This is a genomic window from Vibrio rhodolitus (assembly GCF_003350325.1).
Taxonomy (GTDB): Bacteria; Pseudomonadota; Gammaproteobacteria; order Enterobacterales; family Vibrionaceae; genus Vibrio; species Vibrio rhodolitus.
This window is the reverse complement of record NZ_QLYZ01000004.1, coordinates 228,274-285,944: the sequence shown is the minus strand read 5'-3', so window position 1 is coordinate 285,944 and position 57,671 is coordinate 228,274. Positions and strand designations below refer to the sequence as shown.

The 57,671-nt window shown below is 43.3% G+C and carries 44 protein-coding genes (1 of these 44 running past the window's edge); 13 read left to right on the top strand and 31 right to left on the bottom strand.

Annotated elements, in window-relative coordinates; genetic code table 11:
* Positions 1-39: 39 nt before the first annotated feature.
* From torA to torE, 3 genes are read right to left on the bottom strand one after another with little or no spacing between them, the layout of a single operon-like run.
* Entirely contained in the window at positions 40-2,502 is a 2,463-nt protein-coding gene (gene torA / locus DPF93_RS06540; protein WP_114765401.1) for a trimethylamine-N-oxide reductase TorA, read from the bottom strand.
* A 25-nt stretch (positions 2,503-2,527) separates the two neighbouring features.
* Positions 2,528-3,712, bottom strand: coding sequence for a pentaheme c-type cytochrome TorC (gene torC / locus DPF93_RS06535; RefSeq protein WP_114765400.1), 1,185 nt, complete (start codon positions 3,710-3,712; stop codon positions 2,528-2,530).
* A gap of 50 nt (positions 3,713-3,762) precedes the next feature.
* Positions 3,763-3,942, bottom strand: a complete 180-nt coding sequence (gene torE, locus DPF93_RS06530) for a trimethylamine N-oxide reductase system protein TorE (RefSeq protein ID WP_005450728.1) — start codon at positions 3,940-3,942, stop codon at positions 3,763-3,765.
* Positions 3,943-4,380: 438 nt separating this feature from the next.
* On the opposite strand from torE, the gene DPF93_RS06525 reads away from it, so the two are divergent.
* Entirely contained in the window at positions 4,381-5,172 is a 792-nt protein-coding gene (locus DPF93_RS06525) for an ABC transporter permease (protein ID WP_114765399.1), read from the top strand.
* 190 nt (positions 5,173-5,362) lie between these two features.
* On the opposite strand, the gene DPF93_RS21285 is transcribed toward DPF93_RS06525, so the two are convergent.
* The gene (locus tag DPF93_RS21285; protein WP_164675327.1) at positions 5,363-5,500 is read right to left on the bottom strand and encodes a hypothetical protein; all 138 of its coding nucleotides are present in this window, start codon (positions 5,498-5,500) and stop codon (positions 5,363-5,365) included.
* A gap of 62 nt (positions 5,501-5,562) precedes the next feature.
* Positions 5,563-6,414, bottom strand: coding sequence for a formate transporter FocA (gene focA, locus DPF93_RS06520; protein ID WP_114765428.1), 852 nt, complete (start codon positions 6,412-6,414; stop codon positions 5,563-5,565).
* A gap of 438 nt (positions 6,415-6,852) precedes the next feature.
* Between focA and DPF93_RS06515 the strand changes: the two genes are divergently transcribed.
* Positions 6,853-7,089 (top strand): TIGR02647 family protein, encoded by a 237-nt coding sequence (locus DPF93_RS06515; RefSeq protein WP_114765398.1) that lies wholly within the window; start codon positions 6,853-6,855, stop codon positions 7,087-7,089.
* 62 nt (positions 7,090-7,151) lie between these two features.
* On the opposite strand, the gene DPF93_RS06510 is transcribed toward DPF93_RS06515, so the two are convergent.
* The 7 genes from DPF93_RS06510 to DPF93_RS06480 form a co-directional block, all read right to left on the bottom strand.
* Positions 7,152-8,102 carry a glutathione S-transferase family protein gene (locus tag DPF93_RS06510; protein WP_114765397.1) on the bottom strand — a complete coding sequence of 317 codons (951 nt, stop codon included), beginning with the start codon at positions 8,100-8,102 and terminating at the stop codon, positions 7,152-7,154.
* A gap of 183 nt (positions 8,103-8,285) precedes the next feature.
* Positions 8,286-9,278: a murein tripeptide/oligopeptide ABC transporter ATP binding protein OppF gene (gene oppF / locus DPF93_RS06505; RefSeq protein WP_164675326.1), complete on the bottom strand. Its 993-nt coding sequence runs from the start codon at positions 9,276-9,278 to the stop codon at positions 8,286-8,288.
* Positions 9,275-10,246 (bottom strand): ABC transporter ATP-binding protein, encoded by a 972-nt coding sequence (oppD, locus tag DPF93_RS06500; protein WP_075648684.1) that lies wholly within the window; start codon positions 10,244-10,246, stop codon positions 9,275-9,277. The genes oppF and oppD overlap by 4 nt, the downstream gene beginning before the upstream one ends.
* Positions 10,247-10,270: 24 nt before the next feature.
* A complete protein-coding gene (gene oppC, locus DPF93_RS06495; protein WP_075648685.1) occupies positions 10,271-11,173 on the bottom strand; it encodes an oligopeptide ABC transporter permease OppC in 903 nt (300 codons plus the stop codon).
* A gap of 15 nt (positions 11,174-11,188) precedes the next feature.
* Positions 11,189-12,109 carry an oligopeptide ABC transporter permease OppB gene (gene oppB, locus DPF93_RS06490; RefSeq protein ID WP_114765395.1) on the bottom strand — a complete coding sequence of 307 codons (921 nt, stop codon included), beginning with the start codon at positions 12,107-12,109 and terminating at the stop codon, positions 11,189-11,191.
* Between the two features lie 102 nt (positions 12,110-12,211).
* Positions 12,212-13,834 (bottom strand): ABC transporter substrate-binding protein, encoded by a 1,623-nt coding sequence (locus DPF93_RS06485; RefSeq protein ID WP_114765427.1) that lies wholly within the window; start codon positions 13,832-13,834, stop codon positions 12,212-12,214.
* A gap of 535 nt (positions 13,835-14,369) precedes the next feature.
* Complete coding sequence (locus tag DPF93_RS06480; RefSeq protein ID WP_114765394.1) at positions 14,370-15,089, bottom strand: SDR family oxidoreductase; 720 nt, start codon at positions 15,087-15,089, stop codon at positions 14,370-14,372.
* Between the two features lie 159 nt (positions 15,090-15,248).
* On the opposite strand from DPF93_RS06480, the gene DPF93_RS06475 reads away from it, so the two are divergent.
* The 4 genes from DPF93_RS06475 (at position 15,249) to DPF93_RS06460 (ending at position 23,256) form a co-directional block, all read left to right on the top strand.
* Positions 15,249-16,148: a LysR family transcriptional regulator gene (locus tag DPF93_RS06475; RefSeq protein ID WP_114765393.1), complete on the top strand. Its 900-nt coding sequence runs from the start codon at positions 15,249-15,251 to the stop codon at positions 16,146-16,148.
* A gap of 296 nt (positions 16,149-16,444) precedes the next feature.
* Positions 16,445-19,888: a hybrid sensor histidine kinase/response regulator gene (locus DPF93_RS06470; protein ID WP_114765392.1), complete on the top strand. Its 3,444-nt coding sequence runs from the start codon at positions 16,445-16,447 to the stop codon at positions 19,886-19,888.
* Between the two features lie 2 nt (positions 19,889-19,890).
* Positions 19,891-21,630, top strand: coding sequence for an EAL domain-containing protein (locus tag DPF93_RS06465; RefSeq protein WP_114765391.1), 1,740 nt, complete (start codon positions 19,891-19,893; stop codon positions 21,628-21,630).
* Positions 21,631-23,256, top strand: coding sequence for a response regulator (locus DPF93_RS06460; protein WP_114765390.1), 1,626 nt, complete (start codon positions 21,631-21,633; stop codon positions 23,254-23,256). It begins immediately after the preceding gene.
* Positions 23,257-23,396: 140 nt separating this feature from the next.
* On the opposite strand, the gene DPF93_RS06455 is transcribed toward DPF93_RS06460, so the two are convergent.
* The 5 genes from DPF93_RS06455 to DPF93_RS06435 all read right to left on the bottom strand — a co-directional run bounded on the left by DPF93_RS06455 (position 23,397) and on the right by DPF93_RS06435 (position 33,147).
* Complete coding sequence (locus DPF93_RS06455; RefSeq protein WP_114765389.1) at positions 23,397-28,211, bottom strand: SslE/AcfD family lipoprotein zinc metalloprotease; 4,815 nt, start codon at positions 28,209-28,211, stop codon at positions 23,397-23,399.
* A 372-nt stretch (positions 28,212-28,583) separates the two neighbouring features.
* Positions 28,584-29,192, bottom strand: coding sequence for an HD domain-containing protein (locus DPF93_RS06450; RefSeq protein ID WP_114765426.1), 609 nt, complete (start codon positions 29,190-29,192; stop codon positions 28,584-28,586).
* Between the two features lie 26 nt (positions 29,193-29,218).
* Complete coding sequence (locus tag DPF93_RS06445; protein WP_244204688.1) at positions 29,219-29,686, bottom strand: GNAT family N-acetyltransferase; 468 nt, start codon at positions 29,684-29,686, stop codon at positions 29,219-29,221.
* A 144-nt stretch (positions 29,687-29,830) separates the two neighbouring features.
* Positions 29,831-31,090, bottom strand: coding sequence for an SLC5/6 family protein (locus DPF93_RS06440; RefSeq protein ID WP_114765424.1), 1,260 nt, complete (start codon positions 31,088-31,090; stop codon positions 29,831-29,833).
* A 755-nt stretch (positions 31,091-31,845) separates the two neighbouring features.
* Entirely contained in the window at positions 31,846-33,147 is a 1,302-nt protein-coding gene (locus DPF93_RS06435; RefSeq protein WP_114765388.1) for an L-cysteine desulfidase family protein, read from the bottom strand.
* A 299-nt stretch (positions 33,148-33,446) separates the two neighbouring features.
* Between DPF93_RS06435 and DPF93_RS06430 the strand changes: the two genes are divergently transcribed.
* The 4 genes from DPF93_RS06430 to DPF93_RS06410 all read left to right on the top strand — a co-directional run bounded on the left by DPF93_RS06430 (position 33,447) and on the right by DPF93_RS06410 (position 38,872).
* On the top strand, positions 33,447-33,920 hold the full coding sequence (locus tag DPF93_RS06430; RefSeq protein ID WP_114765387.1) for an Lrp/AsnC family transcriptional regulator: 474 nt from the start codon (positions 33,447-33,449) through the stop codon (positions 33,918-33,920).
* Between the two features lie 644 nt (positions 33,921-34,564).
* Positions 34,565-35,347 carry an SDR family NAD(P)-dependent oxidoreductase gene (locus DPF93_RS06425; protein WP_114765386.1) on the top strand — a complete coding sequence of 261 codons (783 nt, stop codon included), beginning with the start codon at positions 34,565-34,567 and terminating at the stop codon, positions 35,345-35,347.
* 59 nt (positions 35,348-35,406) lie between these two features.
* On the top strand, positions 35,407-36,399 hold the full coding sequence (locus DPF93_RS06420; protein ID WP_114765385.1) for an AraC family transcriptional regulator: 993 nt from the start codon (positions 35,407-35,409) through the stop codon (positions 36,397-36,399).
* A 1,072-nt stretch (positions 36,400-37,471) separates the two neighbouring features.
* Complete coding sequence (locus DPF93_RS06410) at positions 37,472-38,872, top strand: RNA-binding domain-containing protein (protein ID WP_114765383.1); 1,401 nt, start codon at positions 37,472-37,474, stop codon at positions 38,870-38,872.
* 382 nt (positions 38,873-39,254) lie between these two features.
* Here the strand turns inward: DPF93_RS06410 and cas6f are convergent, their stop codons facing one another.
* From cas6f to DPF93_RS06370, 8 genes are all read right to left on the bottom strand, one after another.
* Positions 39,255-39,869 (bottom strand): type I-F CRISPR-associated endoribonuclease Cas6/Csy4, encoded by a 615-nt coding sequence (gene cas6f, locus DPF93_RS06405; RefSeq protein ID WP_114765382.1) that lies wholly within the window; start codon positions 39,867-39,869, stop codon positions 39,255-39,257.
* A 10-nt stretch (positions 39,870-39,879) separates the two neighbouring features.
* Positions 39,880-40,917: a type I-F CRISPR-associated protein Csy3 gene (csy3, locus tag DPF93_RS06400; RefSeq protein ID WP_114765381.1), complete on the bottom strand. Its 1,038-nt coding sequence runs from the start codon at positions 40,915-40,917 to the stop codon at positions 39,880-39,882.
* A gap of 13 nt (positions 40,918-40,930) precedes the next feature.
* Complete coding sequence (locus tag DPF93_RS06395) at positions 40,931-43,027, bottom strand: type I-F CRISPR-associated protein Csy2 (protein WP_114765380.1); 2,097 nt, start codon at positions 43,025-43,027, stop codon at positions 40,931-40,933.
* A 15-nt stretch (positions 43,028-43,042) separates the two neighbouring features.
* Positions 43,043-44,254: a TniQ family protein gene (locus tag DPF93_RS06390; RefSeq protein WP_114765379.1), complete on the bottom strand. Its 1,212-nt coding sequence runs from the start codon at positions 44,252-44,254 to the stop codon at positions 43,043-43,045.
* Positions 44,255-44,415: 161 nt separating this feature from the next.
* The gene (locus DPF93_RS06385) at positions 44,416-45,408 is read right to left on the bottom strand and encodes a PDDEXK family nuclease (RefSeq protein WP_114765378.1); all 993 of its coding nucleotides are present in this window, start codon (positions 45,406-45,408) and stop codon (positions 44,416-44,418) included.
* 25 nt (positions 45,409-45,433) lie between these two features.
* Positions 45,434-46,045, bottom strand: coding sequence for a hypothetical protein (locus tag DPF93_RS06380; RefSeq protein ID WP_123777520.1), 612 nt, complete (start codon positions 46,043-46,045; stop codon positions 45,434-45,436).
* A gap of 60 nt (positions 46,046-46,105) precedes the next feature.
* On the bottom strand, positions 46,106-47,878 hold the full coding sequence (locus DPF93_RS06375; protein WP_114765376.1) for a restriction endonuclease subunit S: 1,773 nt from the start codon (positions 47,876-47,878) through the stop codon (positions 46,106-46,108).
* On the bottom strand, positions 47,878-49,365 hold the full coding sequence (locus tag DPF93_RS06370; RefSeq protein WP_114765375.1) for an N-6 DNA methylase: 1,488 nt from the start codon (positions 49,363-49,365) through the stop codon (positions 47,878-47,880). The genes DPF93_RS06375 and DPF93_RS06370 overlap by 1 nt, the downstream gene beginning before the upstream one ends.
* Before the next feature lie 164 nt (positions 49,366-49,529).
* Here DPF93_RS06370 and DPF93_RS06365 point away from each other — a divergent pair, with 164 nt between their 5' ends.
* Entirely contained in the window at positions 49,530-49,928 is a 399-nt protein-coding gene (locus DPF93_RS06365) for a hypothetical protein (protein ID WP_114765374.1), read from the top strand.
* Between the two features lie 127 nt (positions 49,929-50,055).
* Here the strand turns inward: DPF93_RS06365 and DPF93_RS06360 are convergent, their stop codons facing one another.
* Positions 50,056-50,205 carry a hypothetical protein gene (locus DPF93_RS06360; RefSeq protein WP_114765373.1) on the bottom strand — a complete coding sequence of 50 codons (150 nt, stop codon included), beginning with the start codon at positions 50,203-50,205 and terminating at the stop codon, positions 50,056-50,058.
* 78 nt (positions 50,206-50,283) lie between these two features.
* Between DPF93_RS06360 and DPF93_RS06355 the strand changes: the two genes are divergently transcribed.
* Positions 50,284-50,655, top strand: a complete 372-nt coding sequence (locus DPF93_RS06355) for an elongation factor Ts (protein WP_114765372.1) — start codon at positions 50,284-50,286, stop codon at positions 50,653-50,655.
* 44 nt (positions 50,656-50,699) lie between these two features.
* On the opposite strand, the gene hsdR is transcribed toward DPF93_RS06355, so the two are convergent.
* The 3 genes from hsdR to DPF93_RS06340 form a co-directional block, all read right to left on the bottom strand.
* Positions 50,700-53,156: an EcoAI/FtnUII family type I restriction enzme subunit R gene (gene hsdR / locus DPF93_RS06350; protein WP_114765371.1), complete on the bottom strand. Its 2,457-nt coding sequence runs from the start codon at positions 53,154-53,156 to the stop codon at positions 50,700-50,702.
* A 136-nt stretch (positions 53,157-53,292) separates the two neighbouring features.
* Positions 53,293-54,669 (bottom strand): DEAD/DEAH box helicase, encoded by a 1,377-nt coding sequence (locus DPF93_RS06345; RefSeq protein WP_114765370.1) that lies wholly within the window; start codon positions 54,667-54,669, stop codon positions 53,293-53,295.
* Positions 54,663-55,223: a hypothetical protein gene (locus DPF93_RS06340; protein WP_114765369.1), complete on the bottom strand. Its 561-nt coding sequence runs from the start codon at positions 55,221-55,223 to the stop codon at positions 54,663-54,665. The genes DPF93_RS06345 and DPF93_RS06340 overlap by 7 nt, the downstream gene beginning before the upstream one ends.
* 101 nt (positions 55,224-55,324) lie before the next feature.
* Between DPF93_RS06340 and DPF93_RS06335 the strand changes: the two genes are divergently transcribed.
* Positions 55,325-55,630 carry a helix-turn-helix domain-containing protein gene (locus DPF93_RS06335; protein ID WP_114765368.1) on the top strand — a complete coding sequence of 102 codons (306 nt, stop codon included), beginning with the start codon at positions 55,325-55,327 and terminating at the stop codon, positions 55,628-55,630.
* Here DPF93_RS06335 and DPF93_RS06330 read toward each other — a convergent pair.
* Both DPF93_RS06330 and DPF93_RS06325 read right to left on the bottom strand, forming a co-directional pair.
* Positions 55,627-56,697 (bottom strand): TniB family NTP-binding protein, encoded by a 1,071-nt coding sequence (locus DPF93_RS06330; protein ID WP_114765367.1) that lies wholly within the window; start codon positions 56,695-56,697, stop codon positions 55,627-55,629. The genes DPF93_RS06335 and DPF93_RS06330 overlap by 4 nt on opposite strands.
* On the bottom strand, positions 56,697-57,671 hold the 3' portion of the coding sequence (locus DPF93_RS06325) for a Mu transposase C-terminal domain-containing protein (RefSeq protein WP_114765366.1). The gene runs 891 nt beyond the window's last position; the window shows 975 of its 1,866 coding nt (coding positions 892-1,866); the start codon falls outside the window, past its right edge; its stop codon occupies positions 56,697-56,699. Before DPF93_RS06325 ends, DPF93_RS06330 begins: the two co-directional genes overlap by 1 nt.

Below are 57,671 nucleotides of genomic sequence, written 5' to 3'. Positions count from 1 at the left end.
CCGAGGGCTGGTTTTCAATTTTTTTAATCAAACTTGCGATTAAGCAACTTCGATTGGACCACCGAATGAAGTTACTGGCGGTACTTTGCCTTTGAACTTCTCAAAGTCAACGATACAAGTGTTTGCAGACGTTGCTTGAGCTAGCTCAGAAGAGCCGATATCTAGCGTTAGCGTGTTTGGATCGCCGTAAGTACAGATTGCGCCTTCTTTTTCGTTAAGAGGACCGTACCATGCACCTTCTTCGATACGAATAACGCCACGTGGGTAGCTGTCAGTTAGAACAGCACCAGCCATTAGCTGACCACGGTCGTTAAACACGCGTACTAGATCACCATCTTTGATGCCTTTTTCTTTCGCATCAAGTGGGTTGATGTATACAGGCTCGCGACCTTGAACAGCGTAAGTTGCACGGAACTCTTCTGACTCACACATTTGTGAGTGCAGACGCTTGTCTGGGTGGCAAGATTGTAGCCAGAACGGGTGTTTCTCAGAACCTGGACCACCGTGTGAACGTTCTGTCTTTTCAAACCACATTGGGTGTTCTTGACAGTGTTCGTAGCCGTAACGACCGATCTTACGAGAAGTGATCTCGATAAAGCCAGACGGAGTACCTAGTGGGTTGATCTCAGGGTCTTGGCGGAAGTCCGCGTGACGAACCCAAGGTTTACCTTCACCAAAGTCTAGCACGCTCTGCTCCCAGAATTCGTTGAATTCTGGCATTTCGAACTTACCTTTGTTCGCTGCTTTACAGTCGTTGTATAGGCTTTGGATCCACTCCATTTCGCTCATACCACGCGTGTACTCGTCACGACGACCAAAGCGTTGAGTTAGTTCACTCATGATTTGGAAGTCAGTCTTAGATTGGAACAATGGGTCTACTAGACGGTGCATTGCCACTAAGCCTTTGTTTGAGTACGAACCGTAAACGTCGATGTCGTTACGTTCCCACTGTGTACATGCAGGAAGTACGATATCAGAGAAACGACATGTCGCAGTCCAAGCAAACTCGATAGTCACCACAGTCTGAAGCTTCTTAAACGCTTTCTTCATGCGGTTACGATCTTGGTGGTGGTGCCATGGGTTACAACCCGAGATCACCATCATCTTGAAGTCTGGCAGGATAACTTTGCCGCCGTTGTAACGGATCTCTTTACCTGGTTCTAGTAGACAGTCGATCCAACGCGCAACAGGGATTGTGCGGCTGTAACCGTTAAAGTCATTGTTGTCCCATTTTGGCTTCATACCTTGGTCAAGGTTACGAGGGAAACCACCAGGGCCAGCAAAACCAGTTGAAGGTACACCGATACTTGAGTAGTGGTGACCGTAAGAGATACCACCGCCAGGTAGACCGATTTGACCAACCATTGCTGCAACTACTGCTGCTGCCCAGTATGGCTGTTCACCGTGCTCTTGACGTTGGATACACCAACCCATAAGGATCTGTGTACGACCGTTTACTAGCATGCGTGCGAATTCGCGGATCTTGTCAGCTTTAACGCCACAGATCTCTGCCGCCCACTCAGGAGTCTTAACTACTTTATCTTTCGTTTCGCCTTGAACGTACTTGATGAAATCTTCGAAACCTAGACAGTAAGTTTCAATGAACTTCTTGTCGTATAGGTTTTCGTTGTAAAGCGTATGAGCAACTGCCAGCATGAACGCTACGTCTGTCATCGGGTTGATGTACAGGTGATCGTTCTCTAGGTAACGTTGAGTCTTGTTCTTAACTGGGTCAACAGAAAGAACATTGATTTCGCCCTTCGCTACTTTTTCTTTTAGCTGTGCTAGGTACTTAAACGACTCGTGAGTTTCACAGTTCCAACCTACTTGTAGGTTTTTCACTGGGTCGTTTGCCCAAAGGATGATGTTGTCTGAGTTCTCTAGGATCTCTGACCAAGATGTACCTTGAGCGTAAACTTCTGTTGAGCCTAGTACGTAAGGCATGATGGTTTGACCCGCACCAGTAGAGTAGTCACCTACTTTAGTGATGAAGTTACCATGCATACCTACTGCACGTTGCATGTGCGCTGTACAGTTGTTGAATGCACCTGTTTGGTTCCAACCTGTTTGACCAGCGTGTAGTGCCCAAGGACCGTAGTCTTTTTGCACGCGCTCTAGTTCACGGTAGAACAAGTCTAGTGCTTCATCCCAAGTTACACGGATAAAACGGTTGTTACCGCGAGTATCAGCGCTGTACTTGTGTTTTTTCAGCCAATCTAGACGCACCATTGGGTAACGTACACGTGATGGGCTGTAGATAATGCCTTTGATACCGTTAAGCATCTCAGTTGGGTTTTTATCTAGTTCAATTGGTTTGATCTCTTGAACTTTACCCGCGTAGATGTGGGCGCGGAACGCGCCCCAGTGAGAACCGGTTACTTTCCAAGTACCCGTAGTCTCAGCTGCACTAGCCGAAGCAGACGCTAATAAGCTAGGACCAATTACAGTCGCTGCACTTGTCGTTGCTACGCCTTTAAGAAAACTTCTTCGTGTAATAGCCATTAAAAATTACTCCATCCGACGCTTATTAGTGGTGACCTTCAACGAAATCTGAAGAGTGCATTTGTAGATACTTCAGAATCAATGCTTCGCTGTCTGTGTCTAGGTTAACGAATGCAAGCATACCGTCAAACATACCTGGCCAAGTGTTCGCATCGAAGTGCGCTTCAGCAGGTTGAGTGTGACATACTGAACAGTTAGTTTTGTATGCTTCAGCAGATTTTTCCCAAACTGGCGTGATGTCGTTTAGCATAGATTCTTTCTTGATCCATACTTTCGCTGCCACTTTCTCCCAAGGAAGACCAGTTAGTTCGTCAACTTTCTTCTCACCAGCGGTTACAACATTGCTGTCTGTAGACGCTTCTTTAAGAAGAGATGCCACTGCGATATTTTTACCGAAATCAGCTTGGATTACGCGACCAAAGCCTTTCGCTTTGCGCCAGCCGTCGATCTCGATTTCAGCGTAGTCGCCTTTATCAGCGATTACTTTAACTGTTGACGCAGGGTTTAGAAGACCCGCTTCTTTCTCGCCTTTGTCATCGAAGTAGATTGGTAGGTGACGAACACTTACTAGAGTTTGACCAACATCGTAGTTAGTGTTTGAAGCTAGACCTTCTAGGTCACCAACGATACCACCGATACTGTCCATACCCGCAGGAAGTTTGTGCGCGATACCTTTGTGACAGTCTACACAGCTCTGATCTTTCTCAGCAGCTTGCTTCATCTGGATACGAGCAGTTGGAGACATTTGCTCGAAGTCCATTGAGTTGTAGTTGTGGCAGTTTTTACACTCTAGAGATTTGTTTGCCGAGAAACGATCCCATTCGTGTTTAGCAAGTTCGATACGGCGCTCTTCAAAAACACCAGGTTCGTCGTAGTTGCCAAATACTTGTGCGAATACTTCTTTAGAAGCCTGCATTTTACGTGCAATTTTGTCAGTCCAGTTGTGTGGAACGTGACAGTCTGGACAAGTCGCGCGAACACCAGAGTGGTTTTTCCAGTGCACGGTTTCTTGTAGCTCAACGTATACGTTGTCACGCATCGTGTGACAGCTGATACAGAATTTTTCTGTGTTCGTCACTTCTAGTGCAGTGTTAAAACCACCCCAGAAAATCACACCAGCGATAAAACCACCCATGGTTAGAACACCAAGGCTGATATGAACCGCTGGACGCGTCATAGTGCGCCACAGTTTAATGATTAATGATTTCATTGCTTGCTCTCTTAAAATCTTTTCAAAAGTGTGTACATGAGCTCAACGGCTTACATGCCGTGTGCGCCTGGAGGACCAAAGAAGAACACTTGTAGTGCCCAAACAATAAATCCGTAGCCGCCTACGAACGCCACACTTAGGATTGGGAAGAGAACAACTGCAATGAAGAGGAAAGACTTCCACTCCAGTGAGCGTTTTTCACCACTCTCAATTTTGTTAACATCACTCATACATTTGCCTATCGTGTACTTAGTGTTATTTATCAACCCCGCAATTAGAGCTGACTGTTCGACTGTTTCTGATAAAAATTTTAGACCATACTCTTTATAGGGTTCAATCAATTACTCCTCTCCAAGCCCTTTTAATCACTACTTTTTTGAGTTGAACCAGAGATGTGTTTGAATAAAAAGTCATGTGTAAAAATGCATGTTTTTGTGAATAATTGTTAACAGCATTTCTGTGATTTATCGCCATTCTAATGTGATCAATATCACATGTAAAACTGTCGAATTTTACAGCTATTTCAAATGACCAACTTATTCAAAGTTATTTACTTGTTAATAATAGGTAACATATTTACTCTTGCCGAGAAAGTGATGTAAACGAAAATCTCCATCTCCAAACCGACTCAATTAAGTTACAATCGCAAACTTGCAAGGAGAGGTTTTATGTCATCTGTTGTCGATATTGATTGGTTAATTCTCGCGCTGTTTTTCGGTACTTTGCTGGTGCCATTAGCCATCAGTCGGCATTTCAAGTTGCGTATCGAAACGGAGCTTGTCATCAGTGTATCCCGCATGTGCTTGCAACTCATATTAGTGGGAATATATTTAGAATATTTATTTTTAATCAATAACTTATATTTAAACCTACTTTGGTTGGCTATCATGCTGCTCGTTGGTTCTAGCTCAATTGTTAGTAAAGCTAGATTGCCGAAAAATAAGCTATTACTTCCGGTCATATCGGGCCTTGTGGTTGGGCTGCTGCCCCTACTCACTTTTCTCTGCTTATCTATCATCAAGCCCGTTCCCTACTACAATGCACAATACCTTATTCCACTTGCTGGTATGCTGCTTGGTAACTGTCTCAGTGGCAATATCATTGCATTGCAAAACCTGTTTGCCTGTTTAGAGCAAAGGCGAGATGAGTATGAAGCAGCCATCTCGCTCGGCGCTGCCCCTAAATACGCCATGCTGCCTTTTGTTCAAGAAGCGTTGCAGAAATCACTCGCCCCTTCACTTGCTTCCATGAGCACGATGGGACTCGTCACCCTGCCGGGAATGATGACTGGGCAAATTCTTGGCGGAACAAGTCCGGTTGTCGCGATTAAATATCAACTGATGATCATGGTGGCGATCTTTGTCATGCTATCTGTTTCAGTTGCGATAACACTGAGTTTGACTATCACTCGCTGTATTAATAAACAGGGACGAGTGTTGGCAAGTCCGCTCAAAAAATAACCTTAAATTTCAGATGCTCACGGACTATGTAGGATCTTATCCACAGAATCTGTGGATAAGGTTGTAGGCAGTTATGGGAAAGATCATTTTTTATCCAAGTTTAGTGTCATTTGTTTGCAATTATCCCTGCCTAAAATTCGACCACATTGCACAAAAATGGATTTTTAAGGATAAGTTATGCAACGCACCCTCAACGAAAAACAAACGACTCTTCGCCATCTTCACGCTTTAGAGCAAGACGATCAGAAGAACTGGTTGGTCGACAAGCCCCGCGAACTGGTACAACATAATGAGGCTTATAGTCTCCCACCAAAGCTAGTCGAGACACTTGACGTCCAATGGATGTAAAAAAGGCCCGCCTAAGCGAGCCCTTCTTTATACCAACGACAATCAATGAATGTCGTCACGCAGATAAATCAGCCAGTACCACATACCAACGAACAATCCGCCACCAATAATGTTGCCTAATGTAACTGGGATCAGGTTGTTAAGGATAAAATCAACCACGTTTAGGTCAGCGTAATCGGCAATGTTCGCACCTGTCATTTGCCAAAACTCGGCAGGAGCAAAGGTTTTGATACCAATCGCCATCGGTACTTGGAACATGTTCGCAATACAGTGCTCAAAACCAGCAGAAACAAACATAGCCACTGGCAAGATCATAACCATGATCTTATCAGTCAGAGTACGACCACTGAACGTCATCCATACTGCGATACAAACCAGTACATTACACATAATGCCCAGCGCAACCGCTTGGAAGAAACCATGGTGTAGCTTGTGCTGTGATATTGCCATTGCATTTAAGCCCACTTCACCATGACCGAACATATACTGTTTAGTGACCAGCATACAACCAACCAGCAGCAGCGCACCAATCAGGTTGCCGACATAAACCACACACCAGTTTTTGAACAGCATACCCCAAGTGATCTTGCCACTTGCTCGCGCAACTAAGGTAAGCACCGAACTGGTAAATAGCTCTCCCCCCGTGACAACCACTAGGATCAAACCCAAACTAAAGGCGATACCACCAATTAAGCGACTCATACCCCATGCCATTTCAGAGGCACCGGTGGTCACTGTGGTATAAAAGATGAAGGCGATACCAATATGAATACCAGCAGAGATTGCTAGTAACAGAGATTTCATTGGATCTTTAGTTGCTTTGCCAAGGCCAATTTCCGCTGCGCGTTCAGCCATTTGTGGCGGCAATAGAGAGTCAAATTGGTTCAAGTTTATCATGGGTTAACAATTTGAAGCGGGGAATAAGTGGTCGCGAATACTCCTCCTAAATGTGACTTTATTCAAGTACTAATTTTATAGTTAACTGAAAATGTTTGTAACGAGACAAACTACACATGAATTTCATTAAAAGTGATAAGCAAATTTAGCTAAAACAAAGTCAACAAAAAGTCATTTTAACCAAAAAAATCAATGCTTTGATATTTTAATAAAAGTGTAATATTTGCTTTTTCCGCTCTTTAGGCTAATTTTTCATAATAAAGCACTTTGTTATGCAATATTCTACTTTTATGGGTTAGCTAACAATTCTCATCCAATATCATTGTTTCATCCTACTATTAGCAGTACTTTGAAGTTTCTTAAGCAACAACGCAGGCAAAACACATCAGCTCTGTTTAAGCTTGCTTAAGCATGATTAACGATAAGGAACAAACTATGAAATACTTGCCAGAACATCTTTCTGAATTAAATTTGCTACTGCAATTCGATCTTAGTAGCGCAGCTACTGGCATTAAAGTTCACGGTGACGCGTCAGAAGAAATGCAGCAAGCAGTTAAACGCCTATACGAGAAAGGTCTTTGCACACTGCCAGATGGTGGCTACCTAACAGATGAAGGCATCGAAGTTGCAGAACATGCAGATAAGATCCTTCGAGTTATCTCTAGTAACTAATCTTTGAACAAAAAGAAAAGCCGATATTGCGAATACAATATCGGCTTTTTTCGTCTTTACGACTAGCGTCCAACGCCTTCCCTACCGTGGGGCGAGTCTAAGTCCAAATCAGGTCCTTTCGGCACAACTTGAGTAGGGTTGATACCTGTGTGGCTAAAATAGTAATGACGCTTGATATGATAAAAGTCCGTCGTCTGTTTAACGCCCTTAACCTGATACAGCTCTTTAAGATAGCCTTGTAAGTTCGGATAGTCAGCGATACGTTGTTTGTTGCATTTAAAATGCCCAACGTACACAGCATCAAAACGCACTAAGGTTGTAAACAGACGCCAATCTGCTTCGGTGATCTGCTCTCCAGCAAGAAAGCGGTGAGTCGACAAATGCTGCTCGACTTTGTCTAAGGCAATAAAAAGATTATCGTATGCTTCCTCATATGCCTCTTGACTGGTCGCAAAACCACAGCGGTAGACACCATTGTTAATGTTGGGGTAGATAAACGCATTCCATTCATCAATGAGCGCACGTAAATGCTTGGGATAGAAATCCAAGTTATTGTCTGTTAGATGGTTAAATTCGCTGTTGAACATACGAATAATTTCAGAAGACTCATTACTAACAATAGTGTTGTGCTTTTTGTCCCAAAGTACTGGTACGGTGACGCGACCTGTGTAGTCAGGTTTAGCTTGTGTGTAGATTTGGTGTAGACGCTTGTGACCAAACAGCGGCTCAGGCAGACCCATTTGCCAGCCTTCAGCAAGCATATCAGGGCAAACGACTGTCACGTCGATATGTTGTTCTAAGCCCTTGAGAGCGCGAAAAATCAGTGTTCGGTGAGCCCATGGACAAGCGAGTGAAACATAGAGATGATAGCGTCCACTTTCTGGCTGAAACTTGGCATCAGCTTTATTCTCAATCCAGTCACGAAACCCGGCATCTTCTCGAGTAAATTTTCCACCATTGGCTTTGGTTTCGTACCAAACATCATGCCAAACGCCTTCAACTAGTTTTCCCATTCGCTCTACTCCCCTTTCAGTTTCATTCAGTATATCTATTGATACCGATGGGTGAATCACAAGAAGTTGGGCAAGTTATTCAAATTTTTCTAACAATCCCTGTTATCAACATAAATTGCGGGCATAAAAAAAGCGCGGCTTATGGATCAACCGCGCTCTGGCCTGTCACAGGCTGAATAGGGATTAAACGCTCACGTTTAAACAAGAAACCGCGTGTACGTCAGAACCTTGAATTGTCGGTTTTGTTTGCGCACAAGCTTGAGTCGCTTCAGGACAACGCGTGCGGAAAACACAACCAGACGGTGGGTTAATTGGCGACGGTAAATCACCTTCCAACATCTGAATTTTTTTACTGCGCTCAATTGCCGGATCAGGAATCGGCACGGCAGACATCAAGGCGCGTGTATATGGGTGTTTAGGATCGGCAAATAACGCTTCCGACTCACCAAGCTCAACGGCGTTACCTAAGTACATCACTAACACACGGTCTGAGATATGTTTAACCACCGACAAATCGTGCGCAATGAAGACTAGAGAGAGACCCAGCTCTTTTTGCAGTTCTTTAAGTAGGTTCACTACCTGAGCCTGAATCGATACATCAAGCGCCGATACTGGTTCATCACAGATGATCATCTTAGGTTTTAAAATCAGCGCACGTGCAATACCAATACGCTGACACTGACCGCCCGAGAACTCATGTGGGTAACGGTTGATCACGTTTGGCAATAGACCTACCTTTGCCATCATCTCTTTAACGCGATCTTTGACTTCTTGTTTAGAAAGCTCTGGGTAGAAGGTTTCTAACGGCTCAGCGATGATGTCACCCACCGTCATACGTGGGTTTAGGGACGCCAGTGGATCTTGGAAGATCATCTGAATCTCTTTACGAGTTTCACGGCGCTGCACTTCTTTCATCTTGGTTAGATCTTGCCCAAGCCAAACCACTTCACCGTCAGTTGCTTCAACCAGACCGATGATCGCGCGAGCAAAAGTCGACTTACCACAACCAGACTCACCTACTACGCCAAGCGTTTCACCTTCATAAAGACGCACGTTAACGCCATCTACCGCTTTAAGGTTTGATGGTTTGCTCCACGGCCACGCAGACTTAGCAGCAATGCTAAAGTGAACTTTCAGCTCTTTTACATCTAACAGTAATTTTTTATCTACACTCATTTGCTCCAAGCCTCCCATTCAGAAAAACAAGCACGTTGGCGACCGTCGCCAAATGGCAACAGGATTGGCGCTTCACGCTTACAACGATCCAGAGCACGATGACAACGCTCTTGGTATGGACAGCCCGGTGGCAAACGCAATAGGTTTGGTGGGTTGCCAGGGATAGTTGGCAGAATTTCACCTTCAGTATCCAAACGTGGAATCGCTTTTAGCAGACCTTCCGCGTAAGGGTGGCTTGGGTTGTAGAATATTTCATCAACGGTGCCATACTCCATGGTACGCCCCGCATACATCACGAGTACTTTGTCACATGAACCGGCTACCACACCCAAATCGTGGGTGATCATGATGATCGCCGTGTTGAACTCACGCTTAAGCTCGTTGAGCAAATCCATGATCTGCGCCTGAACTGTCACGTCGAGTGCGGTGGTTGGTTCATCTGCAATCAGCAGTTTCGGACGACATAGCAGCGCCATTGCGATCATTACACGCTGACGCATACCGCCTGAAAACTCATGTGGGTACATAGTGATACGCTTACGCGCTTCTGGAATTTTTACCGCTTCCAGCATACGTACTGACTCTTCAAATGCTTCTGCTTTACCCATGCCTTTGTGCAGCATTAATACTTCCATTAGCTGATCACTAACTTTCATGTATGGGTTTAACGAAGTCATTGGGTCTTGGAAGATCATCGCAATCTGCTCAGCACGAACTTTGTTGAGTTCTTTTTCCGGCAGGTTGAGGATCTCTTTACCTTCAAACTTTGCGCTACCTGAGATCTTACCGTTTTTAGCCAGCAGCCCCATGATAGAGAATACGGTTTGTGATTTACCAGAACCTGACTCACCTACGATACCTAAGGTTTCACCTTGGTTTAGTGAGAAGTTCAAATCGTTTACTGCGGTTACGATACCATCTTGAGTGGTGAATTCGACGCGCAGATCTTTGACATCTAATAAGCTCATAGTCGCTTCCTTAATCTTTATAAATTATCTGTCTTTTGGATCCAGCGCATCGCGCAGACCGTCACCTACGTAGTTGAAACAGAATAGCGTCACAACCATAAACAGGGCTGGGAAAGCCAACTGCCAGATTGCTACTTCCATTGTCTGTGCACCTTCTTGTAGCAGTGCGCCCCAACTAGTCATAGGTTCTTGAACACCAAGACCAAGGAATGAAAGGAATGATTCAGTCAAAATCATGCTTGGGATCAGCAGCGTTGAGTAAACAGCAACGATACCCAGTACGTTTGGTACGATATGACGTGTAATGATCTTCCACTGGCTCACACCAGAAACGTGTGCCGCTTCGATAAACTCTTTGCTACGCAAGCTCAGCGTTTGACCACGCACAATACGCGCCATGTCTAGCCATGCAATCGCACCGATCGCGACGAAGATAAGAACAATATTACGACCGAAGAATGTTACTAGTACGATAACTAGGAACATAAATGGTACTGCGTAAAGGATCTCTAGAATACGCATCATAATACGGTCAACTTTACCGCCGATGAAGCCAGAAGCCGCGCCGTAAAGCGTACCAATTAATACCGCAACTAACGCACCCATTACGCCAACCATCAGCGAGATACGTCCACCAATCAGAGTACGTACGTACAGGTCACGCCCTAGTGAATCGGTACCGAACCAGTGTTCAGCATTTGGACCCACATGCATGGCATACCAATCGGTATCATCAAATGCGTATGGCGCCACCATTGGCAGGAAAATAACAGCCAATGTCATAAGAGTTAGAATAAACAAGCTCACCATCGCCGCTTTATTACGCATAAAACGAATACGGGCGTCTTGCCACAAACTACGACCTTCGATTTCTAGGTTCTCTGAGAATTTCTCGATCGCTTCAAGGTTTTCTTTTTTCGTTAACATAACCATACATCCCTGTTAGTAGCGAATCTTCGGATCGATCATAGCTAGCAAGATATCAACGATAGCGTTGAACAAAATGAATAGGAAACCAATCAAAATGGTTACCCCCATTACTAGCGAGTAGTCACGGTTAAAGGCAGCGTTAACAAACAGCTTACCAATACCTGGCAGACCAAAGATGGTCTCAACTACAACCGAACCTGTGATAATGCCAACAAATGCCGGTCCCATGTATGACACAACAGGAAGCAAAGCAGGTTTTAGGGCATGTTTAATTATGATGTAGCGGTAACTTAAACCTTTAGCGCGAGCAGTACGGATAAAGTTACTATTTAGAGTCTCAATCATCGAGCCACGCGTGATACGAGCAAAGGTTGCCACGTACAGCAATGACATGGCGATCACTGGCAGAATCAAATATTGCCAAGAGCCGTCGAGCCAACCACCAGCAGGCAGCCATTTTAGGTTCAAAGAGAAGATGTAGATAAGTGCTGGTGCTAACACGAAAGATGGCAAAACAACACCCAGCATCGCCGTCGACATAACAGCGTAGTCTACCCAGGTATTTTGCCTTAACGCAGCAATGGTTCCGACCGTTACCCCTAAGATAACTGTAAAGATAAAGGCAATTGCACCCACTTTAGCAGAAACAGGTAACGCCACTGAGATTAACTCGTTTACCGAATAATCTAGGTATTTAAATGACGGACCAAAGTCACCTTGGATGACATTGGTTAAGTATGTGAAATATTGCTCAGAAACAGGCTTATCTAGACCATATTTGGCTTCGATGTTCGCCATTACTTCTGGTGGCAAAGGACGCTCGCTTGAGAACGGGTTACCCGGAGCGAAACGCATGAGAAAGAAAGATACGGTGATCAGAACCAACATCGTTGGGATCGCCTCAAATATCCTTTTAGCGATGAATTTAAGCATAAACTCACTCTTTCAGTCTGTGACAATTAAATGTAAGAAGACCCTACGCGTGATTACTCACGCGCAGCGCCTATATAGTTATAGTTCTATTATGTGGAGCGATTACTCGATGATGTATAGATCTTTCGAGTAGATCTTCTCTTCTGGGTTGTTAGCTGGGAAGCCGCCAACCTTTGGAGAAAGTAAACGTGATTTAACATACTGGTAGATAGGCGCGATTGGCATATCTTTCGCCATCAATTTCTCAGCTTCCGCATAAAGCGCTTTGCGCTCTGCTTCTGACTTAGATGTGATCGCTTTTTCCATTAACTCATCGTACGCTTTGCTGTCGTAGTGGATACCACCAGTTGTGTTACCACTCTTCATTAGCGTTAGGAAAGATGACGCTTCATTGTAGTCGCCACACCAACCTGCACGAGCTACTTGGAAATCACCAGAGTCTTTCGTTGATAGGTAAGTTTTCCACTCTTGGTTCTCAAGCGTTACGTTTACGCCCAGAGTTTTCTTCCACATAGAGCCAAGTGCTACAGCAACTTTCTTGTGGTTCTCTGAAGTGTTGTAAAGCAGTGAGAAGTTTAGTGGGTTGTCTTTGCCGTAACCCGCTTCTTCTAGCAGACGCTGAGCTTCTGCATTACGCTCTTTTTGCGACATTTTGCCGTAAACAGGCATTTCTGGCTCAAAGCCCGCCGTGATTTCTGGCGTCAGGAAGTAAGCTGGTTTTTGACCTTGACCCATGATTGCATTTGCAACAATGTTACGGTCGATGGTGTAAGAAATCGCTTGGCGAACACGTACGTCATCAAACGGCGCTTTCTTAGTGTTAAATAGGTAGTAGTAAGTACATAGGTTGCCCACTACAGACACTGATTCTGGGTGCTCTTTCGTTAGACGCTTGTAGTGCTCTAACGGTAGCTCGTTCGTAAAGTCAATCTCGCCAGCTAGGAAGCGGTTCATTTCCGATACTTGGTTTTCGATCGGTAGGAAAGTGACTTTATTTAGAACCGTCTTGTCATCATTCCAGTATTGGCCGTTACGCTTAAGCACTAGACGCTCGTTCACAACCCACTTATCGACAACAAACGCACCGTTACCAACGAAGTTTTCTGGCTTGGTCCATTGATCGCCATATTTTTCAACCGTCGCTTTGTGAACTGGTTTGGTTGTTGTGTGACCCATCATCATGACAAAGTATGGAACCGCTGAATCAAGCTCAACCACTAGAGTTTGATCATCAAGCGCTTTAACACCCAGTGTCGACTTGTCTGCTTCACCCGCGATGATCGCTTTCGCGTTCTTCATCTTAGTGTATTCCATGTACCATGAGTACGGAGAAGCGGTATTTGGATCAACTGCACGTTGGAAGCTGTAGACAAAGTCATCGGCAGTTACAGGATCGCCGTTTGACCATTTAGCATCTTTGCGAAGGTGGAAAGTGAAAGTTTTGTTGTCTGCAGTTTCCCAGCTCTCAGCAACACCAGGAATTGTGTTGCCATCAGCGTCTTGGCTCACAAGACCTTCCAACAAATCACGAATTACGTGTGACTCAGGAACACCTTGAGATTTATGCGGGTCAATTGTTGCTACTTCAGTACCGTTGCCGCGCACTAGCTCTTGTTTGTCAGCTAGTTTAACGCCGGCAGGAACATCAGCAGCGAAAGTTGCAGTAGAGGCCATTGCTAGACCAGCACCTAGAAGGAGGGCTTGCGTGATTTTATTCTTATACATGCGTAAAACTCCAAGTTTTTCATTTGCATCCATGACTACTCTGTATGATTACTGAACGGCAGTGATTTAAAGTGACTCCGCTCACAATGGCAGCAGATTACTCTAAAAACATACAAAGGTTGCGCACACATTATCAATCATCGAAGTGATTTGCCATTAAAATGTATTAAAAAATAGAATAATTCTTCGGTTATGATTAACGAACAGTAAATAAATCTATAGATCGTTAATTAAATGACATTATTAGTGGATATCATCTAAACCAGCAGGCTTAACCACCAAACAATCTTCAAATGTACTTTTAACTAGCATCTTATACCACGTAAAATAATATTTGATTAACATTAGTTTTACGGTTTCGATTAAAAATAACACATTCAATAAAGTCAGATTAACTAACTGAGAACTAAGTCACATAACCTCTTAGGAACAACAGACTCAGCTGATTGAATAAATAGTTCGTAATGACGTCTATTTATTCAAAATGACAAAAAGCCCCTAAACTAGGGGCTTTGAATTGGAATTAAGATCGAAATTAAGGCTGTTGACGAGTCGGTGCGATAACGATTTCACGCACACACACACCTTGAGGTTGGTTGTAAGCATATTCTACTGCGCGAGCGATATCATCTGCCGCTAATACTCCACCCATGTCCTCTTTCCAGCTATCGTAGCCAGCTTTGATTTCATCAGACGATGTGTGTGAAAGTAGTTCCGTTTCAACCGCTCCCGGAGCAATGGTTGTTACGCGAACATCAAAGTTTGCCACTTCTTCACGCACGTTTTCAGAAATCGCATGTACCGCAAATTTAGTACCGCAATACGCCGCATGATTTGGGAAAGTTTTGCGACCTGCAACTGAGCTAACATTGATGATAGTACCGCTGCGACGCTGCTTCATCGGTGCTAACACCGCTTGCATACCATTCATCAAGCCAATCACGTTAACATCGAACATGCGCTTCCACTCATTTGGATCTTGCACGTCTAGCTCACTCAATAACATCACGCCTGCATTATTTACGATACAATCTGTTGGACCAAATTGCTGCTCCGCCTTTGCAATCGCCGCTTCAAACGATGCCTTATCTAGCACATCAACTTTCTCGCACATTGTATTCTCTAGTTGCAACGCTTGTAGGCGCTCAACTCGACGAGCAATCAGTAACAGAGGATGACCTGCCGCATTCAAACGACGCGCAATCGCTTCACCAATACCAGAACTTGCACCTGTGATTACAACTAACTTTTTCATGGTTCTCTCCAATCATTATTTGTTTAGCCGACGAGTGTTGTGCGGCGATAAGAGAATAGTAGTCATTGATTGATAGTTGATATATAGCATTTAAGTTCAAACACTGTTGCAGTGCTGCAACAATATGCCATACTTTCCAAAAATTTCTGGAGCTTAGCTGTGTTAAATAATGTCAACCTAGCCGACATTCGTTCATTTGTGCTGATCGCCAAACTCGGTAACTTTACTAAAGCAGCCGAAGCACTCGAAGTATCGCGCTCGCATGTATCAAGACAAATTAGCGCCTTGGAAAAACAAATGGGGGTAACTTTACTCACACGAACCACAAGGACGCTTCGTTTGACCCAAGCGGGAACGCGCTTTTTCAATCAGTGTGAGTCAGCATTACAACTTATCGATCAAGCAGTCATCGCCGCCGTCGATGACACCAAAAAGGTACAAGGTTTAATTCGTGTCAATTGTGTCGGTGGTTATTTAGGAGAAGAGCTCGTCGCACAAGCCATTAGTGAATTTATGCAGCTATACCCGCAAGTCACCGTCGATTTAGATTTCTCCAGTCCGCGCATCGATCTAATTGAAGATCAATTTGATGTCGCCTTTCGGATGGGTGAACTTGAAGACGCCGGTTTTATTGCCAAACGTCTTATGACGATCGATATGGTGACCTTAGCCAGCCCTGACTATATCAAACGCTTTGGCAATCCTGAGCATCCAAAAGAGCTCAGCAACCACCGTGCTTTAACTGGCTCTGTTACTAAATGGAGTTTTATCCATGCCAGCGAATCCAGCAAACATTACGATATTCACGTAAAAGGCAAATTCACTTGTAAAAATGGACGAGCACTTATTAAGGCTAGCTTACTTGGTAATGGTCTGATCCGTGTACCAAAAGTCTATTGTGAGACGGAAATTAATAGTGGAGTATTAATGACTGTTATGCCGCAATGGCGTATTCCTAGTGTGCCCTTTTCCCTGATTTTCCACAAAGACCGCTATCAACCTAAGCGTCTCAGAGTGTTTGTTGATTTTGTAACAGCTTGGTTTGAAGCAAAGCGTTAAGTCAGATTAATCCGATATCGAGGCAATGTAATTCTGATGATTTTATCAGCAAAGGCAACTCAGGTTTGTAGGATTACCCCTACATTTCAAGTCATTGTAATGTAACAAGTTTTAAATGCATTCCATTTTCTTTTGACAGTCCCCCGAATGCTGATAAAATCGCCGCCCCTATTATTGTCTAAGCATAACAAGCAGTGCCCAAGTTCCTATTCGCCTTTGTGTTATTTTTCTCCACATTTTCATTGCCTAACATCAGTTTTTCATCAGAATTTTCCGACGACAAATTGGTAATAGCGATGCCAAGCGAAAAGTGGGCGCCTTACTGGGGCGGCGTGGCAAATCCTTCCGGTCTTTACCACTCTCTGCTGACCAATATTGCCGAAAGCATGAATACTGAGCTGGTCTACCGTGGCTACCGCTCTTTTGACGACATCTACGATGCGATTGAGCGCCAAGAAGTAGACGCTGCTTTTGGCTTTGTGAAAAGTAAAGCACGCAAGAAGCGCTTCACCTTTTCTGCGCCTGTTCTATCACTTAAAAAAATCATTTGGTTACGTGATAACGCACTGAGCGATCTGCCCTTTTCTCAATGGGATTGGGTTTGTGTTGAAGGTGGTCTTGATTGTGATGTGATCCGTCATCTCGGCGCGGAGAAGATCACCTCTTCAGACAACATTACTTTTCTCTCGCAATTGATCAAACAAGGTGAAGCAGATGCAACGCTCACTACGATCATGGAAGTGGAACAATACGTCAGTGATCCGATCCACTCTCAAGGCAAGGTGATCCTCAATAAAAACATCGGCAAAGTTGAAATCGGCATGATGCTATCTAAAGATCGCGTCGAGCTAAAACGACAACTTAATCAGGCGATTGAGAATAACCAAATCGGGCTAAAAGCATCCAAACTATCAAATATTCATTTGCTCAATGAGCAGGTGCAATGGCAGTTACTGCAAAACCAAACCAAGAGCAAAACTATTCGCTATACCATAGCGTCAAACGCCTATCCGCTCTCTTACCTCGATCCGAAGACCAACCATGTGCAGGGCTACGTACATGATCTGCTCGATTTGCTGGAGAAGAAAACGCTGTTTAACTTTGAGTACATTCCCGCAAATGGTCGTAACGTCGAGCAAATGTTAGCAAGAGGTCTGGTCGATTTGCTGCCGGGTCACTACGCTCATCACGTTGACAACAATACTGTACTCGCGACCCTGCCATACACCTCAACCGAGTATGGACTGATCGAAACCCGTGAAAGCTATACCGAGCGAAGTCTTGGGGTGCTCGATCCAACCAATATACTGGGTAACTACATCGACAGTATTCGCGTCTACGAGCCAGTAAGTGTATTTACCAACACCGGTGAGCTGCTGCACGCACTAAATTCGGGAGATATTACTCATGCACTGGTCGATAAAACCATCATTGATAATTACCTGAACCACACCAATTCACAGTTTTTCCGCCTAGTGGAAAAACCACGCTACCTGGATTTTGCGACCCCACTGACCATGGTGGTGCGCCACGACTCAGAACTGCTGCACAACATGCTGTCACGCGTGGTATCCATTGTTAGCCCCACAGAGATTGAAAAGCTAAAGAGCCTGCACAACAAAATCGTAATTCACTACGGCTATGATAAGGCAATCGTCAACTCCTATCTTGTTGGTATTGTTACAGTATCCGTGCTGTTTATCATTGGCGGTTTTATCTTGTTCTACATTCTGTCAGGGCACTTAAAACGCAGTAAAACGATCAACCAATTGTCCCAAAATGAGGTCAGTTGGCTCTCGACCTTGCTCGATAGCATGCCAAGCATGATTTTGATTACTGATAAACACGGCAAGGTGGTGTTCACAAACCAGGCATATAATCGCGAAATCGACGACTGTATGTGCGAGCAAAAAACCAACAATATCAGTGAGTGTCACTTTACTAAAGCGGCAATGAACCAGCAAAACGCCTCCATTTTCCAATTCTCAGATTGTGGATGTTCACTGGCAAATCGCTACTTCCAAATTCGTCATCAGAAGATTGTCCATCCGCAACATGGTTCAACCCATTACATGACAGTGATTGACGATGTCAGCGAAGACAAGCAAAAAGAAGAACTGCTGCAGAAATCAAATCTGCGAGCAATGAAAGCCGTTGAAGCAAGAAACGAGTTTTTGGCCGTCGTGAGCCATGAGCTGCGTACACCGATTGCCGCAATGCTTGGCTTAATGGAGCTATTGCAGTTCAACCTGCAAAACCCGCAAGACATTGAATTATTGAGAAATGCAATTCAATCCGCGCAGCGCCTAAAAACTCAGGTAAACGAAATTTTGGACTTCTCGAAGATAGAAGCCAGCCAACTGCAGATTGATGCAAGACGTCATAACATTTATGAAGAGCTCTGCCCTACTTTGCGTAGCTATGAAACAGCAACACAGTTAAAAGGACTCAAGTTCAACTTAGATTGGCAGCCATCAAATATCGTCGAAGCTGAGTTTGATACACTGAGAGTCAACCAAATCTTGGCGAACCTGCTGTCTAATGCGTTGAAATTTACTGAGTCAGGTCGTATTGACGTCGAGCTTGAGGTCACCGAGTCTGCGCTTCAGTTATCGATTAATGATACGGGTTGCGGCATGACAAAAACTCAGCTCGAAAGTGTCTTTAAACCATTTGTTCAAGCCAATAAAGGCATCTCGCGTCGCTATGGCGGTACGGGACTTGGTATGAGCATCACCAAGAATCTGGTTGAACTGATGAATGGTCACATTGAACTAGATAGCGAACTCAGCCAAGGTACAAAAGTGAGCGTTTCTATACCGTTGATTGCTCACCCACAAACTTTTGAGGTTATTAACCAAACTGCTATTGATAACGCAAAAGCGCAGCAATGGGCGGCGGCGTGGCAAGGTAAGCAAGTACTTCCACTGCCAGATGATCTTGAACACAAAGATAACCTCTACCCGGATAGACTGTTCGAATTGTGTTGCAACAATAATGAAGCAAGTGCGCTCGAAGCCTCAGCTATGATCATCAACCCAAAAGGCAAAGTGTTAGTCGCCGATGATGATCGCATTAACCAAATGTTGATGCACAAACAACTGGCTTTGCTGGGCGTGGATTACTCTATCGTCGATAACGGCAAAGCGGCATTTGATTATTTAGAGCAGCATGGTGATGACGTGGCGATTTTAATCACCGATTGTCACATGCCAGATATGGACGGATTCGAGTTAACTGAAACAATAAAAGGTCAATCCTCTAGGCATAAACTTTTGCCAGTTATTGGATGTACAGCCGAAGATTCTCGCGTTGTGGCAGAAAAAGCTCAAAAATGTGGTATGGATGATGTACTGTATAAGCCATATGCATTAGAAGACTTACGCCAAATACTCAACCAGTATTTAACCGAAGAACAATTGACTGTCGCGCCAAGTGAACATACCGAGTGGTTAAATGAGCACACCGAAAAAGAGCAACTGGAAATGGCAACGGTTGTCGTACAGTCTTTTGCTCAGGAAGTCAGTTACCTTGAGCAAAACAGTGAAAAAGATCACTCCATTGTACATCGCGTCAAAGGCTCTGCGGCACTATTGGGGATGAATAAGCTGACTTCATTGGCTAAGCAATATGAAAAGACTCAAGATGCAGATAAGCAAACCGTGCTCAAGCGCGCAATAATTTCTGAATTGATTCTTATCCAAAACACCATCACACAGTGGCTAAACGAAAGGCAATAAGCATGAAAATACTGATAATTGAAGATGATATTATTCAAGCAACTAAGCTTAAGTTGTCGCTGATTGCTTTAGGCTACCAACAGATCTCTATCGCGCGTGATGCGGCAAGCGCCCTTGAAATCTGCGAGTTGGATAAAATCGATTTCGTCATCTGTGACATTAATCTTCCAGATATGGACGGCGTACAAGTTCTATCTAAACTGTCTGCTATTTCGACTGATATGGGCATCGCGATTCACAGCGCAATGAAAGAAGATGTCATTGAGCTTACAATTAACATGTGTATTGCCGCTGGGTTTAAGTTTGTCGATACCATTCATAAGCCGCACACGATCAACTCGCTACAGCAGATATTTGAGCGTTTTGCTAGCGGTAGCGAAAAATCAACCGAAGATGCACGCCATATCCATCTAACAGAAGAAGAAGTGCTGACAGCCTTTGAGCAAAACTGGTTTGCTAACTTTTATCAACCGCAATTTGATGCGCAAACTCGCAAGATTGTCGGTGTAGAAGCTCTGATTCGTTGTATTCATCCTCGTTATGGCGTGCTGACACCAGCCAGCTTTTTAGAGACTATCCACCAGCTCAATCTCTCCGATAAACTGTTTTGGCATGTCGCCGAAAAAGCCATCTCTGCGGTCGCGCTGCTTGGGCATAACATCAGTCTTTCGATCAACCTCAGTCAATCGAATTTCGAACAAGATATGTGTGATGGTTTGTTGGAGCTGTGCCGCCACTATAAATTCGCGCCGTCACGCTTGGTACTTGAGCTCACCGAACATGAGGCCTATGCCTACTCACGTAACTCGCTTGCTAACCTAGCGCGTTTGCGTATGCACGGGATCTGTTTATCTATCGATGATTTTGGTACTGGGCATGCATCGTTAAGCCAACTGTCGTTGTTACCGTTTACCGAGCTCAAAATCGACCGCAGCTTTGTTAAGAATGTCACGACAAACTACCGTAATCAGCAATTGACCAGCATGTGTATTCAACTGGCAAATTCTCTCGGTTTAAACTGTGTGGTTGAAGGCATTGAAGACGAGGCGACGCTACAATACTTAATTGGTCTTGGGGTGGATTGCTACCAAGGCTTTTACGCCTGTAAGCCGCTGCCAATTTCCGCTCTATGGGAATTCTTCGGTCAAGCGATGGAGATTGAATCACTCGAGTCTGCTACTAGCCAACATGATGCGGTAATATATAGCCCGAATGTCTCTTCAGCACATGCGATCAGCAAGACCATGGCTAAAGATGGGTTATTTGGTTCGATTACTACCATCAAATCAGTCAATCAACTGCTTGATTACGATGAAATTCAAAAAGTCAGTCTATTGGTGATTGATATTGATTTTGTCGATGCCGACATCAACGAGGTATTAAACCAACTGAGCACCACCAACTTTATTGGTTCAGTTTGTTTACTGGAAGGAAACAACCCACTAGAAGCCGAAGTGACTAACCACAGTTACTACTGCTTTATCGCCAACAAAAATCCGCGCTACATCAAAACGATCGCGTCAACCTTGTTGGATCGAGATAAAACTAGCATTCAAAAGATCTATCAGTTGCTTTCAACCCAAGAAATCAACGTTGCTAACTTGCTCTTAAACGGACTTAACAATAAAAAAATTGCTGCAACCTTGGAGATCAGCGAGAAAACGGTTAGCACTTATAAGAACCGTATTTTTAAGAAGTTAGACATAAAGTCTGTTGTAGAATTGGCGCAATTTAATAAATAAATGAAATCATTTTCGCATTTACGTGTGTTAATCGTTGATGACGCTTCGATAGTCGTCGTTACTCTAAAAAGTATGCTCATCAAAATCGGTTTTAATGACCGATTGATCCACTATTGCTCAACTGCAAGAGCAAGTATTCAGCATGCTCGACAAGAGCCTTATGACTTAATTTTATGTGACTACAACCTCGGCAGAGGTATGAATGGTAAGCAGGTGTTTGAAGAAATGAAACACCTTGGCTTACTGCATGAGAAATCTGTGTTTATTCTTATCACAGGAGAAAGCTCTGCAACGGTTGTGCACTCAATTGTCGAACTGAAACCCGACGACTACCTACTCAAACCATTTAACGTTATGTCGTTAAAAGAGAGGGTCACCTCAGCAATTAACCGCAAACATGCGTTATACCAGTTATACAAGATGCAAACCCAGCACCAGTTTGAGGAAGGGCTCGAACTGTGTGATGAGCTATTACCATTTTATCCTGAGTATCAGTTCACCATTGCTCGTTTTAAAGGTGAGTTTCTAAACCGCCTGCAACTGCACGACGAATCAAAGCAGCTGTATGAGAGCATTCTTGAGCGCAAAAACTATGACTGGGCGACGATTGGTCTCGCAAACTCGCTCATGCATTTAGGTGAAAAAAAGACTGCGCAAGGGATGATCAACAAACTGCTGGCATCAAAACCAAACAGCACCGTCCTGCGCACTGCGGCCGCGAACCTAAGTTTGATTAATAACGAAATCCCAACTGCGATTCGTCACTTTGAACTCGCGAGTAAAATAGTGCGCGGAAACTCAGAACGAGAGCTGGTTATTTGTAACTTGTGTTTGTCAGTAGGTGATTATCAAAGTGCGTTAGAGCGTTATCGTATCTACATGGAGATCAACAAAGAGACCTATCGCAATACGATCTTTGCCAAGATTAACTTAATTCGCGTGATCCTCTTCTCCTGTTACAACTGCGTGCCAGAGCTAAAAGTTTCCCGTTTAAATGAAGCCAAAAGCCTCTATAGCCAAGTAATGAGTATGAAAGAGGCTGCAAAACTACAAGTAGAGCTAGATCTGATCTTGGCGCATATTGCGTTAGAAGAACAGCAATATCGCCTCGCAATCAGCAAGTTAAACCAAGTTCACCGCCAACTTGAACTAGCGCACTTTTACCCATTTAATCAGTTCGCTTGGCTACTCAATCATATGAACTTTGATACTGAGTTCAGCAAGCTTATTCCAAAATGCAGCGATATCATTCAACGCAAGCAAAGTGAAAACGTTTATGCCAGCCAAGTAACAATGTTTAACCAGTTGCAGCAAACCAACAATGAAAAGCTGCAATGGCTAGAGAGTAAACACAAATATATCCAAGCCAACAAAATGACGTTGACAGAGCTGCTTAAGATCTACATCGAGATCAACAATCGCTGCCCATTCTTACAATCTGTTTGCTTAAGTATTATCAAGCTCCTTGCTAAGCGTCTGCCTCGCGATGCGGATATTAATATGCTTAAACGGGTAGTCACGCAATGTGATACCGTGATCCGACAATTGATGGATGCTGACGAGCTTGAAAAAGCCAATTATCAGCTGCTTTACAATTCAATTGTCGATAACTGGGACAACATTTAGATTGTTCATTCTAAGCAAACATAGTATTCGAAATAGATAAATACCCATAGCGCTGCTGGCATACGACAGCAACAAGAAACTTTAACTTACTATGCGCCTAAAAAAGCCAGCTAATGATGATTTTAGCTGGCTTTTTGCTTTTATAATCCAACGGATTTTGGAACCCAATAAGGTATCTGCGGTTGCAACACATCACCTTTTTCAGGTGCAGAGTTTATATTCAATGGCGAGCCACTTGAATGCTGGATCAAACGCGCATCTCGCAACTCTTGCATCAGTGCTGAGGCTTTACCGTCAGCGGCTACACCACCAAAATACTTATCTTCAAAATTAATGGTCTGTTTAGTCTCACCGATGTTCCATTTGTGGAAAAAGGCTTGCAGATCCACTCCTGAGAGGTAGGATGAACATACCATTAGCATGCCTTCTTGAGTTAGCCCTTTCTCCGCTTTAATCGCGGAAGAACAATAGTTAGTTTGACCATTCACTATTCTGCCCTCGCGCGCCATACGATGAACCAACTTCATGAAGTTCCAACCTTGATCATATTCACCACTAGCCGTTTTATTGTAGATACTGCGTGGCTGCGCCAGTCGCTCTGCACTTTCCCAATCCTCAATTCTAAAGTTTTTCTCAGCCCAAATTTTTAGCTGAGCAAAAAAGTTTAGACGATCAGCGTTACTGCCGTTTGCCCAAGGATGCTCATTCCTTTGTGCATAAGTAGAAGCTTGTGTAATCGTGGTCTTAATGCGAGACATTTCACCTAAGTTACGATCTTGATTATAAAGCGCCAGTAAGTTGTTTGCTGTTTCTCCAGCCCCTTCAACATTAAACCAATTAGCGGCAAGGTTGTGACCAATTTCATGACCAACCAGCCAATTAGTTGAGGCATTAATCAGACCCGCTTGAGAGCGAGGAAATCGATCAACCATCACAGGATAGCCGGAATGCGCCGCGCCAATTGAAATTTGCGCGTCATCAACCATACGCATATTGACATACGGCATTTCACTGTCAGTAAACATACCATGAGTGGCACCTTCACCAACTTCATCTCGACCATAAAATTCATTAGCGCTAATGGTAAAGAGGTCTAACTGCTTAGCCATAGTCAAGATATCATCAGTCGAGTGCCCTTTTACGCCAGCGGTTGTGGTGGTGTAAACAAAACGATTCGCCACAATTTCGCTTAACGGGGCATCAGATTGATCCGGGCTCGTGACCCACTCACCTTTAGTCGCTGACGTCATTTTAAATAGTGGTGCGAGTTGTACAGCTCCAGAAAACGTCACATCAACGCTCTCTGCAGAACTTACCGTGATGTAAATTAGACCACCGTACGGTACTTCAAAACCTTTTGCTGCCTCTAAACCATTAAAGGTTACGCTCACGCGAGGTGGGCGCTTAAGCGCCATTTCATGCTTAACACGACCCGTTAGGTTGTCTACCATCGCCACCATAACCGTGTCGTTGGCACCCAATCCCATCACCGATGCTGTCTCTCGAGCTCCTACCCATACACCCGTTGATTGACGACTGCCTTTATGGATCGTCATCGCGGGAGCTGCCGGACCAAATGTGGCTACCCCTGGGTATTCACGGACATCAACGCCAATGCTGCGCTGTTTATGTTTGGCATCAAAGTAGGAACGTCCTAGCATCATACGAGTAAACGGCTTCTCTAAATAATTGAGCGGGTAGCTTGGGTTAAGAACGTATTCATGACTGCTATTTGGACTGACCAAAAAGCCGTATTGAATCATTTCTGCTTTGATATTTACCGGACAAAAAATCTCACCAACAATAGTCCCTTGATCCATATTACTGGTAACTGGATTCCCATAGTTATCATTCGAATAGCAATTCAAGTATTCCACTACGCGTTTGTGACCGAAGTCATCTTTCCCGCCGTCAAAACGATACTGGAAGTCATTCCACATCCAAGCCGACAAGTTACCGTAGATACGCTCTACATCAATACTGCTAAGTCGCACGCCCTTCGAACCGCCGCTGCGATAGTAAAGCTCATGCTTGTAAAGATCATCCAAGTTGGAGCCCATATCCGCTGCAGCAATCATACCATTTGACACCTCACTACTCATCTGCAAACGCTTAAACAGCGCCGCCATGTCATTGGCTCCGGGATAACGAGTGATTGACATTGGAATGCCATTACCCCTGCGTGTTTCTATACAATCGAGTTCGTAGTCGTACGCATCGTTAGTACATTCTGCTACGCCATACCATTGCTTGAGATCCGCTTTCCACGCAGCAAGCTCAGTCACAACTTTGTCCGCGAGATAAGCATCGATACAAGTGTTTAGGTTATCCGCTCGCTCACAATTTTTCGCTGCTTCGTCTCTAAATGTTTTGTTACTGCGCACTGAGTTCGGTCGGAAAAGACCGCGCAATACAGTTTTAGATTCGTGTGATTTCTTACCCCAATAATAAGTATTGTTCACCTCATCCCAGAAATAGCCTTTTTCAGGCGGATTATCCGCGCTTGGCTTTTCACCACCTTCTGAGCTAAAAATAATGCTCTCTAGGAGATACACATCTTCATCGTATACTGGACGTGAAGAGTTAGGCGCGTTTTGTTGATAACCATCAACTGGATTCGGATTAACCCTAAAAGTTTCAGGTAGTTTAATTAAATGACCAACCTCGTTGGTGCGCCCAATGGCACTGATCCCTGCCGTATCAAGCAGTCTACCTAAAACGGGAAGTGTTTTGTTCCCCAAGGTTTCCATAATCACCACATGACCGCCAGCCTTGACGTAATCAATCAAATGATCGACGTCCTCATCCGAAATCAGTGGCTCTTCGTAAAGCGGGCGATCAGGGTTATTGCCGCTAAGCGGATAAGCTTGCAGAATGTAAACATCCGGATTACCCAATGTAAGCGTCGATGGCTCTTGTTGGCCTAGGGTCCAGTTTTGGTATTCATTCGCCAGCGCAAATGGCACTTCGCGCGTACCAGCTTTTTGTGCAAAGTAAGCCTTGTCGCGGTTAGTCGCAATACTGATTGACTCTTTACCTGCTAACCAAGTAAAGCTATTGACCATAAAGTTATGCATATCCGGACCATCAGAGACACCAGACGCATTAACCAACTCATGGTTAACGTCACTGTAGTGATATGGGCTAACCAAAATTGAGTTATACAAGGTATTACCCAGCACCAATAGGCGACCTTGACCGATTTTTCCCGTCATCACAAACGGTAAACCGAACGTGGTCGTCTCTTTATTCACCGCGTAACTGTTCTCATACCACGTATCATCACGCTGATCAGGTTTCGGGTTCCAGTAAGTAGTATTTGCCTTATCGATGTATGTTGGTGCTAATTCGTTTGCCAAATCCCCGATAAATAATGGTGCTAATTGAGGGAAAGAGCGACCAAACTTATCTTTAATCGCCAAACCACCAAGTGGAATCGCCGAGTTTATATCATTACGTGGCATCACCACTGGCGTGCCAAAGTTACTGATATTGATGAATGTCGCCGCCATAGGTCCGGGCATTTGATAACCATCATGCTGATTAGCAAACACATGAAACTGTCGTACAGGTCGAGGATGATCCGCAGAGTTTTGCCCCATCATCACCTTTAGCTCTTGCGCAGGCGTTAGCTCTGACCGCATGACAAATGATGAAAAGTCAAAGCTAAACTTTTCAGGTAGAGGTGCTAAATTTAGGTCTGCAAGTATATCAGCAGCACTACCACCCTCTTGGAACTGAGCTCGAAATTCATTGGAAACCGTTGGGAATGCCCCCCAATCGAGACCCGAGTCATTTTTCGGTTTGTCACCATTGGCTAGGCTAAGGTTAATTTTCTCAACAATGTTATTCGATTCTTGGGCGAAGCGCTGATGCACTTTTTCTTCTATATGCCAAGGAGTTGTGTTACTGGTATCAAACTGCTCAACAAATGTTTCGATGTTGGCGGCAATCACTTTATCGCTCGACAACTGGTTTAGCTCAATGTCCACGCCTTTTGCGGTAACTGAGCCAAGTGTAAGCGCACCCACGCTAAAGGTAACCGTTTCACCCCAGTTGTAGTTAAATGTGCCGTTACCATCGGTTACACCACGAAAGCTTGGTCCGTAGTAGCTGATCCCTTGGACAGGCTCACCAGAAAAAACTAAATTTGAGCTTTCATTGATTTTCTTTTCTGGCACATATTGGTAAATACTTTCAGCATTAGCAGAAACCATACCGCTGCCGCCAATATTGGTGCTGCCTTCCGTAAACTCTGGCTCAATATCGGTGCCATGACCTGGCTGCTTATCAGCTTCGCCTTGATCTTTTAAAATATCAATGTTGTTGGTTTTGAACTCTTCTTCAGAGACGCTCAAGGCCGCACCGCGATGTAACTGATACAGATCTTGAACCATCATCGTTTCGGCGTAATCTTCACCGCGAGTTAAATCAACACCCGAAGCAGTTTCACCATCGTTATCAAGCGCTACAAGCAAGCTTTTCACATTGTTCAACGCATCGATGTTTGTTTCGGATATTAAACTTGAATTGTCAAGGTCAAGATAAATCGTCGTATCATAGCGAGTGCGTGCGTTGAGGTAATGTTCACCTTTGTCAAAAGACGCCAGTTCAGCTCCACCAAAATCACAATAAATTCGCTCGGGTATATCATCACTAGTATAAACCAAAGCTAGCTTACCTCGCTCTCCCGACACTTGCCCATCACAGCTTGCGCCAATAATTGCCGTTCCACGAGTCGCTTGGGTTAAGTAAAATTCATACTCAATTGGAGCTGGTTCTGGTGGCTCTGGTGGTAGTGGCGGTTCAGGAATATCTGGATTGGTTGGCCCACCCGTATCAGGCAGTTCGGTTCCCGGACCATCCGTGTCCGATACTGACAAAGTCAGACTGTCGTCATTGCATCCATTCATAAGAACGGCACCTATTAGCACCGCTAGAATGCTTCTATTCATTTTGTTCTCGCTAGTAAAAGCAGATAGATATACTTAATTTTTTGTTTGGTTTACTTTGTTAAAACGGAAGAGATTGTCCATTGCGTAATAAATAACAAAGTCAGAAAGGCTGTACTTAATAAACGACCAAAGAGATGAAAATTAGAAAATCACATCTGAAACCAAGAAGTTGTTTCTGAGGTTTTTAACCTTAAATCATAAGGTTATCAACAGATGAAGGTGTAAGAACTTTCTTACAATCAGTGCTTTTTAACATGCTGTGGCAGCAAACTCTCATTTCGGACAAGAATAAAGCACAATTAGTATGCAATTCAGACATTAAACAAATAGAGCAACAAAATTAATATGTAGGATTAGATAGGTAACCTTGCGTCAGATTTCTTTTGACAATTGCTTTAGGTAAGCTTGCATAAACTCAGTCCGCCTTGCCGCTTCTTCACGGGCCGCTGCCGATCGCATATCTTCTTTAAGCTTGAACAACTTAGTGTAAAAATGATCCACCGTTGCAATACGATCATCGGGTTCGCGTTGAGTGCAAAATGGATCGTCGCTGGCATACAGCGCGACGTTTAAGCTGCAGCTAACTTGAATACAGCGGGCAATTCCGATAGCGCCAAGTGCATCTAACCTATCTGCATCACGCACAATCTCTGCTTCTAGTGTGGTTGGCTCGACATTGGCGCTAAAACTATGCGCAACAATCGCATGGTGAATAGCATCAAAATATTCGCTCGGATACTTCACCTCTTGCAGCAGTTGTAGCGCTCTGTCTGCTGATAGCAGCGAGCTTTTGGATCGGTCTGGATGATTCTTGGCAACCGTAACGCAATCGTGTAAATAAGCAGCAGGAAGAACCACGGCTAAACATGCCTCTTCGGCTTGGCACAATTGCTTAGCCGCTTTGACCACGCGTTGGATATGCGCAACATCATGAGCCTTATCTTGAGTCATGCTCGCTTGGGCAAAGGCTAGAAATTGCATTTCAAATTGTGCTAATTGCTGATCGTTCAACCCTCTTCTCCCTCTAAATTCAGCGCTAAGCGCAACATATCTTTATGTTGAATACCATGCTCAAAAATGGGATCCGAGTAATGAATCAAGAAGTGATCTTTCACTATCGTATCCACTCGAAATCCAAGTCGTTGATAGTAAGTTAGCTGATAGCCAAAGCTTCCGGTGCCGAGCTCCACCCTCTTCACCCCTTTGTGCCTGAGTTGTTCCAACGTGTAGCGCAACAAAACAGATCCGATACCCTGCTGCTGACGCTCAGGAAGTACCGCAACATTAAAGATTTCGACAATGCCCGTTTGTATCGGCTTAACAACACATACTGCGAGCACCACTTCTTTTTCCTTGGCAACAAAACACCAGCTGCCAGCTAAATAGGAGCGAATGCTCTCTTCACTAGGATCAGCTTCTAATAACAGCGCCATCGGCACCAATTCTGGCGGGCATTCAAAATATTCGATCGACATTATTTCGCTCAGTCTTAATTCGAGTGCCAAGCACTCTGTATCATGTCTAAGACTGTATCAGCTCCAGATAGGATTCCGAAGAGATTCAATACAAAAAAAGCGGCTCTAAGAGCCGCTTCGCATACTACTGTTAATATTGCCTAATTACATAAACGCTAGCAGCGGTGAAATGCAAAGTAGGATACCTGTTACGATAATCAGGTTAGTTGCTGCACCTTTGTATTTGTGTAGCTGCGGTACTTTGTGTACTAAGTAAGCAGGGATCAAACAGCCAACCATACCGAAGATTGGGCTACAGATTGACGTGAACGATAGAATCGGAGCATTCAATGCAATTGCAGACCAAGCAAGTAGGATAATGAACACTGTCACTAGCTTGTTTACTAGCTCTTTGTTGATTTGTGATTCATCACGAGTACGTAGCAAGATGTTCATTGCTAGACCACGACATGCTTCTTGGAACGCAAGGAATACCCCGAAGAATGATGTTACTACAGCGAAAATATTGATAACGATACCCGCTACTGTCGCCCAGCTACCTGGGAAGTAGTGTGCAATGATAGCAAGTGCTGAAATGTTCTTGTTCATCGCTTCTGTTGCTTGCTCTTGGCTAATCGCAAAAGTAAATGACACTGCGAAGAAGAACACGATGACAAACAGAATAGAGAACGCGATTTTCATTGCACGTTCTGCTTTGTAACGCGCGACTTCGATTGATTTCTCGTGTGAACGGTAAGAGATCACCATTGGGCTAAGTGACTGAATAAACAGGATAGAAGTTAACGTAAATGGTAGAGTAATGATTGCGTTCTTAAGCATTGGGCCAAAATCGCCAATCGCAGGAATGTTTGCCATATCCCAACGAGCGATTAGAAGAATACCCATTACCGCTACTAGAGAAAGCACGGTCACCGCCATAAAACCAGACAGTTTGAACAGTAGTTTCTCACCTTTAGAGCCAATAAACGCCAACACACAGATAAGCGCTAGACCATAGAAAACGTTCTCGTTTAGGTAACCTTCCGTTACACCAAATGAGTGCAGGTAAGAAGCACTATCGTTAGTTACTGCCAATGAGTACACCAATACCCAAATGACCAGCATTAAGAAGTAAAGCACACCCAGCGCCACACCCCAGTTTTTACCAAGGTAGCCTTCAATTACACCCGGGTAGTCGGTACATTTTTTTGATTCAGCTAAGGTATTGATAAACAGTTTTTGAAATAGGTACATGGCAGGGTAGCCAATAACCGAAGAAAGGAGGAATACCCATAGCCCCATTACGCCAACTTGCACTGGCAAAAATACGATACCAGCACCAATTGCCATACCGATACTCATTACGACCCAACCAACGTCAACACTGTCGAACTTGATGGCTTTTTGCCACTCTTGTTTGGTCATGTTGGCGCGTTCATGCGGCAGTCTGGTGTCTTTTTCGCTGGTAGGGACAGCTTGCATTGTTTCACTCATAATTTGATTCCATTTTCATTGGTTTTTTTATTAGTATCCAACAACATATTGCTATGTAAGACAGGATTTGATTAGGAGCATACGCGAGCTTTCGTAGAAATTGTTTACTAAAAATGTCGTCAAGAGCTACCAAAGTAGGAAAATATACTATGTAACCTTACATTTTGTATGATGATTTCTTCGTCCTGATATAGATCAATATGCATAAAAATATCTCCCCATAAAAGCTTGAGCGAACTCACTTTCTCTTAAATTTTATGTGCTAGAAACAATGCGTTAGCAGCGAGAGATTGTTCACACTTTCAAACATAAACTCGTCAGCAAACTAGTGAAAAGTTAAATTTATTCGCAATAGAAACACAATTGACACAAAACCCTGCCATCAAACACAAAAACAAGAATAAAACTACAAATTACAGGATAATTTTCATTTAATCGATTGCTAGCAAAATCAACAATATTGAGAATCTATAGAGTAATTTTTATCTAAATAAGCCTTAGACAAAGTAAAACTTGAATGGATGAGATTTATTAAACTTAACTGAGGAATATTACCAAAGAAAGTCCAAAGTTAGTGAGAATTGCGATTTGGAAGCGAAACAAGAAAGGACGAGGGCTAGATAAAGAAAAACCGAGTAGCTAGGCAGTCACCCAACCACTCGGTTTGAGAGGAACAATCTACTCGATTATTTTTGCATCATAATATCGAGGATTTGCACGTCAGTTTGTGTCATTGAACCATTAGCCAAAGCTGATAGGTTGATGATCGAGCTATCAACGTCATTGGCAACAATACCTTCATTACCGGTAACGCGAATACCGTCAATCGCCATCAATGCTGCTTTTACAGCTGCACTAGCTGATGAAGACACTTTCATCGCGCATGATGTTTTCGCACCATCACAGATCATCCCAGCCACATCACCAATCATGCTACAAATTGAAGCGCTAACTTGGTCAAAGTTACCACCAAGCAAGTAAGTGATCCCCGCAGCACTACCCATTGATGCCGTCGTTGCACCACAAAGTGCCGATAGCTTGTTCTGATAGCTCTTAACGTAAATCGCCATAAGATGCGATAGCATAAGTGCACGAATAGTTTGCTCTTCACTCGCTTGTAAAAACTCTGCTGTTGCAACTACTGGCATCGTTGCCGCAATGCCTTGGTTACCTGAACCAGAGTTACTCATTGCTGGTTTCATTGCGCCATCCATACGTGCATCAGAAGCAGCAGAGGTACGAACTAGAACTTCTGTCAATAAGCCACCAGACAGCAAACCGCGCTGTTCGTTCTTACGGAATGTTGCACCAATTTCTAAGCCGTAATTGCCGCGTAGACCTTCTTCAGAAAGCTCAGTGTTAAGAATTCTTGCTTGCTCGATAAAGCGAATATCTTCAAGGTTTGCATTCATCGCAAAATCAAACACGTCTTGAGCTGTTGCGTCAGCAAACGGGTTAGCACTAGTTGGCTCTTGCTGCTGCACTTTTGGCGCATCAGCTTTAAATACCATCATACCATCTTCTTCAATGGCAACAATATTGGTGTGACCATCAGCAATCGTCACTGCAACGCTGCGTTCACCAGCAAAGACGGTAACTTTGGCGTAAAGAATATTGGCGACATCAGCAACACCCACTACTACTTGACCGTTCTCGAGCATCAGGCGCGCTTTTGCCACGTCCTCTGCTGTAACATTTTTAAGTACTTCTAAATTCGCGGTGTGATCTCCAGCAACCGCACCGATTGCTGCTGCCATTGGTAGACCCACGCTGCCAGTTCCTGGAATGCCGACACCCATACCATTCTTCATTAAGTTAGGTGACACACTGGCTTCAATGTTAACGCTCGACGCTTGATCTTTAATGCCTAGGCGATCAATCGCAATCGCGGTAGCAAGCGCCACAGAAACTGGTTCAGTGCAGCCCAGAGCAGGAACGACTTCACGATTAATCACTTCAATAAATAATGGCCATAGGTGTTGTTTCATGTATTGGCTCGCTTCAAATAATAGTTATAGCTAGAGGTCAGAGGGACCTTGATTTGGTTCTATTCTAAAACAATACTTGAAGAAATTTTTTCCCTATTTTTCTACATTTTTTACTTAATAGAGAAAATTTTGCTACCAACAAAGAGATAAAATAAGGACAATAAGTAAAGACAATCCCTTACGATAAAAGGGATTAGAACAAATAAAATAACGTGATCGCCATCACGTATAATTTTTTATTTTTGTTATTTGATAGTAAATATTCCTAATCACTACCCTGTAAATAATGTGAGGAAACGGTGGGAGAACAAGTAAAACTAGATAAGGTTGATCGCCTCTTACTCGCTGCGCTGCAAGAAGACGCAACCATGCCACTCAATGAATTGGCAAAAGCCGTCAACCTAACCACAACCCCTTGTTGGAAACGATTGAAGCGTTTAGAAGAAGAAGGGGTGATTACCAAGCGTGTTGCGCTGCTGGACCCAGAAAAAATTGGCGTCAACTTTACTGCTTTCGTACAGGTAAAGACTTGTGATCATTCGCATGCATGGTATGAGAAGTTTGTTCTGGCGGTATTTGATATGCCAGAAGTGATGGACTTCTACCGTATGGCGGGTGAGTATGACTATATGATGCGGGTACAAGTTGAAGACATGGCAGCTTTTGACCGCTTCTACAAACAGTTGGTAAACCAAGTGCAAGGGCTTACCAATGTTACGTCGACTTTTGCGATGGAATCGCTCAAGTTTACGACGGTACTACCGCTCAAGTAAGTGCACTTAATTTAATCAATGCGATGAAATCGCAGCGCAATTGGCTGGAGTTTGCTTCCCCCGACTCTAGCCTTATCGCCACGTAGCGTCTATGCTGGGTATAACGTGCAGATAGCAAAAAGCCGCTTATGATAAGCGGCTTTTCTAAATTGTGATGTTTGCACCATAAGTCCGCATAACCTAGTCCATACTTCAGTTAGTTACACAGCACATTGCAATATAAGTTCGCATAAAATTGCATCAAAACACTTCAAAAATCAGCAACTCGAAAATATCAACGTCGTAAATTTACAACATGTTAGCACAGGGCTAAACGTGTTATTTTACTGACCGATGTAACTCATTTGTGGACAAAAGTGAGTCACGAACAAAAACATACTTTGATTCTTTGGATTACCTCAGCTATTACCACTATATACTCAGCAGACATGAATGTAGCCAAATTCACTTATCCGCTACATTCCCAGTAGAAAATGAGATAGAGAAACAAAAGATGAAGGCTTCGATTCAATACTGAATGATTGGCACGATCTGATTGAATACTGTCGTCATTGGATGTCTAGTGGCGCGATTTGAGAGTCTATAATGTATCCATCAGCTTACGACACAAAGCAAATCATGGCATACGAAAAGAGGCACTCAGCATGACAAATACTGCATTAATTACTGGCGCATCAAGCGGTATCGGCCTGGAACTGGCAAAAATTCACGCAAGCAAAGGTGGTAACCTGATACTTGTGGCTCGCTCTGAGTCAAAACTCAATGATCTTAAAGCAGAACTAGAAAATCAGTATGGTGTTCAGGTTACAGTCATTGCTTTAGATCTCTCTCAACCTAACTCAGCTCAAGCGCTGTTTGAACAAACTGAAGCGCGTTCTCTACAAGTCGATACGCTAATTAACAACGCAGGTTTTGGTGGCCATGGCAAATTCCATGAGCGTTCTTTGGTCGATGAACAAGCGATGATGCAATTGAACATGGTTACATTGACTAATCTTACGCACCTTTATCTAAAGGGCATGGTTGAACGTAAACAAGGCAAAATCCTTAATGTGTCATCAACTGCGTCATTTATGCCAGGTCCATTACAGGCGGTGTATTACGCAACGAAATCGTATGTCACCTCATTTAGTCAGGCGGTAGCAGAAGAAGTTAAAGATAACGGTGTAACCGTGACGGCACTATGCCCTGGTACTGTGGCGACTGGGTTTGTAGAAGCGGGAAATTTAGAAGGAGTTGATGCGTGGAAAAATGCAAAAACACCAAGCTCTGTTGCAGAGTGCGGCTATAACGCTATGGAAAAAGGTGAGCTAGTGGCGTTTAATGAGCCTTCATTAAAGTTCATGCTGAACTGGATTATCCCGTTTTTGCCGCGCAAGCTCGTGTTAAAAATATCACGCCAAACAATGGAAAAGAGCACTAAGTAAAGTAGCTGGCTAATTTGATATAGTCGGAATCTGTAGTGTCAATAGGTTAAAATGTTGCGATGAAAAGAGCGAGTAAGTTTGTTATACCTCCAAACTGGAAAGTGCTATTTAAAGACTTGGGAATAGAGCTTCAACACATATTAGGTTTTGCCGAACTTCCGCAAAGGTTGTTTGAGCAAAATAAGGTGCAACTAACCCCGTCTCAATACTTCCAGCTATGGCATGGTATAGAAGCTGCCGCTCAGATGAAAGGCATTGATATCGCGCTAAAGTTTGCGCAAGTTATGAGTTTTGAGTCGTTTGATGCTCCAATATTCGCCGCAATATGCAGCGCGAACCTTAATGCAGCAGTCAAACGGCTTCAGGAATATAAACCTCTAATCGGGCCAATGTTGCTCACTATCGAACAAACTGAGCAACATACTCGTATTGATATCAGCTGTTACGGCTATGACGGCAAACTGCCAAGTATGCTTAACCTTACGGAGCTAGTATTTTTCACTCAATTGACAAGACTTGCTACTCGGTCAAACGTACAACCCGTTGAGGTTATATTGCCAGAACTGCCAAATAACCTGAGTGCCTATCAAGCTTACTTTGGCTGTTCCATTCGCCAAGGTTCCAAAACAAGCATTGCGTTTCGTGCTGAAGACGCTCGGATGCCATTCCTGACCGATAATCAGATGATGCTGTCTGTTTTTGATGGTGAGTTAAAACAGAGGTTAGAGGCAGTGACCCATCGTGGTACGACTTCTGATGCGGTTTCTAGAATTTTGTTAGATCTACTTCCTCAAGGTGAAAGCTCTATTGAGTCTGTTGCGTCTCATATGGCCGTCAGTAAGCGCACCTTACAAAGAAAGCTAACTAGTGAAGGGGTTAGTTATCAAGCCCTCCTACAGCAAGTACGCCTGCAATTAGCCGAACATTATTTGAATGAAACCGAGCTACCACTGATTGAGGTATCTTTCTTGTTAGGCTATCAAGAGTCAAACTCGTTTATTCGGGCGTACAGTGCATGGACTGGAATTTCACCAGGACAAGTTCGTACCTAGAATGTGATTAGATTAGGTAATTGTTGTTTACATACCTCTGGCAAGCTTTGGGGCATTTTTCGTTCGGAAGCGCCTCTGGATAAAAACTAAATATGAATCTTACATCTCATCCACTGCATACTTTGTGCGAGAGCTGTCGAATTGAACATGGTACTGCCTTCCATCTTTTGAGATGAGAGCTGTGCTGCCGACAACGTTATGCATTGGAATATCGATCATAGACCAACGTGAACAGTCTTCTAACTCCAGTACAGTAAGTCCCATTTGCTGTGACAACTTTAGAACTATTGATTTTGAATTATTGCCCATCCTTTCACTCCTCCATAGGTGCAGATTATTGCATGTTGTTGCATTAGTGGAATAAGGTCAATTTAAGGCTGAGACAATTGAACAGAAATGAGATCTAACAAAGTTTGGGGCACTTTCGAGCTACGATGCATACAGCACTCTGACTATTTGCATTTCCGAAGTATGACAAGTGAAGTCGAAAAGTTCAGTTTGTTCATTATTCATACTTAGTGACTCAAATTGGAGGCTCCCCCCACCCAGATTTAAACTTGGGGCCGATCGATAATGAGCAAAGCTTCAGCCCTGTAATCAACATAGTAGCCCTCCCTCGAATTACTCCATAATCTACCAGCGAAATCACATAAATTGATAATTCGTAAGAATTCTCCGGTGTCGACGACGAGTTGATGGGGCAATTAGCACGACGGCGCCGACAAGATTATGGGGTTAACCTCGGTCGGAAAGATAGGAAGAAACTTCTAAACGCAACAAGTCTCGATATCAGTTTATCTTGTTGAATTGCAGTGATTTTTACCATTCTGTATCGATAGTAGTCTTCTTTCTAGTTCAATAAATAAGGGGGGATTAGTAGGGTAGATATTTGTTGAATATTGGTTATTTTAAGCATGATTATCAAGATCATAACGTTAATATGTGTTTGATTTTAAGATTGTTCCTGCCTCCACATGTGCCATATAACACTTTAAGTATGAAACCGTTGACTGATAAACACGATGCACAATAGGATTTAGTTTTTGTTTTTATAGTTAGAGGCGCAAAGGAATTGAAAATCGTAGAACTACAAGAGGATGAAGCACTTTATTATTGTACGAAAGATGAAGATCATTTCTTTGACCGCAAGGCATTTGGCTTGAAAGGAAGCAAACTCCAAAAAATAGCAGTTGCATTTGCTAACGCCGATGGTGGAGAAGTTGTTATTGGTATTGCCGATGAAAAGCATGAACCAACACCTGAAAAGCGATGGCAAGGTAGAGAAACGACGGAAGAGTTCAATTCTTTAATACAAGCTCTCAGCGAGCTTATTCCTTCTGTAGACTTTCGATTTGATTTTTTAACGCGAGTCAATGAATCTAGAAACTATGTATTACGTTTAAAGATAAATAAAGGTTTAGCTGTTCATGAAACTGCTGATAAGAAGATATATGTCAGAGTCGGAGCTCAATCTCAACCAGTAACTGCCCCCGTTAAAATTCTTGAATTAACACATGCAAAGGGGATCAAATCAGAAGAAGACTCCCTCATACATGAATGTAGAATAGAAGAACTAGATGAAAGTAATGAGCTTCAACGATTTTTATCTGATCTACCATTACGAGCTCCGGAACCTATCAGTTTTCTCTCGAAAGAAAAACTAATCACGCCTGAGTGGGTTCCTACTGTAGCTTCAATACTGTTATTCCATGAAAACCCATCGGTTGCCCTTCCTAAACAATGTGCTATTAAAGTCGTACGCTACGATACTGCGGATGACGATATAGATAGAGATGCCCTTACGGACGACAATGCTTCTATTGAAGGAGCACTATACCAACAGATCAATGATGCATATAATGTGATTAGCGAGTTTTTAACTAAAAACAAAGTATGGAAAATTGAAGGATTGGTGGAGACAAAATACCCTAAAGAAACAATATGGGAGATCCTCGTCAACACAGTTTTACACAGAGATTACTCCATTTCAGATCACGTACATGTGAGTATATTTAATAACCGTATTGAATTTAAAAGCCCAGGGCGATTCGCAGGCTTTGTCACTGCTGACAACATACTTGAGAACCGCTTTTCTAGAAACTCAAAACTAGTTCGAATATTATCGAAATATAAGGACTCCCCAAATAAAGATTTGGGCGAAGGCATCAATACTGCATTCCAGAGAATGAAGGAATTAGGATTGAAAGAACCAGAGATAATTGAAGACGGAAATTACGTAAAAATTATCCTCAGACATAGTCTTAATCAAGAACCTGAAAAGCTTATACTCCAGTTTCTGGAAAAACATGGCGAAATTAGTAATAGGCAAACTAGAGATTTATTAGGAATAGATAGTTCTGAAAAAGTCACTTATCAATTTGGACGACTAAGAGACAAAAAGTTGATCAAAAGAAAAGACTCGTCAACAGGCGTTCATGTGAGGTGGATTTTAGCAGAGCCAAACCAAAAATAGCTATGCATCACACAACTAAACTAAACCATCATGATGGTTCATTTCATACGTCCTAAACACGTCTTGGGGCAACAATGATTTATCAAAAACAAACCCACCAAGTGTAACCTTGGTGGGTTTGATTAAAACTGCTTGTTCAGCAGGTAGGTTGTTTTCTTCCTGACCTATTCTTAGCTGCCTATACGGCAGGTCACCGAGTTGTTTTGATTTCGCCCGCAGCGCTTATTTTCTTAGCTGCCTATACGGCAGGTCACTGTTAACTATAGACTATAACCGTCTGATCATCTGATCAAAGCCCATAAATCCATGAAATTACCCTTTTTCTAACACCTCTTGTAACTCACTGTTTTATGGTTAAATAAAAACAAACTGTAAAAAAGGGTTAAATACTAAGATCAGGGACGGTTCCTCTTTTTTCTTGATTCGTTGCAAGGCCATAGCTGTTGAAATTAGGTTGTTCTCTAGAATCTACGAACTCTTTTTGAACATGTAATATGTATTCCTGACCAGACGAACCGCTTGAAATTGGTACACGGTGGAAGTGGTCGACGACTCGTTCTTCTTCAGCAACGGGAATATATTCCGTGGCTGATAATTCAGATCTCGCGTCAGCTCTCACCATACTACGTTTCATCCGTCGTTGCTTGGAAGCAATAAAACTTTTTCCAATCGTCTGATTACGTACAAACCTGACTTCAGGTGTACCTTCAGGAACCTCATACACTTTTGATACTTCAAAGACGCCCTCTTGCTCCATCATTGAGAAATAAGGCTGAAAAGAGAGCCCTAACAACATCTCTTTATCTTCCATAACAAACGCTATGTTGTCGCCAATATCCACTGCATTCCAATGGGGAAAACAAACCCCTACTTTATTCAGAGCTTGTGGGTTATTAACCATAAACATATGCATCTGTTGAATGCAGCGACCGGCCAAAAGTCCAAAGTCTGCATGTGAAGGAATGTAGCGTATCGAAAAATAGTATCGTTTGGTCATCAGTACCACCTCATTTCGATGTACTATTCGAGCTATTGAACAAGCCACCTTTGATAAGTACCGACATAATAAAATGAACATCATTGGGTACAGTTTTAGACTTATCCATTTCATCTATCCATGCTTCGGTATGGCGAATTAACTGGTAGAAATCATTGCCAGTTTGAGTATGACGCCTCGCAATAACGTATTCTCGATCAGCACCATATTCATTCACCCTCAATGGCTTATCTGCCTCTTCGTGCCACCAATCATCAATTGACTGCAATGCTGCGCCAATTTTTTGCGCATGAAAGGCCGCCGTCTCTTGTCCATCGCTCAGACGAACTTTTGCTAATTGTTTAGTTGGTACGCCATCTTGTCGAGAATCCAAAAATTCCTGACTTGGATACACCTCATCCCCACGCCCAACCGACAGTAACGCCTTCACATCCATATAGTAATATTGCGTTGAATCAGACAGTGCACGAGACAAGTAACTTGCCAACTTTTCTAAACTCTGCGTAGATTGTTCATCCCAATTGCCGTACCAAGATAGCTTAGTTGCATTATCGATAACAATGGTTTCGCCATCACTCGTTATCACTTCAATCGCGATACCACGACACTCTCTATTTCGCCATAGCCAAGTCCCCAGCAGAATGTTTTTGGCGTATCTTTCAGCAAGCTCTTGGTATCCATTTAGCTCTTTATAACGAGTGGCTAGCAACGTCAATTGCTGACGGACCCCCTCATCATTACACACATCAGGATGTAGCGAATTGGCCTTAATGCGAAGTGAAAACTCACAGACTATTTCGTTGGTACTCGGTGGAACGTAGCACTCTTCAATAAACTGAGGATTCGCATAAGCTAAATCTTGAGGGGCTACATTCTTTTGAGTGAACTTACTGCCTTTATACGCTTCCGCATAACCACCTTTTGGTGCCCGTAAACGCGTTTTGTCGATAGCCAAAGGACACATATCACCGCTGGATGTTAGATAGTAAAAACACGCCTTACCCGCAGAAAGTGACCTGACATAATTCAATTGGCTACACAATTCCATAAGCGACTCATTCCTATGATTTTTTAATAAGAATAGTTGTAGGACTGCATTCTAGCGACCAGAACGCCAGATCAAAAAAATGATCGCTTCCAGCAAAACGCATGTCTATTGGGTTTACTTGCTCTGCCAGACCTAATGTATTTTCTGCGTAAGCGTGCAGATCGTTAAGAGCATTCTTTCTCGGTGTTGGCAGTTCCAATAAATGGTAGCCATTGGAAATCGGAAGACAGCTCACGTCTTCTTGTAGCATTAATTCCAGTTCATCAAAAGTTTCGGGCTGCTTCTCTTTGGGGTATAACCATCGCCCATAAGCTGGAAGCCCTTTTAAGGTATTAAACAAGCTAGAACGGCTGTTAAAAATTCTAAACCAATCGATTTTAGACGACATGAGAGGTTGGAATACCGAACCTCCTGCCAATGATAGCGGCAGTGCATTCTTCAGCTCTGAAGAGTAATCCGACATTCTGCCGTTACTTTGAACACGAATAACCAAATCAATTTCCAAGTCCGCGAGTCTATCACCACGAATCGTTGGACGTTTTGCATTTGAAACGGTTTTAGATTTTGCTAGTGAATTAGGTTCTGTCAGCTTCGCTGTTGCGGTGATAGTTTGGCTTCGCACATAAAACGCGAACCCCAAGAAATCACTAGCTACATCAGCATTGGTAAGACGATTAAATTCTCTTTGATAATGGTGAACAAAACCCCAAATTGCGGTCAACGATGGCGCGCCACATAAGTACGGGCAACTCATTGCCAATGCATCTTGCACACGCAATGACGATAAGTAGATATACTGCTCCTCACCTCCAACATATCCCTCTGGCTCAGGCTGACTCAGCCTATCAAGAACCCAAACGATCTGAGCCTTCGCCACTTGCATCAGCTTAGGATGATAAGCATATTTTCGGGCAAATTTGTTCTCTTGAAAGGTTAAATGTAAACGTTGGTTTAATTGACTCGCTAGCGAAGGCAACTCCGCTTCAGGTAAGGTTAAAAAGTCATGAATTAACCGATCGCTTTCATGAATAATTCGCTCTCGTTCATTACTATCTGCACGATCTCGCAACTCAATCACAGGCAGCATCCACAGAGCGATCTGCTTTCTCAACATCTTGCTTTGGTCTTTTCGTGCTTTCGCTCTTTGTTTATGGGTTTTAAGTGGCTCTGCACCTGTTAAACGATTTAGGATTTCGCAAATTTTGGCATTCGTAACTTGGTAATCATCAAAATACCGTTCACTCTTTTGTCTGTTCGCTGCTAATGTCTGTTTATCGAGTAAATCATTTGAGATGGATTCAACATCTAGAGGGTAATTCAACACTTTCATGTGACCACCCACACTGCCACACAAATTGCCAATGCTTGCTGAATTAGGCAGTGACATAGTCACAAACTTGAGATTGCTCTTATAGTCTCGTTGACGATGTTCAAGCTCAGCTTGCATAGCATGACTAACAACGGGCGTAACAGACAAATAGTCGTTGTTCCAAGGGAACCGCTGCTGTTTAGAATAGGTATTTACTTCGGCTGGCAATGTTGTTGATGAAAGCTGTAATTCTATTTCTGCGCTAAGAAGCTCAAGTGATTTGGCACTCAAACCAAACGCTTGCAGTAATTCTAACCAAACCGGATTTTGCTGCTGGATTAAGCTAACAATACTGACGAATTGAAACTGCCAATAGAAAGGGTTCAATAGCCAAATTGTGTGCTTGTAAACTGCCGAATTGTGAGACCAACCTAAGCTTGGTGGTAACTTAGCACTTGAAATAAAAGCATCAGCAGCGGTAAGAGGTTCGCCAATGATCCGTTGCTCACTGACACGGCAATCTGGATACTTCAAATTATGGGTATGAAACCACTTTATTTCGCCTCGTGACTTATCGATATTCTCTTGCTGGCTCAGGTAACTTTTAGCTTTTTCGGTATCCAACCAATCGCTGCATGGTGCCCCTTTATGATGAGCACTTAAGTTAAGCAATACAGTTAACGCCTCTTCCTCACAGCCATCAATCTCGATATTGTCAGAATAAGGCATAAACACTTTTTTTAACGTAGCCTGTTTTAGTGCCTTATCTTCAATTGCTAATACGTCACTCAGTTTCATCATTATCACTGCTCCGAATCACCACTGTGGAAGATAAACATTCAGACCATCGCTTTCTGAGCACATTCGCGTCAGCTTCGTCTCCACCACACTTCTCAACGTAAATGCAGATTCATGGCTAGCGATTTTAGTGTGCATTTTGGGCCGGATAGCCGCTTTGATTTCACCAAACTCATAGAGCCGATACACTTCATCGGTAGTGCAAGAAAGTAACGTCGATGCTTCTAATGGGCTAAGCAGAACATCTGCAATATTGCCTTTCGCTGATGACGGGTTATCAGCCACTAACCGAGTGAAGTAATGTAATACTTCAACGAGCACGTTGTTCTTATTCAACTGTCGACTTGGGAGGTTGCGACACTCTTTGAAAAGCGGCCCAAAAGCCTCTGAGAAAAACACCTGCTTCCATGGCTTAATCCGAATCCATTCTGCTTTTTGGGTAAGCGAATCCAAATCTTGATGCAGTGATTTCGGCCACGCTGCGCAGTATTCAACAAAGGCATCAAAGCTGATGTCTTCCAGTTCCCCATAGCGATTAACGTACCAAAGCAACAAGCCATATCGCTCAGAGATGGTCATCACTTTACTCATTAAGCCAACCATCTCTAAATTCTCCCCAGAAAGCCAGCGAGCGATTAATAGCTCTGACTCTGGCGCGGGCTCCGTCGATGACTTAAGTAAGTTAAAACCACACTCACACCGAGTTGTGTTCTCTGTTGATTGGTATTCCAGTAAGGCATCGCATTCTGGACAGCGATGAATAAGCTTGCAGCCATGCAGCTCACAAGCTTGGTGCGGAATAAAGTGCCAATGCTGGCGGATATAAGGATCTTCAACCAAGCACAAAGGGCAAACAGGCGTGAAGCGTTTTCTCAGAAAAGCAAAGGGGTAGTCCACACCAAAACGATGCACCGCTTTGAAATCAGGAGAGAACTGAGATTTCGAATGGGTAAGAGCAAGCCGCAGCACACCAAAGTTATTGAGCTTTAGCTGGTTTTCGAGGTGAATGAGAATGCGTACTCGCATTTGACTGGTCGTTTGCGCGTGATAAATATTGATGCGATTAAGCTCTAAGGGAAAAGCTCCAGCAATCGCTTCATGCTGATCCATAGTGTTAAACCAGATGTCTTCAGCGAAATGAGAAAATCGCTCGTAGCCCTGCTCCTGCGATATTCGCAGCAAAAAGCTCTCGAGCGATTCATCTGGGTATAACTGAATGTCCGTATTCACATATCACCATACTAAAACTTAGATAATCTAAGTTTTAGTATGGTGTAGTTTGATTTTATTGCCATTAGAAGAAACAACTAATTCGTGAAATGAGACTTCACAGCGTAAAATTCCTACTCAGAACACAAAAAATTAGGGGTTATCTCAGCCCCTAATTAATATCAATTCTCAAGTTTCTCTGCTTCAATACCATACGCTTTCACCGCATCTAACAGCCTTGGAATGTTGTCACCCCACTGGTTTGAAATGGCAATAAGCTCACCAGAAGCCAAAGTGATTAAGTCACATTCCGACGAATGGTAACGGCTCATATGCTTGTCAGCGATTTCCTCAAACAAAGCAACGGCACGAGGCAAGTTATAGTCTTTTAACGCATCCTTGATGACAGATAGGCTTTGAGGATTTTCTTGTTCAATCCAATGTGTCAAAACAGCCAATGCCAAGTTACGCTTGTTATAAACTTGGCCATTAAATCGATATTTCGAGTAATCGCGCTGCCCCTTTTTACTGGTGCGTTGCTCTGCCTGCTTCTCGCGGAATTTGACTTGATACGCTTCAACCTCTGGTACAGGGATGATCTGCTCTGCGTTAATTAACACATCGTCTTTGTAGCGATATGGTGTAAGACGAACACAACTGATATCAATGCCCTTGTCGCGAAGCCAAAGGACGGATGTGGTCAATTCTTTACCAAAATCAGCGGAGGCAAGCACGATACGGACGTCGTTCCCAAAGTCATCCAAACTGCTTTCATCTAAGTCGACAAACTCTAGAATGGTTTCGCGGGCATTGATTTCTAGCCCCTCTTTAGCGATGTAACGCTCAAAGTACTCACAGGCTTTATCAAACGTCATCGTGGAAATCATCGCAGCATAGCGAAGCGCTTGAAGCTCCATGTGTGCACCGATTTCATCGCGTTTCAGCTCAATCACTACCAAGTTAGCGTTGCGGTCAATGGCTAGTAAGTCGATACGTCTGCGGCTGTCTTCCCAGTCGGAAAACTCTTCAGAGATCACGAGGCAGTCTGGGGCAATGGCTTCGATGCAGCCTTTAAGCGCTTCTTGCAGATCCTGACGCTCTTGCAGCCCTTCGGCGGCAAAATTAGTTTGAGCTAAAGCGATTAGGTTTTTGTTTGATATGTTATAGAGGCTCATTGTTGTCCAACACTGAAAAATAAAATTACTTCATAGACCCGAATGACGAAAAGCCAACAATCCAACTATTTGTTCCTTGGTTAGATAGTTGCAACTCTCGACATATAATCTTATAGATTTCTGGTGGAAAACCACCATCAAAATTCCATTCGTCATACCCATTTGTCATTCGGGCTATACCAGAAATAGTTGGGTATTTATTCCCTAGCTTATGTTGAACAATGTAATTTGATAATTGCTTGCTTGTTCGAAAGTTCATCGGTCGCATTTGGCACAACAGAGCTTCCATTTCCGTCGCTTCCTCGATACTCAATTTGTGTTTTGTCTGAATAGTCGTGATTGCAGAGTTGGTCACTATATTTATTTTAGACTTGCTGGCTAAACGCCCAATAAAATTTATGTTCGATTGATATGAATTGTTCCTGACATTTTTGCTACTTGGGTCGAAAAGACGGTCGTCTTGGAAAAGTTTATCGAGAAAACTCAGTTGGGCTTCGAGCCTATCTAACGAATCTGAATGGGTAAAAATGTATGTATTTTTTGGAGTTTTATCGACTTTGTTATACAGCAACCCACGAATATTTAGCGTAACTTTCTGCTGTTCTAGTGAAGCTAATAATTTCGTTAATTGATTCATGTTCAATGTCATTAACAATCGCAGCCTTGTGGCTGCGATGTTTAGAAATAGAGAGAAGTATTACAGCACCTGATCAACAACAGCATCAGTAAGCTGAAGCTGGGTTTGTTGGCTGTCGCGGAGGCATTGTTTTAGTTGGTCGCAAAATGAGAGTAACTCTTTGGTTTTTGCCATCAATCTCGCCTGTTCTCTAACTGGTGGCACTGATACGAGCATGCTCTTCATTAGCGTGCCGTTTACATTCGCTTGTCCACACTGTTGCTTGATATGCGGATCTATCTGGGTTTTTCTGAATAGCGGTGTGTTCATACACAAATTCAAATAATCAGGCATCACGTTATTGAAGCTACAACGGATTCGAATTAGATAAGATGCAAATGTATAAACATCATCTTCTCCTTCAAAGATACCTGTTTTACCTACGAGTTCGGCACTGTTCGTACGGTTATATAGAACGTCACCGAACTTTAGATATAGATTTGGCAAATCTTCGATTTGTGCAGAAACGACTTGGTGCTCTCCCAGAATTACTTTACCAGCCTGAATATCACCCATTTTTAAAACAGGAACTCCGTCTGGTAATTCAGCCACGGTCTTCTGTGAACTGCCATACTCACTCAACAAAGAAACGTCAAAAACTCGAGCCCACTCCCACCCACTAGGCAGTTCAAACGGCTTTTCATCCTCAGCAATCGGTGGCAATGCTTTTTGCTTCTTGATCTTCTTCTCTTTCACCAACTGCGCTTTTTCTTCCGAGATACGTTCGAGCAGTTTTGCCGCAGGTTCATCATTTGGGTCTTGCGGTACCAGCTTACCCATTACTGCCAGTTGCAGGATGGTTTGCTTTAGCAGGTCGATGCTTTGCTCTGTGGTGAACAGGGTATCGAAGTGTTCGCTGATGCGTGCCCAGTTTGCCATCAGTTCGGTGGAGTCTTGGCTGTTGGCGAGCGTTGCCAGCAGCGTTTCTACCAATACCTGATGGGCATCAATGCTGGCTTCGGTTTGCTGTTCCAGTTGGTCGCACAATGCCATTAGCTTGTCGACTTTGGTGACAATGCGGTTTTGCTCCTGAAGAGGCGGTATTGGAACTAAAAGCTCATTAAACTTTAACGCTGAAATACCCCCAATGATCCCTGTCATAGACTCAGAAAACTGAGCATAGAAATAGGGGGCCAGATAGTTCGATAAAATGAACTTCGGCGACACTCCGCCATAAAGCTCATTGGCAAAAAGCTTGTTGCCAAAACATATATCCTCAGTTGCGATGCCACACTTTTTTCCTGCACTTCCACCTTCGGCGCAAACGAGCACAGCATTTTTTCTGGCAATCTTAAACTTGGGCTCCCCGACAGGAATGTGAATCCCATTTTTATAGTCAAGTTCTTGAAAGCCGTATCCAACGTCTTTAGTAGCAATGAATGGCAACCCAACGCCACCAGAGTACTTCTGCTCTTTTACGCGAGCGCTAACACTGTTGCCATTGAATATATTGCCAATTACGCCCAAGCGGACCCACTCCCACCCTTGGGGCAGCTCAAACGGTTTCTCTTCGTCCTCGATGGCGGGCAGCGCCTTCGGCTTCTTGATCTTCTTCTCTTTAACCAACCGTGCTTTTTCAGCCGCAATTCGTTCAAGCAACACAGAAGCAGGTTCATCACTCGGATCTTGCGGCACCAATTTCCCACGGACCGCCAACTCCAAAATCAGCTCTCGCAATTTCTTAATGCCGTACAGCTCGCGCTTTTTGCCACTACCGCGCCCTGAAGATGATTTCGCCTGTACAGCCGATGTCCAGATATCGATATGGTCAGTGATCAGTTGTTCTGCAGACATTACTTCACCTCATCCGCAGCTTGATCTGATGAAGAGAGGGCATTGCCCAGAATGTATTTCAGTTGGTTGCGCAGCTCGGTGATTTCTTGCTGTTGCGCTTGGTAGCTTGCTAGCAGTTCATCTGGGTCATGGCTGACCACTTCACCTTGATACGGGTTTTTAATATCAAGGTTGAAGTTACGGGCGATGATCTCATCAATCGAGACTTTCCACGCGTGGTTGTTTTCTACGCGGCTGACAAAGCCATCCTCTTCTTTGCCCCACCAGTCGATTTCTGCCTGAAACTCTTCAAACTTCATCGGCTTGGTTTTGCTGTAGTTCTTCACGCCCTCTGGATATGGGTGCTCGTAGAACCAAACGTCTTTAGTAGGCTTACCTTTAGTAAAGAACAGAATGTTGGTCTTAATGCCCGTGTAAGGGTTAAACACGCCGTTTGGCAGGCGCACAATGGTGTGCAGGTTACATTCTTCAGTCAGCAGCTTTTTGATTTTGGTTTTGACGCCCTCACCAAACAAGGTGCCATCTGGCAATACCACACCAGCACGACCATTGGCAGGGTCTAACACCTCAATAATCAATTGCAGGAACAAGTCTGCCGTTTCACGGGTTTGCATCTCTGCAGGGAAGTTCTTTTCAATACCGTCTTCTTCGGTACCACCAAATGGCGGGTTGGTCGCAATCACGTTAATGTTGCTGTCCCAACTTGAAAGTGGCTTGTTTAACGTGTTGCCGTGTTTGATTTGTACAGGCACTTCAATGCCATGTAGCATCATATTGGTAATACAAAGCAGGTGCGGAAGTTGTTTCTTCTCCACGCCGTGAATTTGCTTTTGTAGCGTTTTATGGTCAGCTGCGGTTTTCACGTAGTTGTTTTTAACGTGATCAAATGAGCATGCAAGGAAGCCGCCTGTACCCGTTGCAGGGTCCATGATTGCTTCGCCCAGTTTCGGGTCTAATCGGTTAACGATAAAACGTGTGACTGCACGCGGAGTGTAGAACTCACCTGCGTTACCTGCACTTTGCAGGTCTTTTAGGATCTGCTCATAGATATCACCAAACAGATGACGTTCATTAGAATCAGTGAAGTCGATTTCATTGAGTTTGTTGATCACTTGGCGCAGCAATGTGCCGTTTTTCATGTAGTTGAACGCATCGCTAAACGCTTCTTTCACCACATAGCCACGCGGATTGAGATCCACTGGTGCGGTCAGGTTTTTCAGTTTATAAAACAAGTCGTCGTTTACGAACTCAAGCAATGCATCGCCAGTAATACCTTCTGCATCTTGTGCCCAATTGCGCCATAGATATTGCTCAGGGATCGGCGTTTTGTAATCGACCAGCTCTAGCTCTAGCTCTTCTTCTTGAGCATCAAACACTTTAAGAAATAACAACCAAGACATTTGCCCAAGGCGTTGTGCATCACCATCAACACCGGCATCTTTACGCATGATGTCTTGAATAGATTTGATTACTGAACTGATCGACATGGTTTACTACTTTAGCTAACTGAAAATTTGGCGAGATTATATCAGAACTTAGATCGAAGAATTTAAGTGGCAAGCATTAAATTATACGAACGATTATGTTTTAATCACACAAGCGAATACTAAACCAACTTCATACAACGATAATCAAAAATAATGGCTAGATAATGGAAATAGAATGCCCACATTGCCAGGCAGGCAACAAAATAGAGTTTGCTGAAAACATCTCTTGTACTGATTGTAAGAAAAACTTCAAAGGCTATAAATTCAGCAAGCGAAAGCTGGTTTCTGCCAGCGCGGCTTTGTGGGTTGGCGCTGTAGGTGCTTATGCATTAGAAAACGCTCGAGATGAAGAAAGATACCCACTAGAAGTGGAATATGCCATCGTGGATACATGCGTAAATTCTAGCAAAAACATGGTGTCGGTCAGTTGGTATGAAAGTAAGCGGGAAACTTGTTTATGCGCATTAGAAAAAACAGAAAGCGATGTGACATATTCCGACTACAAATCAGATCAAGCTAAGTTCTTTAGTACTTTTAGACAACATGCTAGAGGGTGCTCATAAAAAGAGGCAGCATTATGCTACCTCTCTTTTAAATATTAGCGTTTAGGTGTGTTACCACGCCCCGGACCGGACGGGTTACCGGTTTTACTTGGGTAATTTGGGTTTTGGTTATTCATGATGATTCCTTCTATTTTGATTGCTTTTGGTTGTTAGCAGCAGCGCGCTGCGCACGACCTGCGAAATCACCTTTAGGAACCTGACCGCCATTTTGTTTTGCAGCATTACCTTGGATACGAGCAGCGGCTTCTGGTGTCATTGGAGCTTTTGATTTAGTCATGATTTTATCCTTAAGAAATATCGTTATTAATGTGTCTTCGCTAAGACAAGGTAATATTAACTAAGGGGTTGGGGACCGATGGGGACAGCGAAAAAACAAAAGCAAATTCAAAATGCTTTGGACGCATTGGGCTGGAGCCACCGCCAGTTTGCTGATGTACTCTATGAAGAGCTCAATGATAACAACGATTTTAAAGCAACTGACAAAGATGATATTCGTAAACTTGGTCAAAACATTAAAAAGCAGCTTCAGCGTGACTCTACTCCTGAAGAACGATTAAACCAATACTTACAAATACTTTCTGAACATCCAGATTACCAAGCACTGAACTTGGGCAACATCCTGCCAACCTATGTACCCCATCGCGGTATCGATGAAGGGTTAGCTCTTCAACTCACGCAGCTATCATCTGAGTTAGATGTCTTCGACAAAGACAAAAAAGACCGCTAAATTAGCGGTCTTTAGAGATAACACTGTTTGGCGATAAATACCGATTACGCGGTTTGATAAATCGCCGCTTCTAACTCGTTAACCGCCTCTAAATATTGCGGTTTGCCACCGAAGCCTTTCTTAATGATTTCCGCCATACTGCCAATTTCATTAAATGGGGCAACTTTAAGTACCGTAATATTTTCAACCTCTGTTACGCCTTCATCAGCGTATTTATCTAACAAATTGTTCAGTACTTGCTGCGCGGTATCGCCATACTTGGTGAAGTAATTGCGCTTCTTCACGTTGTCAGCGCGTTCTTTGCGCGTCAGAGCCGGTTGGTCATATACCACATGACAAATCATATCGAACGGGTCCATATCTTTGCCGACTTCATCTTCTAGAGCTTCCCACAAGATACCCGCTTCCGCTAGCTCATCAATAATGGCTTGCTTACGTTCTGACTCATTCCAACGCTTGGTAAAATCATTCAGAGAAGCAAACTGCTTTACCATAGTTTTACGAGTGTAATCTTTGAATGATTCGGTAACTAATTTGCCATCAGAATCATAGTATTGAACACGCTCTGCTAGTGCTTTTACCGCAACACCATTAACGTAAAACTTACGCACTTTGTTTTCATCTTGCCAATCATCACCATTATCGGTACTGCTGCCAGAACCGTTCCCTGTTGACGGAGTTGAACCATCAGGCGATTCCGGTTCTTGAATTGAATCTGGGTCGATATCTTCATCGCCAAATGGGTTATCGGCATCAATATCATCTATGCCATCAATGATGTCATCTAAATCTTCATCATCTTCAAAGTCTTCTGGCTTAGTGACTTTTACACGCTCTGGTGTGCCATCAAAGCGCTCATCTGCGAACAGTTCTGTCGCTTTTTTAAAGTCCAAAATCGTGAACCACAGTTTGCCATAACGATCATCAATACGCGTACCACGACCAATGATTTGCTTAAACTTAGTCATGGACTGAATTCCTTGATCAAGCACCACAAGCTTACAAGTTTTGGCATCGACACCCGTGCTCATTAGCTCGGATGTTGTCGCGATTACAGGGTACTTTTTCTTCGGGTTGATGAAGTTGTCCAACTGAGCCTTGCCGATTTCGTCATCACCAGTGATCTTCATTACGTACTTATCGTTCTTCTTAACCTGCTCAGGGTTTAGATTAACCAATGCGCGGCGCATACGCTCGGCATGATCAATGTCATTGCAGAAGACGATGGTTTTCGCCATAGGATCGGTACGTTTTAAGTAATTGGTAATGGTTTGAGCGACCAATTCTGTGCGCTCATCAATCACCATTGTTCGATCAAAATCTTTCTGGTTATAGATTCTGTCTTCAATCACTTCACCGTGCTTGTCCGTTTGCCCTTTGGTTGGTCGCCAACCTTGTACATCAACATCAATATCAACACGTACGACTTTGTAGGGCGCTAAGAAGCCGTCTTCGATACCTTCTTTTAGCGAATAGGTATAAACCGGATCACCAAAGTACTCAATGTTAGATACTTCATCGGTTTCTTTCGGAGTCGCGGTCAATCCAACTTGGGTTGCCGAACTAAAATACTCAAGGATTTCACGCCATGCGCTGTCTTCAGATGCGCTGCCTCTGTGACACTCGTCAATAATGATGAGGTCAAAGAAATTAGGATCGACTTGCTTATAGGCTTTTTGTTCTTCTTCTGGTCCTGTTAGTGCTTGATACAAAGCTAAGTGAACTTCGAAAGCAGGATCAACTTTACGCCCTGTCACTTTAGTCATAGCAGTACCAAACGGCTGAAAATCGTTGGTTTTGGTTTGATCGACGAGGATATTGCGGTCAGCAAGAAACAAGATTCGCTTCTTAGCTTTTGCTTTCCATAGTCGCCAAATGATCTGAAACGCGGTGTAAGTTTTACCTGTTCCTGTAGCCATAACTAGCAAGATGCGCTCCTGCCCTGCGGCAACGGCTTCAACGGTTTTATTAATCGCCTGCAACTGGTAGTAACGAGGAGACTTACCACTGCCATCATCGTGATAATCTTGAGTGATTACAGGTAAGTGCTCAGTTTTGTATCCCTTCCAAATACAGTATTTGTCCCACAGCTGCTGTGGAGTTGGGAAATCCTCTAAGCGTATTTGGCTTTCAAGTTGAGCTGGGTTGGTTAAATCCCTAAAGATAAAACCATCACCATTGGATGCGAAGACAAAAGGCACCTCTAACAAAGAGGCGTAATCGATCCCTTGCTGCATGCCTTTGCCAATTTCATGTTTGTTCGCTTTTGCTTCCACAACAGCAAGCGGCATACTTGGTTTATGATAAAGGACGATATCCGCTGACTTTACCTTCTTACGGGCTGCCGCTTGACCTCGCACTATGACTTTACCATCACGCAATTTCACTTCTTGACGGATCTGCGTCATGTCATCCCAGCCTGCGTCTTTAATCGCAGGAAGTATGAACTTAGTGATAATGTCAGTTTCAGATAATTTTGCTTTATTAATGCTGGTAACCATACTGCAGACTCAGGAAATCGTTTAGCTGACCAGTATATAACAAAGTTCATATCAAGCCGATAGTATTACCTTTGCTCTCATAGGGTTATACCGTACCTTCATCACATTCTGATTCTCATTTTTAGTTCACTCACAACTAAATGAATGCTGACAGAACTCGTTGCTTAAACGCGCCAAAACGCAGCTCGTCAAACAGTGTCGAATACTCCGTATTGTTGGGCACTGAATCACAATCCATTTGTTGCCAAGTGACGGAACTCACTTGCGTTGATAGATGTTGGTTTAATTCCTTCTTGGACGCTGCGGAAGTATTAACAAAACTCGGTTGATCTTCGTCTTGCTTAACCTTAATGAACATACACGTCTCGGGGATGTCTTGTTCTATTCGCTCAGCAAAACCGACGAGGCTTTCCTCGGCAAACGTAAAAAGCCAAGCTTCTTGATTGGGGCTGTCTGTGACTCTCAATATTCTACCGAGTACTTGTCTGAAGTAGAGCTCCGTCTTAATTGAACTCATATGGCAGCACACTTGTAACCTTGGTATGTCCGTACCTTCGCTGATCATCCCAACGCTGACAATCCATTGAGTGCATCCATGTCTAAAAGTATCTATTTCTTCAAGTGGAGACTCATGATGATAAGTGACAATAGAAGCAGATTGACCAAACTTGTTAATCAATAACTCCTGTATCGCTTTAGCATGCTTAACCGAAGAGGCAACGACTAAGCCGCCCGCTTGAGGCGATTGTTGGCGGATCTGCGCCAATTTTGTACACCCTTCCCCAAGCAAATAGCTCATCGCATCTTCATTATGAATCACACTGTGGTAAGGCACTTCTGATTCTTTAAGTAGTTCTAATATCGACGAAAATGACTGTGTGTCGCCTTTATCAGTGATCGTCAGATGTTCGTTATCCACCAATACAATTTTAGGACGGCGGCAAACTCGATCTTGTATAGCTTGCTTTAAGCCATACTGGTAATCGCAAATCAGTTGCCCTTCCGGATCACTATATTCCGCCATTGCAATCGGCAAAGAATCTGAACGCCATGGCGTTCCTGATAACGCGAGGGTATATCTCGCCATTCCTTTAATATTTGCGAGCACTTGCTCACCCCATACATTCGATCGTCCTTGCTCGTCATAGGAACAATGATGAATTTCATCAAATACAACCAGCACGCGATGCTTACTGATCGTCATCCAAAAATCTTCTCTTAGAAATCGAATGGTTTGATAGGTATAAGAAGCACCTAATGATCCTAAGCCGCCATTAAAAGTACAATCCAACTTCCATGCAAAGGTATGTTGTATGCCTTCAGAGACCACGAGTGACGGAGAAAAGCATAGCACTAGGTCGATTTCACCTCGTATCAGTAATCGCTTAGCTAGTTCGGCAGCCATCACTGTTTTTCCCGCTCCCGGTGTTGCTTGGCAAAAAAAGTGTGCATGGGACATTTCAAACTTATTGAGAGCGGTCTGTACGCACTCCTCTTGCCATATCCTTAACATTCGATTCCTCGAAAACCAGATGCTTTGAGCGCTTTTGAAATAGCATTGATTTTTCCTAGCAAACGGGCAGAGCATTCTTTTGCTTCTGCAAAGAGAGGTAAAAACAGATCCCGCTTTTGTGGAAATCGATTGATCAAAGATTGATACTCTTCAACTTCACCAAGAACGATTGCCAACTCACCTTCATGCTGATTTTTCTCACTCAGCAATATCAAAAGTTCACTCTTCGTTCCTTCTGTATTTGGTACATCTGTAATAGATTGATTTTTAGGTGGTAACATTGTTTTTGCTTCGCGAGCTGAAAAGTCAGTTTGCTTAAATAACTCCGTCTTTTTGTATCTCTTCGCACGGTCTACTCCACTAGAAGCAAGCCATCCTTTGCGTTCAAATGAGAGTATTTGCCTATAGACGTACTTTCTCGCTTCATCCAAATCCATCGCGCTTTGAGTGAGTTGCATCAACGCATCTCTCATCTCAATGACTAAAAAATCATCCATCTCTTTTTCTATCAATAGGTTAAACATATACGCGTTTATTTTCTTGGACTGCTTCATTTGAACATTTACATAACTAAAAACTTAGGATTGCTAAGTATACAAAAATCAGTAAAACTTAGACAATCTAAGTTATCTGTAGGTTGATAAGAAATGTCTAAGTGCAAAAGCCCAACCCAATCCCAGCGAGGCTCAAAGCTGCGCGTAAAAAAGCCCAAATCACCCAAAAAGATCTAGGGGTGAAAATTGGTATGGAACAAAGCTCGGCAAGTGGCCGCATGAATCACTATGAGAAAGGCAGACATGTGCCTGATATCGGCACGCTACAACGCATGGCTGAAGAGTTAGATGTACCTCTGAATTACTTCTTTTGTGAAAATGATTTAAGTGCAGAATTGGCGTGTGCTATCGATAAGATGAGTGATGAAGAGAAGGCGGTGTTGCTGGAAAAGTTGGTACGAGACTAAACTTTCATTCCGTTTTTGATTAGTAACATACTTAGTGGAATATCATCCGTAAAACGAGGAGCCAAGATTCTATCTTCGGCAGCAATGGCTTTCGTGTTGTATGTTGAACTAATATCAATTTGATTAAGTTTTATCTCGGCTAATGAACACTGAAATGGGTTATCTAACGTTGGAAACTTAAAAGCGAATGTTCGCAATAATGTCTCTTTATCAATGGTATCTTTGTTTTCCTTAAAGCTCATAATCATAGCGTCTAACAGAAAATGTTTTAACCGCCTACATTCACCTCGACTCATTGCAAATAGTGGATAAAGAATATCATTACTAGTAAGCCTTGGGGTTATCCCATAACCCATCCTTGCAGCTAAACCCGCAACAAATTTAGCAAAGTGCTTCTTTTGAACCGTATCTATTGCGTATGATTTTGCGGTATTTCTCTCATCTGTCTGACTCTTAAGCAACTTGAAGTAATTTAGATTTCTTCTCCAACTCAAGCGTGAATTCCACTGCGGCTCTTGGGATAATACGCTTGCATAAGGCATACCGACTAGAACAAACGACACCTTAGCTTCTTCACTTATATATTTGAAGGTATTGGCAATAACTTGCCTTTCTTGTGCTGTTGAATGCTCGACAAGCTCTTGCACTTCATTGACGATAATCAGCTCTACCGCTTTACGTTTTAGCTGCGTAACAACACCTTCTGCTAAGGCTATTTCATTACGTCGCCGAGTTGACCTCCCTCCTGATTTAGCATCCAAGTCCACCAAAAATTGAATCAGTGTGTTTTGCTCATTCACTCTACTAGGTATTCTGGTACTCAATATGGTCTGTGGAGACCAACGACTCGAACTGACGTCAAAACGACTAAGATAATTATTGATCAACGCAGTTTTGCCACTTCCAGCTTCACCTGTTAAAAGAAACGATTCAGGCTCACCTCCTAGTGATTGATTAAAACGAAGTTGGTCAAAGATCGAATAAATCTCTGAGATATCAGGATACTCAATAAAACAATTATCATACGCAGCTAATTGAGATCTTTGCTCCGGAGTAATATTAATCATCAATATCCCTCTATTTCGTCAAAATCCTGATCATCTAGATCAATAATCCTCTCATCGCATCGCTTAGTTAGAGGCTCCTGTAACGGACTCGTGATGATGGAGTTTGCCCCCTCAGTTCCAACGTCTCTAAATTTTGCTAATTTTGATGTATTTCCCGTCTTAGGTTGCATAAGTTTCTTGCTTCGGGAATGACGTAATCGTTCTGTCTCAGCTTCGATTCTGCTTTCCATATACAAAAAGGTATCAGCTAACGCTTCTTCATCGACCAAGCGCTTGGTATTTAAGCGACGAACTCGTTGTATCCGTTCGTGTTCAAAGAGTGAGAGTCCTTTCGTATAACCACTATTATCAATGGCTGGAACCTTGATGTAGCGTTGTTCCGAATCAAGGTAAACATAAATTGCACTAATGTCAGAGGGATCAGTTTTTGTTTTAACGAACAGCTTTTCTTCTGATTTTACAGAACTGTATTTTCGATATTCAATCAGTTCATCGGATTGATAATGTAGATTATGCAACCTGATACCAGCAATGCCTATCGTTCGGTGACGTAACAAGCCGAGTTCTATTTTTAACTGAACCTCTTCTTCTCCCTCATAAGTATTGGGAAGCCATGATGATTCATACCATTTATGGTAAGGAATAGCGCGGTTTCTAGCATCAGGAGACATATGGTAATAATCAATAACCCACTTATGTAGCAGTTCTAAAAATACAGAGACCCGAATCACCGATTCTTTTTTAGGGTCATAATCTTCTAGTTGAACAGGATTTGTGAATGTTTTACCAGGTAAAGAGTTCGTTAGCCCCTTATTAAGTTGATCAAACAGCTTCTCTATTCCCGATTTACGCCATGGTTTGGCAGCTTGGCTATATTGAATATCCGACACCAAAGGTTTCAACGAATCTTCTAGGCTCTTACTCCAAAACTCAGCGCCATTATCAACCACCAGATGGTCAATTTTTCCACAACA

Bases quoted from the DNA above. Each gene is read 5' to 3' on its own strand.
- DPF93_RS06380 (WP_123777520.1), bottom strand. From the start codon at position 46,045: ATGAATCAATTAACGAAATTATTAGCTTCACTAGAACAGCAGAAAGTT.
- DPF93_RS06340 (WP_114765369.1), bottom strand. From the start codon at position 55,223: ATGAAGCAGTCCAAGAAAATAAACGCGTATATGTTTAACCTATTGATA.
- DPF93_RS06435 (WP_114765388.1), bottom strand. From the start codon at position 33,147: ATGAAACAACACCTATGGCCATTATTTATTGAAGTGATTAATCGTGAA.
- DPF93_RS06485 (WP_114765427.1), bottom strand. From the start codon at position 13,834: ATGTATAAGAATAAAATCACGCAAGCCCTCCTTCTAGGTGCTGGTCTA.
- DPF93_RS06370 (WP_114765375.1), bottom strand. From the start codon at position 49,365: ATGTCGATCAGTTCAGTAATCAAATCTATTCAAGACATCATGCGTAAA.
- DPF93_RS06460 (WP_114765390.1), top strand. From the start codon at position 21,631: ATGAAATCATTTTCGCATTTACGTGTGTTAATCGTTGATGACGCTTCG.
- DPF93_RS06375 (WP_114765376.1), bottom strand. From the start codon at position 47,878: ATGTCTGCAGAACAACTGATCACTGACCATATCGATATCTGGACATCG.
- oppD (WP_075648684.1), bottom strand. From the start codon at position 10,246: ATGAGCTTATTAGATGTCAAAGATCTGCGCGTCGAATTCACCACTCAA.
- DPF93_RS06425 (WP_114765386.1), top strand. From the start codon at position 34,565: ATGACAAATACTGCATTAATTACTGGCGCATCAAGCGGTATCGGCCTG.
- DPF93_RS06360 (WP_114765373.1), bottom strand. From the start codon at position 50,205: ATGACTAAATCAAAAGCTCCAATGACACCAGAAGCCGCTGCTCGTATC.
- DPF93_RS06470 (WP_114765392.1), top strand. From the start codon at position 16,445: ATGCCAAGCGAAAAGTGGGCGCCTTACTGGGGCGGCGTGGCAAATCCT.
- DPF93_RS06440 (WP_114765424.1), bottom strand. From the start codon at position 31,090: ATGACCAAACAAGAGTGGCAAAAAGCCATCAAGTTCGACAGTGTTGAC.
- torC (WP_114765400.1), bottom strand. From the start codon at position 3,712: ATGAAATCATTAATCATTAAACTGTGGCGCACTATGACGCGTCCAGCG.
- DPF93_RS06465 (WP_114765391.1), top strand. From the start codon at position 19,891: ATGAAAATACTGATAATTGAAGATGATATTATTCAAGCAACTAAGCTT.
- DPF93_RS06330 (WP_114765367.1), bottom strand. From the start codon at position 56,697: ATGATTAATATTACTCCGGAGCAAAGATCTCAATTAGCTGCGTATGAT.
- DPF93_RS06445 (WP_244204688.1), bottom strand. From the start codon at position 29,686: ATGTCGATCGAATATTTTGAATGCCCGCCAGAATTGGTGCCGATGGCG.
- DPF93_RS06365 (WP_114765374.1), top strand. From the start codon at position 49,530: ATGGAAATAGAATGCCCACATTGCCAGGCAGGCAACAAAATAGAGTTT.
- oppB (WP_114765395.1), bottom strand. From the start codon at position 12,109: ATGCTTAAATTCATCGCTAAAAGGATATTTGAGGCGATCCCAACGATG.
- hsdR (WP_114765371.1), bottom strand. From the start codon at position 53,156: ATGGTTACCAGCATTAATAAAGCAAAATTATCTGAAACTGACATTATC.
- DPF93_RS06450 (WP_114765426.1), bottom strand. From the start codon at position 29,192: ATGCAATTTCTAGCCTTTGCCCAAGCGAGCATGACTCAAGATAAGGCT.
- DPF93_RS06345 (WP_114765370.1), bottom strand. From the start codon at position 54,669: ATGTTAAGGATATGGCAAGAGGAGTGCGTACAGACCGCTCTCAATAAG.
- DPF93_RS06455 (WP_114765389.1), bottom strand. From the start codon at position 28,211: ATGAATAGAAGCATTCTAGCGGTGCTAATAGGTGCCGTTCTTATGAAT.
- DPF93_RS06515 (WP_114765398.1), top strand. From the start codon at position 6,853: ATGAAATACTTGCCAGAACATCTTTCTGAATTAAATTTGCTACTGCAA.
- torA (WP_114765401.1), bottom strand. From the start codon at position 2,502: ATGGCTATTACACGAAGAAGTTTTCTTAAAGGCGTAGCAACGACAAGT.
- DPF93_RS06395 (WP_114765380.1), bottom strand. From the start codon at position 43,027: ATGATGAAACTGAGTGACGTATTAGCAATTGAAGATAAGGCACTAAAA.
- oppF (WP_164675326.1), bottom strand. From the start codon at position 9,278: ATGAGTGTAGATAAAAAATTACTGTTAGATGTAAAAGAGCTGAAAGTT.
- DPF93_RS06355 (WP_114765372.1), top strand. From the start codon at position 50,284: ATGGGGACAGCGAAAAAACAAAAGCAAATTCAAAATGCTTTGGACGCA.
- oppC (WP_075648685.1), bottom strand. From the start codon at position 11,173: ATGTTAACGAAAAAAGAAAACCTTGAAGCGATCGAGAAATTCTCAGAG.
- DPF93_RS06525 (WP_114765399.1), top strand. From the start codon at position 4,381: ATGTCATCTGTTGTCGATATTGATTGGTTAATTCTCGCGCTGTTTTTC.
- DPF93_RS06420 (WP_114765385.1), top strand. From the start codon at position 35,407: ATGAAAAGAGCGAGTAAGTTTGTTATACCTCCAAACTGGAAAGTGCTA.
- torE (WP_005450728.1), bottom strand. From the start codon at position 3,942: ATGAGTGATGTTAACAAAATTGAGAGTGGTGAAAAACGCTCACTGGAG.
- DPF93_RS06385 (WP_114765378.1), bottom strand. From the start codon at position 45,408: ATGAGCCTCTATAACATATCAAACAAAAACCTAATCGCTTTAGCTCAA.
- DPF93_RS06510 (WP_114765397.1), bottom strand. From the start codon at position 8,102: ATGGGAAAACTAGTTGAAGGCGTTTGGCATGATGTTTGGTACGAAACC.
- DPF93_RS06480 (WP_114765394.1), bottom strand. From the start codon at position 15,089: ATGAAAAAGTTAGTTGTAATCACAGGTGCAAGTTCTGGTATTGGTGAA.
- csy3 (WP_114765381.1), bottom strand. From the start codon at position 40,917: ATGGAATTGTGTAGCCAATTGAATTATGTCAGGTCACTTTCTGCGGGT.
- cas6f (WP_114765382.1), bottom strand. From the start codon at position 39,869: ATGACCAAACGATACTATTTTTCGATACGCTACATTCCTTCACATGCA.